Source organism: Enterobacter sp. ENT02, from assembly GCF_019219165.1.
Classification (GTDB): domain Bacteria; phylum Pseudomonadota; class Gammaproteobacteria; order Enterobacterales; family Enterobacteriaceae; genus Enterobacter; species Enterobacter mori.
On sequence record NZ_JAHUWD010000005.1, the window covers coordinates 1 to 57,671 of the forward strand.

Annotated in this window: 55 protein-coding genes (1 of these 55 running past the window's edge); 21 read left to right on the plus strand and 34 right to left on the minus strand. The window is 55.4% G+C overall.

From position 1 onward, the window contains the following. Positions 1 to 320: 320 nt before the first annotated feature. The 5 genes from amtB to KW829_RS15875 all read right to left on the minus strand — a co-directional run bounded on the left by amtB (position 321) and on the right by KW829_RS15875 (position 6,222). Positions 321 to 1,607, minus strand: a complete 1,287-nt coding sequence (amtB, locus tag KW829_RS15855; RefSeq protein WP_042714776.1) for an ammonium transporter AmtB — start codon at positions 1,605 to 1,607, stop codon at positions 321 to 323. 35 nt (positions 1,608 to 1,642) lie between these two features. Continuing rightward, positions 1,643 to 1,981 carry a P-II family nitrogen regulator gene (gene glnK / locus KW829_RS15860; RefSeq protein WP_008503304.1) on the minus strand — a complete coding sequence of 113 codons (339 nt, stop codon included), beginning with the start codon at positions 1,979 to 1,981 and terminating at the stop codon, positions 1,643 to 1,645. A gap of 223 nt (positions 1,982 to 2,204) precedes the next feature. Beyond that, the gene (locus KW829_RS15865) at positions 2,205 to 3,986 is read right to left on the minus strand and encodes a SmdB family multidrug efflux ABC transporter permease/ATP-binding protein (RefSeq protein WP_211446186.1); all 1,782 of its coding nucleotides are present in this window, start codon (positions 3,984 to 3,986) and stop codon (positions 2,205 to 2,207) included. Then, positions 3,979 to 5,733 (minus strand): SmdA family multidrug ABC transporter permease/ATP-binding protein, encoded by a 1,755-nt coding sequence (locus KW829_RS15870; RefSeq protein ID WP_100167112.1) that lies wholly within the window; start codon positions 5,731 to 5,733, stop codon positions 3,979 to 3,981. The genes KW829_RS15865 and KW829_RS15870 overlap by 8 nt, the downstream gene beginning before the upstream one ends. A 30-nt stretch (positions 5,734 to 5,763) precedes the next feature. Further along, positions 5,764 to 6,222, minus strand: a complete 459-nt coding sequence (locus tag KW829_RS15875; RefSeq protein WP_010428130.1) for an Lrp/AsnC family transcriptional regulator — start codon at positions 6,220 to 6,222, stop codon at positions 5,764 to 5,766. Positions 6,223 to 6,337: 115 nt separating this feature from the next. On the opposite strand from KW829_RS15875, the gene KW829_RS15880 reads away from it, so the two are divergent. Next, complete coding sequence (locus tag KW829_RS15880) at positions 6,338 to 7,384, plus strand: PLP-dependent cysteine synthase family protein (protein ID WP_218308589.1); 1,047 nt, start codon at positions 6,338 to 6,340, stop codon at positions 7,382 to 7,384. Between the two features lie 40 nt (positions 7,385 to 7,424). Here KW829_RS15880 and cof read toward each other — a convergent pair whose 3' ends face one another. After that, a complete protein-coding gene (cof, locus tag KW829_RS15885) occupies positions 7,425 to 8,243 on the minus strand; it encodes an HMP-PP phosphatase (protein WP_218308590.1) in 819 nt (272 codons plus the stop codon). A 102-nt stretch (positions 8,244 to 8,345) separates the two neighbouring features. On the opposite strand from cof, the gene KW829_RS15890 reads away from it, so the two are divergent. Further along, positions 8,346 to 10,046: an SgrR family transcriptional regulator gene (locus tag KW829_RS15890; protein ID WP_218308591.1), complete on the plus strand. Its 1,701-nt coding sequence runs from the start codon at positions 8,346 to 8,348 to the stop codon at positions 10,044 to 10,046. Between the two features lie 66 nt (positions 10,047 to 10,112). Beyond that, positions 10,113 to 10,808 carry a 7-cyano-7-deazaguanine synthase QueC gene (gene queC, locus KW829_RS15895; protein WP_214594464.1) on the plus strand — a complete coding sequence of 232 codons (696 nt, stop codon included), beginning with the start codon at positions 10,113 to 10,115 and terminating at the stop codon, positions 10,806 to 10,808. Between the two features lie 2 nt (positions 10,809 to 10,810). Here the strand turns inward: queC and KW829_RS15900 are convergent, their stop codons facing one another. The 11 genes from KW829_RS15900 to bolA form a co-directional block, all read right to left on the minus strand. Then, positions 10,811 to 11,140 carry an addiction module antidote protein gene (locus KW829_RS15900; RefSeq protein WP_063144765.1) on the minus strand — a complete coding sequence of 110 codons (330 nt, stop codon included), beginning with the start codon at positions 11,138 to 11,140 and terminating at the stop codon, positions 10,811 to 10,813. Then, positions 11,112 to 11,477 carry a type II toxin-antitoxin system RelE/ParE family toxin gene (locus tag KW829_RS15905; protein WP_218308592.1) on the minus strand — a complete coding sequence of 122 codons (366 nt, stop codon included), beginning with the start codon at positions 11,475 to 11,477 and terminating at the stop codon, positions 11,112 to 11,114. The genes KW829_RS15900 and KW829_RS15905 overlap by 29 nt, the downstream gene beginning before the upstream one ends. 48 nt (positions 11,478 to 11,525) lie before the next feature. Then, positions 11,526 to 11,924 carry a YbgC/FadM family acyl-CoA thioesterase gene (locus KW829_RS15910; protein WP_218308593.1) on the minus strand — a complete coding sequence of 133 codons (399 nt, stop codon included), beginning with the start codon at positions 11,922 to 11,924 and terminating at the stop codon, positions 11,526 to 11,528. 99 nt (positions 11,925 to 12,023) lie between these two features. Then, positions 12,024 to 12,404: a helix-hairpin-helix domain-containing protein gene (locus KW829_RS15915; RefSeq protein ID WP_089599336.1), complete on the minus strand. Its 381-nt coding sequence runs from the start codon at positions 12,402 to 12,404 to the stop codon at positions 12,024 to 12,026. 148 nt (positions 12,405 to 12,552) lie between these two features. Continuing rightward, positions 12,553 to 14,424, minus strand: coding sequence for a peptidylprolyl isomerase (gene ppiD, locus KW829_RS15920; protein ID WP_172701363.1), 1,872 nt, complete (start codon positions 14,422 to 14,424; stop codon positions 12,553 to 12,555). A gap of 212 nt (positions 14,425 to 14,636) precedes the next feature. Further along, a complete protein-coding gene (hupB, locus tag KW829_RS15925; protein ID WP_010428111.1) occupies positions 14,637 to 14,909 on the minus strand; it encodes a nucleoid-associated protein HU-beta in 273 nt (90 codons plus the stop codon). Between the two features lie 211 nt (positions 14,910 to 15,120). Further along, positions 15,121 to 17,475 (minus strand): endopeptidase La, encoded by a 2,355-nt coding sequence (gene lon / locus KW829_RS15930; RefSeq protein ID WP_089599338.1) that lies wholly within the window; start codon positions 17,473 to 17,475, stop codon positions 15,121 to 15,123. Between the two features lie 183 nt (positions 17,476 to 17,658). After that, positions 17,659 to 18,933: an ATP-dependent protease ATP-binding subunit ClpX gene (gene clpX / locus KW829_RS15935; protein WP_010428107.1), complete on the minus strand. Its 1,275-nt coding sequence runs from the start codon at positions 18,931 to 18,933 to the stop codon at positions 17,659 to 17,661. Positions 18,934 to 19,059: 126 nt separating this feature from the next. Next, positions 19,060 to 19,683, minus strand: a complete 624-nt coding sequence (gene clpP, locus KW829_RS15940) for an ATP-dependent Clp endopeptidase proteolytic subunit ClpP (protein ID WP_010428105.1) — start codon at positions 19,681 to 19,683, stop codon at positions 19,060 to 19,062. Between the two features lie 259 nt (positions 19,684 to 19,942). Then, positions 19,943 to 21,241 carry a trigger factor gene (tig, locus tag KW829_RS15945; RefSeq protein WP_089599339.1) on the minus strand — a complete coding sequence of 433 codons (1,299 nt, stop codon included), beginning with the start codon at positions 21,239 to 21,241 and terminating at the stop codon, positions 19,943 to 19,945. Between the two features lie 330 nt (positions 21,242 to 21,571). Next, positions 21,572 to 21,889, minus strand: coding sequence for a transcriptional regulator BolA (gene bolA / locus KW829_RS15950; protein WP_010428102.1), 318 nt, complete (start codon positions 21,887 to 21,889; stop codon positions 21,572 to 21,574). Between the two features lie 305 nt (positions 21,890 to 22,194). Here bolA and KW829_RS15955 point away from each other — a divergent pair, with 305 nt between their 5' ends. The 8 genes from KW829_RS15955 to KW829_RS15990 all read left to right on the plus strand — a co-directional run bounded on the left by KW829_RS15955 (position 22,195) and on the right by KW829_RS15990 (position 31,134). Beyond that, the gene (locus tag KW829_RS15955; protein WP_010428101.1) at positions 22,195 to 22,773 is read left to right on the plus strand and encodes a lipoprotein; all 579 of its coding nucleotides are present in this window, start codon (positions 22,195 to 22,197) and stop codon (positions 22,771 to 22,773) included. Positions 22,774 to 22,820: 47 nt separating this feature from the next. Further along, a complete protein-coding gene (gene ampG, locus KW829_RS15960; protein ID WP_218308594.1) occupies positions 22,821 to 24,296 on the plus strand; it encodes a muropeptide MFS transporter AmpG in 1,476 nt (491 codons plus the stop codon). A gap of 478 nt (positions 24,297 to 24,774) precedes the next feature. Then, positions 24,775 to 25,722, plus strand: coding sequence for a cytochrome o ubiquinol oxidase subunit II (gene cyoA, locus KW829_RS15965; RefSeq protein ID WP_089600911.1), 948 nt, complete (start codon positions 24,775 to 24,777; stop codon positions 25,720 to 25,722). Positions 25,723 to 25,738: 16 nt separating this feature from the next. Then, positions 25,739 to 27,730: a cytochrome o ubiquinol oxidase subunit I gene (cyoB, locus tag KW829_RS15970; protein WP_089600909.1), complete on the plus strand. Its 1,992-nt coding sequence runs from the start codon at positions 25,739 to 25,741 to the stop codon at positions 27,728 to 27,730. After that, positions 27,720 to 28,334, plus strand: a complete 615-nt coding sequence (locus KW829_RS15975) for a cytochrome o ubiquinol oxidase subunit III (RefSeq protein ID WP_006176900.1) — start codon at positions 27,720 to 27,722, stop codon at positions 28,332 to 28,334. Before cyoB ends, KW829_RS15975 begins: the two co-directional genes overlap by 11 nt. Continuing rightward, entirely contained in the window at positions 28,334 to 28,660 is a 327-nt protein-coding gene (locus KW829_RS15980) for a cytochrome o ubiquinol oxidase subunit IV (protein WP_006809888.1), read from the plus strand. The genes KW829_RS15975 and KW829_RS15980 overlap by 1 nt, the downstream gene beginning before the upstream one ends. An 11-nt stretch (positions 28,661 to 28,671) precedes the next feature. Beyond that, entirely contained in the window at positions 28,672 to 29,559 is an 888-nt protein-coding gene (gene cyoE, locus KW829_RS15985) for a heme o synthase (RefSeq protein ID WP_010428092.1), read from the plus strand. A gap of 213 nt (positions 29,560 to 29,772) precedes the next feature. Then, entirely contained in the window at positions 29,773 to 31,134 is a 1,362-nt protein-coding gene (locus tag KW829_RS15990; protein WP_215230696.1) for an MFS transporter, read from the plus strand. Between the two features lie 32 nt (positions 31,135 to 31,166). Here the strand turns inward: KW829_RS15990 and KW829_RS15995 are convergent, their stop codons facing one another. Next, positions 31,167 to 31,658 (minus strand): YajQ family cyclic di-GMP-binding protein, encoded by a 492-nt coding sequence (locus KW829_RS15995; protein WP_042320808.1) that lies wholly within the window; start codon positions 31,656 to 31,658, stop codon positions 31,167 to 31,169. Positions 31,659 to 31,783: 125 nt separating this feature from the next. Between KW829_RS15995 and panE the strand changes: the two genes are divergently transcribed. Next, complete coding sequence (panE, locus tag KW829_RS16000; protein ID WP_010428088.1) at positions 31,784 to 32,695, plus strand: 2-dehydropantoate 2-reductase; 912 nt, start codon at positions 31,784 to 31,786, stop codon at positions 32,693 to 32,695. Beyond that, a complete protein-coding gene (gene yajL / locus KW829_RS16005) occupies positions 32,658 to 33,248 on the plus strand; it encodes a protein deglycase YajL (RefSeq protein ID WP_218308595.1) in 591 nt (196 codons plus the stop codon). The genes panE and yajL overlap by 38 nt, the downstream gene beginning before the upstream one ends. Positions 33,249 to 33,365: 117 nt before the next feature. On the opposite strand, the gene thiI is transcribed toward yajL, so the two are convergent. Then, a complete protein-coding gene (thiI, locus tag KW829_RS16010) occupies positions 33,366 to 34,814 on the minus strand; it encodes a tRNA uracil 4-sulfurtransferase ThiI (RefSeq protein ID WP_010428085.1) in 1,449 nt (482 codons plus the stop codon). Between the two features lie 178 nt (positions 34,815 to 34,992). Here thiI and xseB point away from each other — a divergent pair, with 178 nt between their 5' ends. From xseB to KW829_RS16030, 4 genes are all read left to right on the plus strand, one after another. Further along, positions 34,993 to 35,235 carry an exodeoxyribonuclease VII small subunit gene (gene xseB / locus KW829_RS16015; RefSeq protein WP_003859094.1) on the plus strand — a complete coding sequence of 81 codons (243 nt, stop codon included), beginning with the start codon at positions 34,993 to 34,995 and terminating at the stop codon, positions 35,233 to 35,235. Further along, positions 35,236 to 36,135, plus strand: coding sequence for a (2E,6E)-farnesyl diphosphate synthase (gene ispA / locus KW829_RS16020; RefSeq protein ID WP_010428080.1), 900 nt, complete (start codon positions 35,236 to 35,238; stop codon positions 36,133 to 36,135). It abuts the gene before it with no gap. 24 nt (positions 36,136 to 36,159) lie between these two features. Further along, entirely contained in the window at positions 36,160 to 38,022 is a 1,863-nt protein-coding gene (gene dxs / locus KW829_RS16025) for a 1-deoxy-D-xylulose-5-phosphate synthase (protein ID WP_010428079.1), read from the plus strand. Positions 38,023 to 38,085: 63 nt separating this feature from the next. Next, positions 38,086 to 39,060 carry an aldo/keto reductase gene (locus KW829_RS16030; RefSeq protein ID WP_218308596.1) on the plus strand — a complete coding sequence of 325 codons (975 nt, stop codon included), beginning with the start codon at positions 38,086 to 38,088 and terminating at the stop codon, positions 39,058 to 39,060. Positions 39,061 to 39,161: 101 nt separating this feature from the next. On the opposite strand, the gene thiL is transcribed toward KW829_RS16030, so the two are convergent. The 5 genes from thiL to nrdR all read right to left on the minus strand — a co-directional run bounded on the left by thiL (position 39,162) and on the right by nrdR (position 42,767). After that, on the minus strand, positions 39,162 to 40,133 hold the full coding sequence (thiL, locus tag KW829_RS16035; protein ID WP_218308597.1) for a thiamine-phosphate kinase: 972 nt from the start codon (positions 40,131 to 40,133) through the stop codon (positions 39,162 to 39,164). Positions 40,134 to 40,210: 77 nt separating this feature from the next. Next, positions 40,211 to 40,630, minus strand: a complete 420-nt coding sequence (gene nusB / locus KW829_RS16040; protein ID WP_006809908.1) for a transcription antitermination factor NusB — start codon at positions 40,628 to 40,630, stop codon at positions 40,211 to 40,213. Between the two features lie 21 nt (positions 40,631 to 40,651). Then, entirely contained in the window at positions 40,652 to 41,122 is a 471-nt protein-coding gene (ribE, locus tag KW829_RS16045; RefSeq protein WP_006176874.1) for a 6,7-dimethyl-8-ribityllumazine synthase, read from the minus strand. Positions 41,123 to 41,209: 87 nt separating this feature from the next. Then, entirely contained in the window at positions 41,210 to 42,313 is a 1,104-nt protein-coding gene (gene ribD / locus KW829_RS16050) for a bifunctional diaminohydroxyphosphoribosylaminopyrimidine deaminase/5-amino-6-(5-phosphoribosylamino)uracil reductase RibD (protein WP_218308598.1), read from the minus strand. A gap of 4 nt (positions 42,314 to 42,317) precedes the next feature. After that, the gene (gene nrdR / locus KW829_RS16055; protein ID WP_006176872.1) at positions 42,318 to 42,767 is read right to left on the minus strand and encodes a transcriptional regulator NrdR; all 450 of its coding nucleotides are present in this window, start codon (positions 42,765 to 42,767) and stop codon (positions 42,318 to 42,320) included. 152 nt (positions 42,768 to 42,919) lie between these two features. Between nrdR and KW829_RS16060 the strand changes: the two genes are divergently transcribed. Continuing rightward, on the plus strand, positions 42,920 to 43,459 hold the full coding sequence (locus tag KW829_RS16060) for a DUF3251 domain-containing protein (RefSeq protein ID WP_010428067.1): 540 nt from the start codon (positions 42,920 to 42,922) through the stop codon (positions 43,457 to 43,459). Between the two features lie 268 nt (positions 43,460 to 43,727). Further along, on the plus strand, positions 43,728 to 44,612 hold the full coding sequence (locus KW829_RS16065) for a nucleoside-specific channel-forming protein Tsx (protein WP_010428066.1): 885 nt from the start codon (positions 43,728 to 43,730) through the stop codon (positions 44,610 to 44,612). A gap of 119 nt (positions 44,613 to 44,731) precedes the next feature. Here KW829_RS16065 and KW829_RS16070 read toward each other — a convergent pair whose 3' ends face one another. The 7 genes from KW829_RS16070 to queA form a co-directional block, all read right to left on the minus strand. After that, positions 44,732 to 45,412: a YafY family protein gene (locus KW829_RS16070; protein WP_218308599.1), complete on the minus strand. Its 681-nt coding sequence runs from the start codon at positions 45,410 to 45,412 to the stop codon at positions 44,732 to 44,734. Positions 45,413 to 45,426: 14 nt separating this feature from the next. After that, a complete protein-coding gene (locus tag KW829_RS16075) occupies positions 45,427 to 45,792 on the minus strand; it encodes a VOC family protein (RefSeq protein ID WP_010428062.1) in 366 nt (121 codons plus the stop codon). A 142-nt stretch (positions 45,793 to 45,934) separates the two neighbouring features. Further along, complete coding sequence (gene secF / locus KW829_RS16080; RefSeq protein WP_089599268.1) at positions 45,935 to 46,906, minus strand: protein translocase subunit SecF; 972 nt, start codon at positions 46,904 to 46,906, stop codon at positions 45,935 to 45,937. 10 nt (positions 46,907 to 46,916) lie between these two features. Beyond that, positions 46,917 to 48,764, minus strand: coding sequence for a protein translocase subunit SecD (gene secD, locus KW829_RS16085; protein WP_172701355.1), 1,848 nt, complete (start codon positions 48,762 to 48,764; stop codon positions 46,917 to 46,919). Between the two features lie 27 nt (positions 48,765 to 48,791). Further along, positions 48,792 to 49,124: a preprotein translocase subunit YajC gene (gene yajC / locus KW829_RS16090; RefSeq protein WP_003021544.1), complete on the minus strand. Its 333-nt coding sequence runs from the start codon at positions 49,122 to 49,124 to the stop codon at positions 48,792 to 48,794. Between the two features lie 22 nt (positions 49,125 to 49,146). Beyond that, a complete protein-coding gene (gene tgt, locus KW829_RS16095) occupies positions 49,147 to 50,274 on the minus strand; it encodes a tRNA guanosine(34) transglycosylase Tgt (protein WP_089599266.1) in 1,128 nt (375 codons plus the stop codon). Positions 50,275 to 50,329: 55 nt separating this feature from the next. Then, complete coding sequence (gene queA, locus KW829_RS16100; protein WP_182946387.1) at positions 50,330 to 51,400, minus strand: tRNA preQ1(34) S-adenosylmethionine ribosyltransferase-isomerase QueA; 1,071 nt, start codon at positions 51,398 to 51,400, stop codon at positions 50,330 to 50,332. A gap of 92 nt (positions 51,401 to 51,492) precedes the next feature. On the opposite strand from queA, the gene acpH reads away from it, so the two are divergent. Next, positions 51,493 to 52,074, plus strand: coding sequence for an ACP phosphodiesterase (gene acpH / locus KW829_RS16105; protein ID WP_218308600.1), 582 nt, complete (start codon positions 51,493 to 51,495; stop codon positions 52,072 to 52,074). 247 nt (positions 52,075 to 52,321) lie between these two features. After that, positions 52,322 to 52,924 carry a peroxiredoxin C gene (locus tag KW829_RS16110; protein WP_010428037.1) on the plus strand — a complete coding sequence of 201 codons (603 nt, stop codon included), beginning with the start codon at positions 52,322 to 52,324 and terminating at the stop codon, positions 52,922 to 52,924. Between the two features lie 43 nt (positions 52,925 to 52,967). Here KW829_RS16110 and KW829_RS16115 read toward each other — a convergent pair whose 3' ends face one another. From KW829_RS16115 to malZ, 3 genes are all read right to left on the minus strand, one after another. Continuing rightward, complete coding sequence (locus tag KW829_RS16115; protein ID WP_218308601.1) at positions 52,968 to 54,353, minus strand: DUF3999 domain-containing protein; 1,386 nt, start codon at positions 54,351 to 54,353, stop codon at positions 52,968 to 52,970. Next, positions 54,350 to 56,935: a DUF2339 domain-containing protein gene (locus KW829_RS16120; RefSeq protein WP_218308602.1), complete on the minus strand. Its 2,586-nt coding sequence runs from the start codon at positions 56,933 to 56,935 to the stop codon at positions 54,350 to 54,352. The genes KW829_RS16115 and KW829_RS16120 overlap by 4 nt, the downstream gene beginning before the upstream one ends. An 88-nt stretch (positions 56,936 to 57,023) precedes the next feature. Continuing rightward, positions 57,024 to 57,671: the 3' end of a maltodextrin glucosidase gene (gene malZ, locus KW829_RS16125; RefSeq protein WP_218308603.1), read on the minus strand. The gene runs 1,170 nt beyond the window's last position; 648 of the gene's 1,818 nt are visible here — the last part of the coding sequence; the start codon falls outside the window, past its right edge; its stop codon occupies positions 57,024 to 57,026.

The following is a 57,671-nucleotide window of genomic DNA, read 5'->3' on the forward strand; positions in this document are numbered from 1 at the left end:
ACTAAAAACGGCAACCGAAGTTGCCGTTTTGCTTTAACCTTATGCGGCCTGATGCCCTCACCCTGACCCTCTCCCACGGGGAGAGGGAATACATACTAAAAACGGCAACCGAAGTTGCCGTTTTGCTTTAACCTTATGCGGCCTGATGCCCTCACCCTGACCCTCTCCCACAGGGAGAGGGAATACACACTAAAAACGGCAACCGAAGTTGCCGTTTTGCTTTAACCTTATGCGGCCTGATGCCCTCACCCTGACCCTCTCCCACAGGGAGAGGGAATACACACTAAAAACGGCAACCGAAGTTGCCGTTTTGCTGTTTATTACGCGTTATACGCATTCTCGCCGTGGCTGTTGACATCCAGACCCTCGCGTTCCTGCTCTTCCGGTACGCGAAGGCCGACAGTCATGTCCGCCAGCTTATAGCCAATAAAGGCCACGACAGCAGACCACACAACGGTGATGGCAATACTTTCCAACTGCACCAGCACCTGGTGAACCATGGTGACGCCTTCCGCATAACCCACGCCGCCCAGTGATTTAGCTGCAAAGATCCCGGTCATGATACAGCCGACAATGCCGCAGACGCCGTGGACGCCAAATACATCGCAAGGGTCGTCAACGCGCAGAACACGTTTTAGAGCGGTAACGCCCCACAGACCCGCAAGTCCTGCAACCAACCCCACCAGCAGCGCACCACCTACACCCACGTAACCACAGGCTGGCGTGATACCGACCAGACCGGCAATAGCACCCGAACAGGCACCCAGCAGAGACGGTTTACCGCGAACGGCCCACTCGCCAAAGACCCAGGAGAGGATTGCACCCGCCGTTGCGACAACGGTGTTCACGAAGGCCAGCGCGGCGATTTCGTTAGCGGCACTTGCAGAGCCTGCGTTGAAGCCAAACCAGCCAAAGTAGAGAATCGCCGTACCGGTAAACACCATCGGCAGGTTGTGCGGCTTGAACGCTTCTTTCCCGAAGCCCACACGTTTGCCAATCAGGTAGGCACCCACCAGGCCCGCGACTGCGGCGTTGATGTGTACAACGGTGCCGCCCGCAAAGTCCAGCGCACCATGGCTCGCCAGCAGACCGCCGCCCCATACCATATGCGCGATAGGCACATAGGAGAGCGTCAGCCAGACCACTACGAAGATCAGGACGGCAGAGAAACGAATACGCTCAGCAAGCGCACCCACAATCAGCCCGACGGTGATGCAGGCAAACGATCCCTGGAAAGCAACGTGGATGTACTGATAGAAGCTGCCCATCAGCGCGGTCAGCTCGATATTTTTCAGCATCACCCAGTCGAAGTTACCAAAGAACGCATTGCCCGTGCCGAACGCCAGCGAGTATCCGTAAACGACCCACAGCACGCAGACCAGCGCGAACGTTACCGCAACTTGCGTCAGCATGGAGAGCACGTTCTTGCCGCGGATCAGGCCGCCGTAGAACAGCGCAATGCCCGGAATTGACATGAACAGCACCAGCGCGGTGCTAATCATCATAAAGGCGTTATCGGCTTTGTCTGCCACGGCAGGCGCAGCCAGAGCCAGGCCCGGCAGCAGTGCCAGCGACCCCAGAGCCGTTTTGAGTGTTGCTATCTTCATTTTCTCGATCCCTATCACTGTGTGCCAGGAGTTACTTACAGAGCCGCTTCGTCAGATTCGCCGGTACGAATGCGAATGACGCGCTGCAGTTCGGCAACGAAAATTTTGCCGTCGCCAATTTTGCCGGTGTAGGCCGCTTTGCTGATGACATCAATGACCTCATCAAGCTGGTCATCCGCAATCGCGACATCGATTTTTACTTTTGGCAGGAAATTCACGCTGTATTCCGCACCGCGATAAAGCTCGGCATGACCCTTCTGACGACCAAAGCCTTTCACTTCGGTGACAGTCAGTCCCTGAATACCCATTGAAGACAACGCTTCACGTACGTCTTCGAGTTTGAATGGTTTGATTACAACCGTAACCAGCTTCATAAATCCCCTCCAGTCAGAATTCGGTAATGGCCGCAGCTAACACGTAAGGGACATTGCAAGGGATGTGCCAGAATTGAAAACAGCGAGAAAACGGCGGGCGATGAGCCAGGAATGGGGTTCAATACCGAACGGGTGAAAAAAAAACGCACCATGGCAGTGCACAGTGCGTTTCAGTTTTGCACCAACAGGAATGACTGTTAGCAGCTTGCCTGTTTTTGGTGCATCAGGCGCTCAGCGACTCTTCTTCGCGCGCGCTGGCTGCCAGCTCTTCACCTGCCAGCTGCAGCTGGTACATCTGCCAGTAGCGTCCTTTCTCTTCCAGCAGTTGTCTGTGCGTACCTCGTTCAACGGCCTGTCCACGATGCAGCACCAGGATGGTATCGGCATCGACAATGGTTGAGAGGCGATGCGCGATGACCACCAGCGTGGTGTGATCCCGAACAGCGGCCAGCGCCTGCTGGATGGCCTGCTCGGTACCGGAGTCAATGCTGGCCGTCGCTTCATCGAGAATCAGCACCTGCGGCGTTTCAATCAGCACGCGCGCCAGGGCCAGCAGCTGTTTCTGCCCTACGGAGAGGTTATTCCCCTGCTCGCCTAGTTTCGTATTGATACCCTCACTGAACCCGCGCGCCAGATCGGCCAGCTGCACTTTCTCCAGCACCTCCCAGACCTGTTCCTGGGTAAAAGGCCGACCCAGCGTGACGTTAGCGTAGAAGGTATCGGCCAGTACGACCGGGTCCTGTTGCACCATGGCGACGCCCTTACGCAGCACATTGTGGCTGAGTGATGCAAGCGGGCGTCCATCGAGGCGGATCTCACCTTGCGTTAACGGATAGTAGCCCATTAACAGACTGGCGAGCGTACTCTTGCCGCTGCCGGTATGCCCCACCAGCGCCACGAAGCCGCGCGACGGTACCTCAAGATTAATGTCCTGTAAGACAAGCTGGTCATCTCGGTAAGCAAACGAGACCTTATCAAAGGCAATCGAACCGCTTTGCAGAGGACGTTCATCATCGCCATAGGTCTGACGTGGTCTGTCCATCAGTTCGAACACGCGTTCACCTGCGACCACCGCCTGTTGCAGCATCGATTGCTGGGTAGTGAGCTCAATCAGGGGTTCGTTAAGGCGCCCCAGATAGCTGATGAAGGCATATAGCACCCCAACCTCAATGGTTCCATGTGTTGTCAGCCCAAACAGCATCAGCAGGCCACAGAGGACCAGCGCCGAGAACAGGCTAAGCAATGGACGCAGCAGGAAGCCGTCCAGACGTAACGTCTGCATACGCGCCATATAGTGCGAACGGCTGGCTTCGCCCATGCGCTCGCCAAAGCGCGCCTGCTGGCGGAACTGCTGGATGACGCTCATGCCGTTGATCACTTCATTGAAGCCATCATTGATGTCGGCCAGGTAAGCGCGCACCCGGCGAACAATCGGCGTGCTGTAGCGCTGGTAGATCACCATCACGATCAGCACCGCCGGGAAGATAGTGATCGCCACCAGCGCCATACGCCAGTCGAGGCTGAACATGGCGACCAGCATCGCACCGATCAGCGCGGCGCTGCGCAACACGGTTGCCACTACGGTGACGTAGAGATCGCGGATCACTTCAGTATCGTTGGTCACGCGCGATATCACCTGCCCGACCGGCTGGGTGTCAAACTCGCTCAGCGGCTGGCGCAGCGCGGCATCCATGACATCCGTACGCAGCTGCTGTACCACGCCCACGGCTGCCCTGTTAAAGAGCAGCGACTGGGCATAGTGCAGCCCTGCCGCCGTTAACTGTAGCCCAACGTAGGCCACGCCTAAGCCTGCGACCAGCCCCCACGGCAGATAGCTTTTCGCCACCATATTGTCGATGAAATAGCTGATAAGCAGGGGGCCGCTGACTTCGGCAATCGCCGCAATCCACAGCAGAAGCACGGCAACCGAAAGCGGTTTACGCCATGGCGAACCGTAGGCCAGAAGGCGTTTGAGCGTCGGCCACATTGTTCCGAGCTTACGCATGGGTCGCCTCCTCATCCAGCGCCGCTTCCAGCTGCTGATAACGATACATGTCACGATACCAGCCCGGCTGTTCCGCCAGCTGCTCGTGCTGCCCGCGCTGAGCGATATGCCCGTGCTGCAACACCAGAATTTCACTGGCTTCCGTCAGCGCCGACAGGCGGTGGGCGCTGATGATCACCGTGCGTCCTTCTCCCCACTGACGAAGATTGTGCAGGATCTGATGCTCAGTACGGCCATCAACGGCGGAAAGCGCATCGTCCAGGATCAGGATTTCAGCATTCAGCAGCAGCGCACGCGCGATCGAAATTCGCTGCTTTTGTCCGCCGGAGAGCATCACCCCGCGCTCGCCGACTTCCGTTTCATAGCCCTGCGGCAGACGCAAAATATCGTCATGGACGCTGGCTAAGCGCGCCACATGTTCAATCTCGTCCTGTGTTGCCGAAGGATGACCGAGGGCGATATTGTTCGCGATGGTATCGGAGAATAAAAACGGCGTCTGGCTCACCACCGCCAGGCGGCTACGCCAGCCGTCCAGCAGCAGGTTCGACAAGGGAATGTCATGAAAACGAATATCGCCCTGCGTCACGTCGAAGTGGCGCTGCAGCAGAGAGAGAACGGTGCTTTTTCCGGCTCCCGTTGGGCCGCAAATTCCCAGCATCTGTCCGGGCTGCAGCGTGAAGTTCACGTTTTCGAGCACCGGATGCGTCGTCTGCGGATAGCTAAACGACTGAATATCGGCTTTCACGGTCCCGCGCCCATCGGGAACGGCTTCGCTGCCGTCCTTCACCACCGGCGCTTCCGCCAGCATCGCGCGAATACGGCTGTACGCGGCGCTACCGCGCTCAACGATGTTAAACATCCACGCCAGCGCCAGCATCGGCCAGATCATCAGCCCCAAATACATGGCAAAGCTGGTCAACTGACCGAGGGTCATGGAACCCTGCACCACCATCCAGCTCCCGCCGCCAATCGCCAGCATATTCGCCATGCCGATGGCGATATAGATCGTCGGGTCAAACCGGGCGTCAATACGCGCCACGCGCATGTTTTTCGCGCCGGTATCCGCCGCATCGGCGGCAAACAGTGCGGACTGCCTGTCTTCCAGGCCGAAGGCTTTGATCATGCGGATGCTGGTCATACTCTCCTGGGTGCGATCGTTGAGCGATGAAAACGCCGCCTGCGCCAGCTTGAAACGCTCGTGGAGCTTTTCACCGTAGCGGTTGATCGCCAGCGCCATCAGCGGCATTGGCAGCAGCGCCAGCAGGGTCAGTTGCCAGCTAATCTGGGTCGACATCACAATCAACACCGCGCAGCCCATGACCAGTGAATCCACCAGCGTCAGCACCCCTTCCCCGGCGGCAAAGACCACGCGGTCCACGTCGTTGGTGGCGCGGGCAATGAGGTCACCGGTCCGGTGGCGCAGATAAAATTCAGGATGCTGGCGGCTCAGCTGGCGGTAAAAATCTTCACGCAGCTCAACGGCCAGCTGATAGGACGCACCGAATAAGAGCACGCGCCAGACGTAGCGCAGCAGGTATACAATCACCGCGGTCAGCACCAGCGTGCCGACCCACATCAACACCCGTGCGGTGGTGTAATGCTGTTCGGTGACGCCATCCACGACGTACCCCACCACTTTCGGCGGGATCAGCTGCAGGATAGCAATGATAATAAGCAGGCATACCGCGCCGAGGTAGCGTTGCCACTCCCGACGAAAGTACCAGCTTAATTGGGCAAATAATCGCACGCGGTTTGTTCCTGAAGGTATTTTTCGAAGTTATTCAATGGGTAATGCTGTGGTGTATTTTATCTGTTCCATCGCGAAGCTTGAGGTGACATCCGACAAGCCCGGTACGCTGTTGACCAGCCGCTTGTAGAAATCATCATAGCGCTTCATGTCGGCCACCTGGACGCGCATCAGGTAATCGTATTCTCCCGCCATACGCCAGAAGCCGAGCACCTCGGGCATCTCAGAAACCTGAGTGACAAAGCGGCAATACCATTCGCTGCTGTGGTGCTGCGTTTTTATCAGGACAAAGGCCGTCAGTCCAAGCCCCAGTTTTTCGGGATCTAATAACGCCACTCGGCCCAGCAGCACGCCGTCATCTTCCAGCTTCTTGAGGCGTTTCCAGCACGGTGTGGTGGTCAGATTAACGGCATCTGCTAACGCCTGCAAAGAGAGGGTGCAGTCCGTTTGCAACAATGAAAGCAGCTTGCGGTCAATTTTATCTAGCATACCCACCTCGCAGAGAAAATTTTTCTCCCTACATTCTATTTTAAAGGCCAGATAGCAACAATTTTTTCTGTGCTTTTCGCTATGCTAGGCACAAAATGACAAACGGATAACTACGATGAATAGCACCTGGGTTAAACATGCGATCAGCGAAATCAATGCCGACTATCAGCGCTCGGCGGATACGCACCTGATTCGCCTTTCCCTGCCGGGATTTGACGGCATTCAGCTCTATCTGAAAGACGAAAGCACTCATCCTACCGGTAGCCTGAAGCATCGTCTGGCACGTTCCATGTTCTTATACGGTTTATGTAACGGCTGGATTAAAGAAGGCACCACTATCATTGAATCCTCATCCGGTTCAACGGCGGTGTCTGAAGCCTATTTTGCTCGCCTGCTGGGCCTGCCGTTTATCGCGGTGATGCCTTCCTGTACTGCCAGACGCAAAATCGAACAGATCGAATTTTATGGCGGACGCTGCCACTTTGTGGAAAGCGCCTGCGAAATCTACGCCGCCTCTGAAATGCTGGCGCGCGAGCTGAACGGCCACTATATGGACCAGTTCACCTTCGCCGAGCGAGCCACCGACTGGCGCGGCAATAACAACATTGCCGACAGTATTTTCCGCCAGATGACCCACGAGCCGCACCCGGTTCCGTCGTACATTGTAATGAGCGCCGGTACGGGCGGCACGTCTGCCACTATCGGCCGCTACATCCGCTGTCAGGGCTACGATACCCAGCTGATGGTGGTTGACCCCCAGAACTCCGTGTTCCTCGACTACTGGCAAAACCGTAACGCGGAACTGCGTAGCCCGGTAGGCAGTAAAATTGAAGGGATTGGTCGCCCGCGCGTGGAGCCCTCTTTCATTCCCGACGTCGTGGATGAGATGATGCGCGTGCCGGATGCCGCAAGCGTGGCAACGGCGCACTGGCTGGAGACGCAGCTTGGCCGCAAAGTGGGCGCCTCAACGGGCACTAACATGTGGGGCGCACTGCAGCTTGCCGCACGCATGCGCGAAGAGGGCCGCACCGGCTCCATCGTCACGCTGCTCTGCGACAGCGGCGAGCGTTATCTCGAGACCTACTACAACGCGGAGTGGGTGCAGGCCAACATCGGCCATATCGCCCCGTGGAAAGCGCAGATTGCAGAGCTGGTGAAATAAAAAAAGCCAGACCGAAGTCTGGCTTGCTGGAAGGGTCTCACTATTCGGGGGAATACGGGAGGTTGTTGTTGTCCAGCCAATGCGTCAAAAAATGGGACACCGCTTCATTGCCGCAGTGTCCGATAACCGGCAGATGGGGAAGTTCCGCTTTTAGCTGCGCCATCGCATTCCCCATAATCAGACCGCGACCGACGCTGCCCAGCATCTCGCGGTCGTTCATGGCGTCGCCAAACGCCATACAATCCTGCATCGTTAAGCCCAGGTGGTCGCTCAGAACCACAAGGGCTGAACCTTTGTTACAGCCCACCGGCAGCACTTCCAGACAATCCACCGCCGAGAAGGTCAGGTGTGCCCGGTCGCCCAGCGCCTCATTCAGCTGAATCCGTAAGCGACAGAGATCGTCATGATCGCCGCAAAAGCAGATCTTGGTGACCGCATGGGCGGGGATCCGTCGCAGATCGATCAGCTGATATTTAAAGCCGCTGTAAACATGCGCGTGCAATAATTCCGGGATTTCGCTGCCGGTAAACCAGCCCCCATCGTTAAAGACGTGGATGCTGGCCTGCGTATCCCAGGTGCTGTGCAGCACGATATCCGCCACTTCAGGGTTGAGATCCTGTCGGTGCAGCACATCGCCTTCCACAGAGTGAATTCGCGTCCCGTTGCCGGTGATCAGAAAGGCGTCGAGGGAAAACGCGCCCAGCAAATGGCGCATTTCCAGCACATGACGACCGGTGGCAAACGTCAGGGTGACATCACGCTCGCGCAGGCGCTTCAGGGTACTCAGGGTTTTCTCCCCCAGACGGTGATCCGGCATTAACAGCGTGCCGTCCATATCAAATGCAGCGAGCCGGGCCATGATTACTCCTGAAAATGTGATGCGATTAACTTGTGTATCAGTATCGTGTGAGATATACGGAAGTAATAGTGAATAGATGATAATTATTGTTCCGGGTTTCTTATGCGCCAGCTTAATCGTCTTAATCAGTATCAGCGGCTGTGGCAACCTTCCGAGGGTGCAATACAACAGGTCACTATCAGCGAGTTGGCCGCCCGCTGTTATTGTAGCGAGCGGCATGTCCGAACGCTGCTGCGTCAGGCTCAGGAGGCAGGGTGGCTCAGCTGGCGAGCGCAGTCTGGTCGCGGAAAGCGGGGTGAGCTGACGTTTCACGTCACCCCGGAATCGCTGCGCAATGTGATGATGGAAGAGGCGCTGAAAAGCGGGCAGCAACATAACGCCCTCGAACTGGCACAGCTTGCGCCTGAGGATTTACGTGCGCTGCTGCATCCATTTCTGGGCGGCCACTGGCAAAACGATACGCCGACGCTGCGTATCCCCTACTACCGCTCGCTGGATCCCCTTCATCCCGGATTTTTGCCCGGTCGGGCGGAGCAACATCTGGCCGGGCACGTTTTCTCCGGGCTGACGCGCTTTCACGGCAGCGGCAGCGAACCGACGGGGGATCTGGCGCACCACTGGGAGGTCTCGGCGGACGGCCTGCGGTGGCACTTTTACATCCGTTCCACCCTGCACTGGCATAACGGCGATAAAATCGAGACGGCGCAGCTTCAGCGAAGCCTGACGGCGCTGCTGGCGTTGCCAGCCCTGCGTAAGCTGTTTCAGAGCGTATTACGCATTGACGTCACCCACCCGCAGTGTCTGACATTTACCCTCCATCAGCCGGATCACTGGCTTGCGCACCGCCTGGCGACATACTGCAGTCGCCTCGCCCATCCCGACCAGCCCATGACGGGCAGCGGTCCTTTCAAACTGAGCGTGTTCGATCCTGAATTGGTTCGTCTGGAAAGCCACGAGCAGTACCATCTTAGCCACCCGCTGCTGAAAGCAATTGAATACTGGATCACGCCGACGCTGTTTGACTACGGGCTTGGCACCAGCTGTCGTCATCCGGTACAAATTGCCATTGGCGAGCTTGATGAACTGGAAAACCTACGGCTGGTGAGCAGCAGTACCAGCCTGGGGTTTTGTTATCTCACGCTGAAGCACAGCCCACGCCTGAACAAAATGCAGGCACAACGACTGATCAATATCATCCATCTCTCGACGCTGCTGCACACGCTGCCGTTGAATGAGGGTTTAATCACGCCAACGGAAGAACTCCTGCCCGGCTGGGATATACCGCAGTGGCCTGATTTAACGGATGTTCGTCTGCCTGAAACATTGACGCTGCTTTATCATCTGCCGGTTGAACTCCACACCATGGCAAACCAGCTGAAACAGTACCTTGACCAGCAAGGCTGTGAGCTTAGGGTCATTTTTCACGATGCCAAAACATGGGACGGATGCCAGCGACTGGCAGAGGCGGATATCATGATGGGTGACAGGCTGATTGGGGAAGCGCCAGAGTATACGCTTGAGCAGTGGCTACGCTGTGATGCGCTTTGGCCGCACCTGTTAAGCGCGCCACAGTTTGCTCATCTTCAAGCCACGCTGGATGCGGTTCAGACCCAGGCCGATGAACTGGCGCGGCATGCTGGACTGAAAGCCATTTTTAGCCAGCTTATGGAAAATGCCGTGATTACACCGCTATTTAACTACCAGTATCAAATCAGCGCCCCACCGGGCGTTAACGGTATCCGGCTTAATACCCGTGGCTGGTTTGATTTCACCGAAGCCTGGCTTCCTGCCCCCAAATCGTGAAGAAGCTGGTCGGCGCTGAAGTCAGGCGTTAACATACTGTTTTTACCGTAACTGTCGAGATGATTTATGAAACGTGCCGTCGTCGTGTTCAGCGGAGGACAAGATTCCACTACCTGCCTGGTTCAGGCTCTTCATCAGTACGATGAAGTTCACTGCGTGACGTTCGATTATGGTCAGCGCCACCGCGCTGAAATCGACGTGGCCCGTGAACTGGCTTTGAAACTGGGCGCACGCGCGCACAAGGTGCTGGACGTTACGCTGTTAAATGAACTGGCCGTCAGTAGCCTCACCCGGGACAGTATCCCGGTACCTGACTATGAACCCGATGCCAGCGGTATTCCGAATACCTTTGTGCCGGGCCGCAATATTCTGTTCCTGACGCTGACCGCAATCTACGCCTATCAGGTGCAAGCCGAAGCGGTGATCACGGGCGTGTGCGAGACCGACTTCTCCGGCTACCCGGACTGTCGTGATGAGTTCGTGAAAGCGCTCAACCACGCCGTCAATCTTGGCATGGCGAAAGAGACGCGCTTTGAAACTCCGCTGATGTGGCTGGATAAGGCCGAAACCTGGGCGCTGGCCGACTACTGGGGCAAGCTGGACCTGGTTCGCAGCGAGACGCTCACCTGCTATAACGGCATCAAAGGCGACGGTTGTGGCCAGTGCGCGGCCTGTAATCTGCGTGCGAATGGGCTGAACCATTATCTTGCCGATAAAGTCGGCGTGATGGCTGCGATGCAGAAAAAAACCGGGCTTAAATAGGCCTACTTGACCGTGCTGTCGAACAGTTTCACACCGGCAGCACGGGTGACCTTCATCAGCGTTGTCAGCGTTGGGTTGCCGTTGTCTGATAGGGTTCGGTATAGCTGCTGACGGGACAGACCTGCTTTGGCAGCGATTTCACCTATGCCGCCGCGGGATTCGATAACACGTCTTAACGCGATTAAGTATGCTGGGATCCCCTGGTCTTCATAAATCTCATCCAATGCAACCTGCAGATATAGCTGAGCGTAGGAAGGGTTTTCACGAAGCATTTTTACGACGGCTTCATCGTGACTGACGGAACTAGAAAATTTTCGTTGGCTCTTGCTCATCCGGTTTATCCTTTTGATGTTCTTTCCAGTAATCTATTGCTAGTTTCACATCAGTCTTTTGACTCTTTTTGTCACCGCCCATCAGCAACAACAGGATCTTCCGATGTTGTACCGCAAAATAGATTCGATAGCCGGGACCACAATCAATTTTCAGTTCCCAGATCCCCTCTCTGAGATATCGGTAATCGCCGAAATTCCCTTTCTCAGCACGGTCAATTCGCAGAAGGATCCGAAACGCTAACTCCGGATCCTTTCGCTTCATCTTCGCTACCCACACCTCAAACGGCACTTTTCCGTCACGGGTCCGGTAACGTTCAACAACGTAGTCCCTGTCCATTATTCTATCCCTGAAAATTCCTTTTGTCTTTTATAAAAGACAAACTTTCTACGCGATCATCAGTTCCAGCTTTTCTCGCAACTCCCCTTCCAGCGGCAGCGCTTTCTGCGTTTTCAGATCGATACAGACAAAGGTGATCAGCGCATCAGCCACTACCTGCCCTTCAGGATCCAGCGTCACCACCTGGCTCAACACCCCGCTTTTACCGTTTAGCTGCTGAACCTGACTGGTGACGGTCAGCACATCTCCCAGCACAGCCGGACGGCGGAAGTTGATGTTGATATTGACGACCACGAACGCGATGTTGTGCGCGGTCAGCCACTGAAAGCTTTCGCTGTTTTCCAAACCGTCCCAGCGCGCCTCTTCAAGAAACTCAAGATAGCGGGCGTTGTTCACGTGCTGGTAAACGTCGAGATGGAAACCGCGTACTTTGATTTTTGTCTGCATAGCGCAATAGCCTTTACTGTTATTGTAGGATGAGAGGTCATAACTGGTATGACCTCTTTATCCTGGCAAAATTTGGCCGCAGTGCAAGAAATTGCGTAATTACAACGTCAGGTGTGAGAGGTTGCGCTCAACCAGCGCGCTCCCCATTCCCGGTACCTGTTTGAGATCGTCGACCGTTTTGAAAGGACCATATTCTTCGCGGTAGCTGACGATAGCCTGCGCTTTTTTCAGGCCGACGCCATTCATGATGCGGGCGAGATCTTCCGCAGAGGCCGAATTGATGCTGACCCGCGTACCGTCATCATCGGTATTTTTACCGACGTCAGTCGCTTTGGTTTGCCCCTGCACCGGCGCTGCCGCGTCAGACTTGCTCTGCGTAGCCTGTGGTTTAGCGGCGGGCGTCACCGCCAGCGCACCCGCACTCATCCCGGTGGTGGCAATAGCCAGCGTAATTAACAGTGCTTTGATTCCACGTTTCATGCTGTTATCTCCTTGTTTGTTGACAGCCACGCCACGATAGCCGCCGGGTAAAACGGGCACAAACAGCAGATTGCAGAAATGGAAAAGGCCGCGAAAGCGGCCTTTAGTTTTTGCAGAGCGTTACGAAAATCTGCGAGCAGACTCGTAGTTACTGCTGCTGAGTCATCACATCACCCAGCTTGATTTTTGCTTCTTTACGCAGGTTGCTCATCATGGCTTCGAAGGCAATCTGGGCATTGTTCTGGGTAATCCCCTGAACCATCGCTTTTTTCTGTGCTTCTGGCAGCGTGCCCGCTTTCACTTCATCCAGCGCCAGCAGAACGACGTTACCCTGCATATCGGTTGTGGTGCCAAAGCTTGGTTTATCCTTCGCTGGCAGCGTCAGACCAAACGCGGCCTGGCTGATTGGGTCCTGACCGGTACGGCTCAGCGTTTTCGCCTCACCGAAGCTCAGGCCAGCGGCTTTCAGCGCGTCCTCTTTACCTGCTTTCAGGTCAACCAGGATCTTCTCAGCATCCAGTTTTGCCTGCTGCTCAGCTTTGTTGTGCTTAACCTGCGCAACAACCTGATCTTTCACTTCCGCCAGCGGCTTAACGGCTTCCGCTTTGTGCTCACTGACACGCAGAACGAATGCACGGTCACCGTCAACGGTAATGATGTCAGAGTTGCTGCCCGGCGTGCCGTTCTCGCCCACCAGACCACCGTTGAAGATGGCGTCAGAAACCGGCTTGAAGTTCAGCTCTTCCGGCAGGTTGTCGCGTCCAAACCAGCCTGTTTCAACCGCTTTGACACCCGCCGCCTGCTCTGCACCCGCCAGAGATTCATTGTCGTTGCTCGCCGCATCGCTCACTTTCTGCTGCAGTGCGTAATAAGCATCCAGCGCTTTTTCCTGTTTCACTTTCGCCGCGATATCATCGCGAACGTCAGCCAGCGGCTTGGTTTTTGCAGCGGTGATGTCGTCCAGACGCACGACCAGGAAACCAACGGAAGACTTAACGACGCCTGACAGCTGGCCTTTCTCTTTCAGACCGGCATTTTTCAGCTCGTCCGGCGTGGTCGCATCTTCCAGCCAGCCCATATCACCGCCGTTTTTCGCAGAGATAATGTCGGTGGATTTTGCTTTCGCGACGGTCGCGAAATCAGCGCCTTTGTTCAGCTCGTCCAGCACGGCTTTGGCATCTGCCTCGGTCTTAGTCTGAATCACGCTGTAGCGATTACGCTGCGGCTGAGTGAACTGATCCTGATGCTGGTCGTAGTAAGACTGGATTTCCGCGTCAGACGCGGTTTCCTGCAGCGCAGCCGCATCCAGTTTGATGTAGCTCACGCGGAACTGCTCAGGCGCAACGAAAGTGTTCTTGTTCTGCTCGTAGTAAGCGTTAACTTCTGCGTCGCTCACCTGCTGCTTTGCCGCCAGCGCATTCACATCGATTGTCGCTTCACGCACAACACGCTGCTGAGCCACCAGCGCAGCCAGTTCGTCGGTTTCACCTTTGAGCATGAAATCGGTGCCTACAACGGCATTGATGAGCTGCTGAGTGGTCAGCTGGTTACGCAGCGCCTGCGCGTACTGATCGGCAGTCATGCCCATCTGGTTTACGATGCTGTTGTAACGGGCGTTGTCGAATTTGCCGTTAGACTGGAATGCCGGGGTTGAGAAGATGGCTTTTTTGACCTGCTCATCGCTAATGCCCAGACCCAGTCCCTTCGCATACTGGTCCAGCAACGCTTCATCGATAAGGCGATTAAGTGTCTGCTGACGCAAGGTTTTCATATAGCCTTCGTTCGCTGCCAGTTCAGAGAATTGATCGCCCAGCTGTTGCTGCATACGGTTACGTTCACCGGCGAAAGCGTTCTCGAACTGCCCACGGCTGATCTCCTGGCCGTTCACTTTTGCGGCATAGTTCGCGCCACCGCCGATAAGGTAACTGCTCACGCCGGTCAAAATGAACGACACGATAATGATACCGAAAATAATCTTGAGCACGAGACTGTTAGCAGCCGTGCGTAAGCTGTCCATCATGGTGTAACAACACTCCGCTGTAGGTGACTGGTTACCTGACGCTGACGGAAAATCCTTACCGTCGCGCGTAAAGGCGTATTGTGACAAGAAAACGGGGCGATTGTCAGCCCACAACTCGCATAAACTCGCACAAATCAGGTCTGGACAAACAAAAAAGGCACATCAAATGATGCGCCCTTGTACTTTTCGGCTTCCCTGAAGCGGGAAAGCAATCAGTTTACTGCGTCTTTCAGCGCTTTACCTGCACGGAAACCCGGCACTTTAGCGGCAGCAATGGTGATCTCTTTACCGGTTTGAGGGTTGCGGCCAGTACGGGCAGCACGCTCTTTAACAGCAAAAGTACCGAAGCCTACCAGCGCAACGTCGTCCCCAGACTGCAGAGATTCAGTAACAGAAGCAATTAATGCATCTAACGCACGTCCAGCTGCAGCTTTAGAAATATCAGCACCAGCAGCAATTTTGTCAATCAGTTGAGATTTATTCACTGTTCTCTTCCTCTCTTTTATAATTTATATCGCACCTGAATCCTTCACAGCGCGACCGCGCAGCAGTTATATCAGGCCTGCCATGACCTTACAACACCCGTTGTTGATGGCTAACCCAATCAGTAATCTAAATTAGCTATACAAAAAAAGGCTGGCAAGTGCGAAATGACTTACCAGCCTTGTTTTTATTGACGCTCTTTGCGCGAGGTCACTATTTTGCGGTTACAACCTGCATTCCGGAGGGTTCATTCTGCAGTGCGAGACTAAGAACTTCCTCAATGCGTTTCACCGGATGGATCTGCAGATCGGCAATCACGTTGTCCGGAATCTCTTCCAGATCGCGTTTATTTTCGTAAGGAATCAATACGGTTTTGATTCCACCACGATGTGCCGCCAGCAGTTTTTCTTTCAATCCACCGATTGGCAGTACCTGACCACGCAGGGTAATTTCACCGGTCATCGCCACGTCGGCACGCACCGGGTTGCCTGTCAGACAGGAAACCAGTGCGGTACACATAGCAATACCCGCACTTGGGCCATCTTTCGGCGTCGCCCCTTCCGGAACGTGAACGTGAATGTCGCGTTTTTCGTAGAAATCCGCGTTAATGCCCAGTTTTTCCGCGCGCGCGCGCACCACGGTCAATGCCGCCTGAATAGACTCCTGCATCACTTCACCCAGCGAGCCGGTGTAGGTCAGCTTGCCTTTGCCCGGCACGCAGGCGGTTTCGATGGTCAGCAGATCGCCACCCACTTCCGTCCATGCCAGACCGGTCACCTGACCAACGCGGTTTTCATTGTCTGCGCGACCGTAATCAAAGCGCTGTACGCCCAGGTAGGCGTGCAGATTGTCGCCGTTAATCACGATGTGTTTCAGGCTCTTGTCCAGCAGCAGCTGTTTCACCGCCTTACGGCACAGTTTAGAAATTTCACGCTCAAGGCTACGCACGCCCGCTTCACGGGTGTAGTAGCGGATGATGCCAACAATCGCGCTGTCCTCAACGGTCAGCTCGTTCGCTTTCAGCGCGTTACGCTCAATCTGCTTCGGCAACAGGTGCTGTTTCGCAATGTTCAGCTTTTCGTCTTCGGTATAGCCGGAGAGACGGATCACTTCCATACGGTCCAGCAGCGGGGCCGGAATGTTCATGGAGTTGGACGTCGCCACAAACATCACATCGCTCAGATCGTAGTCCACTTCCAGGTAGTGATCGCTGAACGCCACGTTCTGTTCTGGATCAAGCACTTCCAGCAGCGCAGACGCCGGATCGCCACGCATGTCTGACGACATTTTGTCGATCTCATCGAGCAGGAACAGCGGGTTTTTAACGCCCACTTTCGCCATCTTCTGGATCAGTTTCCCCGGCATTGAACCGATGTAGGTACGGCGGTGACCGCGGATTTCCGCTTCATCGCGTACGCCACCCAGCGCCATGCGGATATACTTACGTCCGGTCGCTTTGGCGATGGACTGACCCAGAGAGGTTTTACCTACCCCTGGCGGCCCTACCAGACACAGGATTGGGCCTTTGATTTTGTTCACACGGCTTTGTACCGCGAGGTACTCAAGAATGCGGTCTTTCACGCGCTCCAGGCCGTAGTGGTCGGTATCCAGGATCTCCTGCGCCTGACGCAGATCTTTTTTGACCTTGCTGCGGGCGTTCCACGGAACCTGCACCATCCACTCAATGTAGCCGCGCACGACGGTCGCTTCAGCCGACATTGGAGACATCATTTTCAGCTTCTGCAGCTCGGCTTCCGCTTTCTCTTTCGCCTCTTTCGGCATCTTCGCCGCGTCGATCTTACGCTTCAGCGCTTCGTTTTCGTCCGGCGCGTCGTCCATCTCGCCCAGCTCTTTCTGAATGGCCTTCATTTGCTCATTCAGATAGTACTCACGCTGAGATTTTTCCATCTGCTTTTTCACGCGGTTGCGAATACGCTTCTCAACCTGCAACAGATCGATTTCAGATTCCATCATCGCCATCAGGTATTCCAGACGTTCATTAACGTCGGACATTTCCAGCACGGACTGTTTGTCAGCCAGCTTCAGCGGCATGTGTGCAGCGATGGTATCCGCCAGACGCGCAGGATCGTCGATGCTGTTCAGCGACGTTAGCACTTCTGGTGGGATTTTCTTGTTCAGCTTGATATAGCCTTCAAACTGGCTAATCGCGGTGCGCACCAGCACTTCCTGCTCGCGCTCATCAAGCTCAGGCGAATCAAGGTACTCTGCCTTGGCAGAGAAGTGTTCGCCATCGTCTGACAAAGTGGTAATACGCGCACGCTGCAGGCCTTCTACCAGCACCTTCACGGTGCCGTCAGGCAGCTTCAGCATCTGCAAAATAGAGGCCACGGTCCCGACGGTGAAAAGATCGTTTACACCCGGCTCATCCGTTGATGCTTCTTTCTGCGCCACCAGCATGATTTTTTTATCATGATCCATGGCGGCTTCAAGGCAACGGATAGATTTTTCCCGCCCTACAAATAAGGGTATGACCATGTGCGGATAAACCACCACATCGCGCAACGGCAATACGGGGATTTCAATGCGTTCAGAACGCTCAGGATTCATAGAGCTCTCTCTTAGTTTAGTGTCCGCCAGGTAAACTGGTTATGTCACTGTGCTTCACACAACCATTAACATGTAACCAGTATATGGGGATGTTTCCCACACATTCAACGCCATGAATACGGAAAAAGTAAAGGGGAGATAAAATCCCCCCTTTTTGAATAACTGCTTGTATGATTTGGTGAATTATTCGCCAGATGCCTGCTGAGCTTCCGGTTTGCCGTAAATCAGCAGCGGCTTGGTCTGCCCGCCGATAACGGACTCGTCGATAACCACTTTTTCGACATCTTCCATGGACGGCAGATCGTACATGGTGTCGAGCAGTGCTGCTTCAACGATAGAACGCAGGCCACGCGCGCCGGTTTTACGGACCATTGCTTTCTTGGCGATCGCGTCCAACGCTTCGTCACGGAATTCCAGCTCGACGCCTTCCAGATTGAACAGCGCCTGATACTGCTTGGTCAGCGCGTTTTTCGGCTCTTTCAGGATCTGGATCAGCGCGTCTTCGCTCAGTTCATTCAGCGTTGCCACAACCGGCAGACGACCAATAAACTCAGGGATCAGACCAAATTTGATCAGGTCTTCCGGCTCAACCTGTGACAGCAGCTCACCTTCGTTTGGTTTTTCGGAGGTGGATTTCACCGTCGCGCCAAAACCAATGCCGGAGCCGGTTTCAACACGGTGAGAGATCACTTTATCAAGGCCTGCAAACGCACCGCCGCAGATAAACAGGATTTTGGAGGTATCAACCTGCAGGAACTCCTGCTGCGGATGTTTACGACCGCCCTGCGGTGGAACGGCGGCAACCGTACCTTCGATCAATTTCAACAGCGCCTGCTGCACGCCTTCGCCCGATACGTCACGGGTGATGGACGGGTTGTCAGACTTACGGGAGATCTTGTCAATCTCATCGATGTAGACAATCCCGCGCTGCGCTTTCTGTACGTCGTAGTCGCACTTCTGCAGCAGTTTCTGGATGATATTTTCAACGTCTTCACCCACATAACCGGCTTCGGTCAGGGTGGTAGCATCAGCCATGGTAAACGGAACATCCAGCAGACGCGCCAGCGTTTCGGCCAGCAACGTTTTACCGGAGCCGGTTGGGCCAATCAGCAGAATGTTACTTTTGCCCAGTTCCACACCGTTACTGGTATCGCCGTTACGCAGACGTTTGTAGTGGTTGTATACCGCCACTGCCAGCACTTTCTTGGCCTGCTCCTGGCCGATGACGTAGTCGTCAAGGTGATGACGAATTTCATGCGGCGTTGGCAACGCGCTACGCTCACGGTGTGGCGCAACTTCTTTAATCTCTTCGCGAATGATGTCGTTACATAAATCGACACATTCATCGCAGATATACACGGACGGCCCGGCAATCAGTTTACGCACTTCATGCTGGCTTTTGCCGCAAAAAGAGCAGTACAGCAGTTTGCCCGAACCATCTTTGCGTTTATCTGTCATGAGTCCAAACCTCTTTTTAAGTTCTTTGTGCCGCACATGACGACGCAAATGCCAATCTCAGACGCAAGCTGCTTAAAGCAGCGTGCCGCCCTACTTTAGTATAGCGGCACACTCGCGTCGCGGGCATCAATTACGATGGGTTAACACGGAGTCGACTAAGCCGTACTCAACTGCCTCTGGAGCAGAGAGGAAGCGATCGCGCTCGGTATCGCGCTCGATCTGCTCGAGGGGTTGACCCGTATGCTGCGCCATAAGTTCATTCATGCGCGCTTTAACTTTCAGAATTTCTCGGGCGTGGATTTCGATATCCGTCGCCTGGCCCTGGTAACCACCCAGCGGCTGGTGAATCATCACGCGGGAATTAGGCAGGCAGAAACGCTTACCCTTCGCCCCTGCAGTTAACAGGAACGCGCCCATAGATGCAGCCTGACCCATACAGATAGTGCTTACATCAGGCTTGATGAATTGCATGGTGTCATAAATGGACATACCTGCGGTAATCACGCCACCAGGGGAGTTAATGTACAGGTAAATGTCTTTTTCCGGGTTTTCCGCTTCCAGAAACAGCATCTGCGCCACGATCAGGTTAGCCATGTGGTCTTCCACCTGGCCGGTCAGAAAGATAACGCGTTCCTTGAGCAGACGGGAATAGATATCAAAAGAACGCTCACCACGTGAGGTCTGTTCAATAACCATTGGCACCAGAGCCATATGGGGTGCAAAGTTATCTCGTTCGCCACTGTATGACATTTCCGTCTCCTGGATCTAAATTGAAAACACCTGCTGTACTGATTGTAACCTTATGGACGGATTATCAGCCAGTCTCATTCATCGTGATTCCATACTTATGGGGTTCACATTGCCCTATTTCAAGCATAACAACCTTTTGTTGTTACGCTAACACTGAAAGGGCGTTTTAGCACTCTTCCTGGGCTATTGGTGTGATAAAAAAAACCCGTCGCCAAAAGGCAACGGGTTTTTGTTCAAACTTTAAACCGTTGGGGCGAAATTACGCCTGCTGGTTCATCAGTTCGTTGAAAGAGGTCGCTTTTTCGGACACTTTAGCTTTCGCCAGTACCGCTTCAACAGCCTGCTCTTCCAGTGCGACGTTGCGCATGTTGTCCATCAGCTCTTTGTTCTTACCGTAGAACTCGATCACTTCTGATGGATCTTCGTATGCAGAAGCCATCTCTTCGATCAGGCCTTTCACACGCTCTTCGTCAGCTTTCAGCTCGTGGGTACGAATCACTTCGCCCAGCAGCAGGCCAACAACAACGCGGCGTTTCGCTTGCTCTTCGAACAGCTCGCGTGGCAGTTCCATCGCTTGCTGCTGGTTGCCACCGAAACGCTGTGCAGCCTGACGGCGCAGTACGTCGATTTCGCTGTCGATCAGGGCAGCAGGAACGTCGATGTCGTTCGCTTTCACCAGACCGTCAATCGCCTGAGATTTCACACGGTTACGCACAGCGCCGTTCAGCTCGCGCTCCATGTTCTTACGCACTTCGGTACGCAGGCCAGCAACAGAACCATCTTCCACGCCGAAACGCTTGATGAATTCTTCCGTCAGTTCTGGCAGTTCGCGCTCTTCCACTTTCTTCAGGTTGATGACGAACTTCGCTGCTTTACCTTTCAGGTTTTCAGCGTGGTATTCTTCCGGGAAGGTCACGTCGATAGTGAACTCTTCGCCAGCCTTGTGGCCTTTGATACCGTCTTCGAAGCCTGGGATCATACGACCCTGGCCCATTGCCAGTACGAAGTCAGACGCTTTACCGCCTTCGAACTCTTCGCCGTCTACAGAACCGGTGAAGTCGATGGTAACGCGGTCTTCAGCGTCAACAGCGCCTTCTTTCTCTTTCCAGTTCGCCTGCTGCTTGCGCAGGGTGTCCAGCATGCCGTCAACGTCTTCGTCAGTCACGGAAACAACAGGTTTCTCAACTTCGATAGACTCCAGACCTTTCAGCTCAACTTCTGGGTACACTTCGAACTCTACGGAGTAGGTGAAGTCTTCGCCCAGTTTGTATTCGCCTGGAACGTAGTTTGGCGCGCCGGCCGGATTGATTTTTTCTTTGATGATCGCATCAATAAAGTTGCGGCTCATCAGTTCACCCAGCACATCCTGACGCACGGAAGCGCCATAACGCTGAGCAACAACATTCATTGGTACTTTGCCCTTGCGGAAGCCGTCAATACGTACTTTTTTTGCTACGTTGACCAGCTCGCTTTTCACAGCAGTTTCGATGCTGTCAGCAGCGATAGTAATCGTTACACGGCGGCCAAGGCCTTGAGTGGTTTCAACTGAAACTTGCATCTTGTTACCTCAAAAAAATCACAGTGCTCGGTCAACTCTGAATCTGTCTGTTTTACCGGGATGCTCTCTTAGTGCAGATTCACATTCCCTGTCGCCAGAATCATCCCGAAGACATTCAATAAGACGCGGCATTATAGCGGCATCACTTAGGTGAGTCGAGAACGGTTGGGGCATGTTGCTGCGGCTTTTTTCACACTTTAAGGCTATTTTTAGCCTTAAAATCGCACCATCCGCTCAAAACTCAGACAAAACAAAACGGCCCGGAGGCCGTTTTGAGGAAATCTGCAAGCAACATACTGGAAAAGCTCCAACCGTTGCAAATCCGATTTATCAGGCTATGGTGCCTGCGCCGCGACAAGGCGGTGATGCGAATACCGTATCCTGCAAGCCTTCCCATTCCTTAATGGTGTAGGTATGCAGCGCCAGCGCATGTACGGTTGTGGAGAGTTCTTCCGTCAGGGTACTGTAGATCAAGCGATGTCGGTTCAGGAAACGCTCTCCCAGGAAACGATCGCTGACCAGAACCACTTTAAAGTGGCTTTCAGAACCCGCCGGTACGTTATGACGATAGCTTTCGTCGACAACTTCGAGAAACACAGGGTTAAAAGCTGCCCTTAATTTATCTTCTATCTGCTCACGTATCATCATGAAATTACTCCTCCGACAACGCCAGGATGTCACCCATCCCTTTAAATGTTAGCCGCTTTTACCGTTTCCATTACACCTTGACAACAAATATTTAGCTTTCGTCTGATTTTCTCATTCAAACGAATGAAGTTCACTGTGAGGCTCATACGTTTTGTCATACACGGATTGAGAAAAACGGTGAACTGGTCAGTTTTCGGACAAGGCGATGAATTTACATGCGTTGACCACTTCCCCTCGCCGTTAGCGATGTTATGATGACGACAATTTTTCTCTTTATATGCTTACGATTCGTTGAGAACCTGAAAATGTTAAAAAAACTCTTCTTTCCGTTGGTAGCACTTTTTATGCTGGCAGGCTGCGCAACCCCGCCAACGACTATTGATGTGTCACCAAAAATTACCCTGCCTCAGCAGGATCCAAGCCTGATGGGTGTGACCGTGAGCATTAACGGTGCCGATCAGCGTCAGGACCAGGCGCTGGCAAAAGTGACCCGCGATAACCAGCAGGTTACGCTGACCGCCTCCCGCGACCTGCGCTTCCTGCTGCAGGAAGTGCTCGAGAAGCAGATGACCTCTCGCGGTTATATGATTGGGCCAAGCGGCGCGGTTGATCTGCAGATCATCGTGAACAACCTGTACGCTGACGTCTCCCAGGGTAACGTGCGCTACAACATCGCGACCAAAGCGGATATCGCCATCATTGCTACCGCGAAAAACGGCAACAAGATGACCAAAAATTACCGCGCCAGCTACTCTGTTGAAGGTGCGTTCCAGGCATCCAACCAGAACATTGCTAACGCGGTAAACAGCGTGCTGACTGACACCATCGCCGATATGGCGCAGGACACCAGCATTCATGACTTCATCAAGCAGAACGCTCGTTAATTCTGCGCACTGACCCGGTGCTTCGCCGGGTCAGTTTCAATAAAAACATGTCCAGTCACTACTTACGCATTTTCCAGCAACCGAAATCAGCCATTCTGCTGATCCTCGGTTTCGCCTCCGGTTTACCCCTCGCGCTCACCTCCGGCACCTTACAGGCGTGGATGACCGTCGAGAATATCGATCTCAAAACCATCGGCTTCTTCTCGCTTGTCGGCCAGGCTTACGTCTTTAAGTTCCTCTGGTCTCCGGTGATGGACCGTTATACGCCGCCGTTCCTCGGGCGGCGTCGCGGTTGGCTGGTCATGACGCAGGTGCTGTTACTGCTGGCCATTGCCGCCATGGGCTTCCTCGAACCTTCCACGCAATTGCGCTGGATGGCGGCGCTTGCGGTGGTGATTGCCTTCTGTTCCGCGTCGCAGGATATCGTGTTCGATGCCTGGAAAACGGACGTGTTGCCAGCGGAAGAGCGTGGTGCGGGTGCCGCCATCAGCGTGCTGGGCTATCGACTGGGCATGCTGGTTTCCGGTGGACTCGCACTGTGGCTTGCTGACCGCTATCTCGGCTGGCAGGGCATGTACTGGCTGATGGCCGCACTGCTGATCCCCTGCATTATTGCCACCCTGTTCGCGCCTGAACCGAGCGATGTGATCCCGGTTCCACGCTCGCTGGAGCAGGCCGTCGCTGAACCATTGCGTGATTTTTTTGGCCGCAACAATGCCTGGCTGATTTTGCTGCTGATTGTCCTGTATAAGCTCGGCGATGCCTTTGCCATGAGTCTGACCACCACCTTCCTCATACGCGGCGTCGGTTTTGATGCCGGGGAAGTTGGCGTGGTGAATAAAACGCTGGGACTGTTTGCAACTATCGTCGGCGCCTTGTACGGCGGCGTGTTGATGCAGCGGCTGACGCTGTTCCGCGCCCTGCTGATCTTCGGCATCCTGCAAGGGGCGTCGAACGCGGGCTACTGGCTGCTGTCGATTTCCGATAAGCATATGATCAGCATGGCGGCAGCCGTGTTCTTTGAAAACCTCTGCGGCGGAATGGGAACGGCAGCCTTTGTCGCCCTGCTGATGACCCTGTGCAACAAATCATTTTCGGCCACGCAGTTTGCCCTGCTTTCAGCACTTTCCGCCGTGGGCCGCGTTTACGTCGGCCCCATTGCAGGCTGGTTCGTTGAAGCCCACGGCTGGCCGACATTTTATCTCTTCTCGGTGGTTGCCGCCGTGCCGGGGATTTTATTGCTGCTGGTGTGTCGTCAAACGCTGGAATATACCCAGCGTACTGAACACTTTATGCCGCGTACCGAGTATCACCGCGCCTACCGTTTTGCCTTATGGTTGTTAACGGTGGGGTGCCTTGCGCTGGGATTGTGGCTTGTCGTACTCATCATTAATGCAACCACCTCTCTGACGCTCCCGCTCGAAACGCTCCTGCTGGACGTGGGTGCCCTGCTCGCCATCGCCGGGATCCTGATCGGGGGACTTCTCGATTTTCTGGCATTGCGCAAAACGCAGATGAGCTGAAGAAAAAAACGAAAGGTTATTTCCCGTTGTAATCACGAAGTGAAATTATAACGGCGAAATAACCGACGATCGCGAAAAAAAATATTTGTTGTTTTGTGCGGGATAGCTTCTGGAAATTATTGGAGTCAATTCCAAACTCTATTTTCTCATTAAACGATTCAGCATTTGAAACATTGAATTTTCGTTTTTTAGTTGTCTTTTTATTGATAATTAATTGTTAATTTTTTGTATATTTTTAACAATGGTTATACCAATTGCCCCTTTTAGGGTATGCTTGGGGGTCCTTTCGTTATAAAGCCCGCGCCATGCGGCTTATGTCTTAAAAAGCGACATAATTTGCAACACTTGTGACATGTGCGGCAGAACCCAGTAACACCTTCCTGACACAGGCCTAATGATGTTTACAGTAATGTAACCTTCCCGTAAAATGCCCCCACACTTTAAACGCCACCAGACTCCGTGGAATTGAGGTCGTTAAATGAGACTCGGGAAATACAATAAAAGTTTGGGATGGTTGTCATTATTCGCGGGCACTGTATTACTCAGTGGCTGCGATTCTGCACTACTAGACCCCAAAGGACAGATTGGACTGGAACAACGTTCACTGATTCTGACGGCATTTGGCCTGATGATGATTGTGGTTATTCCAGCCATTTTGATGGCAGTTGGTTTCGCCTGGAAGTATCGTGCGAGCAATAAAGATGCGAAGTATAGCCCTAACTGGTCACACTCCAATAAAGTGGAAGCTGTGGTCTGGACGGTACCTATTCTGATCATCCTGTTCCTTGCCGTTCTGACCTGGAAAACCACTCACGCACTTGAGCCAAGCAAACCGCTGGTTCACGATGAGAAACCTATTACCATTGAAGTGGTCTCCATGGACTGGAAATGGTTCTTCATCTATCCAGAGCAGGGCATTGCTACCGTGAATGAAATCGCCTTCCCGGCGAACACTCCGGTTCAGTTCAAAGTGACCTCCAACTCCGTAATGAACTCCTTCTTCATCCCGCGTCTGGGTAGCCAGATTTACGCGATGGCCGGTATGCAGACTAACCTGCACCTGATCGCGAATGAAGCAGGCACCTATGATGGTATCTCCGCCAGCTATAGCGGCCCGGGCTTCTCAGGTATGAAGTTCAAAGCTATCGCAACGCCAGACCGTGCCGCTTTCGACCAGTGGGTTGAAAAAGCGAAGCAGTCTACTAACACCATGTCTGACATGGCGGCGTTCGAAAAAGTGGCTACGCCTAGCGAATACAACAAGGTGGAGTACTTCTCTAACGTGAAACCAGATTTGTTTAAAGACGTCATTGGCAAATTTATGGATCACGGCAAGAGCATGGACATGACCCAACCTGAAGGCGAGCACAGCGCGCACGAAGGTATGGAAGGCATGGACATGAGCCACGCGGAAACCGCTCACTAAGGGGCCGAGGAAGAAAATGTTCGGAAAATTGACACTGGATGCAGTGCCCTACCACGAACCCATTATCGTGGTTACGGTGGCTGCAATTATCATCGGTGGCGCAGCCTTACTGGGCTTGATCACTTACTTCGGTAAGTGGAGCTACCTGTGGAATGAGTGGCTGACTTCGGTTGACCACAAAAAACTCGGCATCATGTACTGCATCGTCGGTATCGTCATGTTAATTCGTGGCTTTGCGGATGCGATCATGATGCGTAGCCAGCAGGCACTCGCCTCGGCGGGTGAAGCCGGCTTCCTGCCGCCGCACCACTACGATCAGATCTTTACCGCCCACGGCGTTATCATGATCTTCTTCGTGGCGATGCCGCTGGTTATCGGTCTGATGAACGTTGTCGTTCCGCTGCAAATCGGCGCGCGCGACGTGGCGTTCCCATTCCTGAACAACCTGAGCTTCTGGTTCACGGTTGTCGGCGTTATCCTGGTTAACCTGTCACTGGGTGTGGGCGAATTTGCTCAGACCGGCTGGCTGGCGTACCCGCCGCTGTCGGGAATTGAGTACAGTCCGGGCGTTGGCGTCGACTACTGGATTTGGGCGCTTCAGCTCTCCGGTGTCGGTACGACCCTGACCGGTATCAACTTCTTCGTGACCATTATCAAGATGCGTGCCCCTGGCATGACCATGTTCAAGATGCCGGTATTTACCTGGGCATCTCTGTGCGCCAACATCCTGATCATTGCGTCCTTCCCAATCCTGACTGTCACCATCGCGCTGCTGACCCTGGACCGCTACCTGGGCACCCATTTCTTCACGAATGATATGGGTGGCAACATGATGATGTACATCAACCTGATTTGGGCCTGGGGTCACCCGGAAGTGTACATCCTGGTTCTGCCGGTCTTCGGTGTGTTCTCCGAAATCGCTGCAACCTTCTCGCGTAAACGTCTGTTTGGTTACACCTCTCTGGTGTGGGCAACCGTCTGTATTACCGTTCTGTCGTTCATCGTTTGGCTGCACCACTTCTTCACCATGGGTGCGGGCGCGAACGTAAACGCCTTCTTCGGTATTACGACCATGATTATCGCCATCCCTACCGGGGTGAAGATCTTCAACTGGCTGTTCACCATGTACCAGGGCCGTATCGTGTTCCACTCAGCAATGCTGTGGACCATCGGCTTCATCGTGACCTTCTCCGTAGGTGGGATGACCGGCGTACTGCTGGCGGTACCGGGTGCTGACTTCGTGCTGCACAACAGTCTGTTCCTGATTGCGCACTTCCATAACGTTATCATCGGTGGCGTGGTCTTCGGCTGCTTCGCTGGCGTAACCTACTGGTGGCCAAAAGCGTTCGGCTTCACGCTGAACGAAAAATGGGGTAAACGCGCGTTCTGGTTCTGGATCATCGGCTTCTTCGTAGCATTTATGCCGCTGTACGTGCTGGGCTTCATGGGTATGACCCGTCGTCTGAGCCAGCAGATCGATCCGCAGTTCCACCCAATGCTGATGGTTGCAGCAGGCGGCGCAGTGCTGATTGCCTGTGGTATCGCGTCTCAGCTGATTCAGTTCTACGTGTCTATTCGCGACCGCGACCAGAACCGTGACCTGACCGGTGACCCATGGGGTGGCCGTACGCTGGAGTGGGCGACCTCTTCTCCACCGCCGTTCTATAACTTTGCCGTTGTGCCGCAGATCCATGAACGCGACGCATTCTGGGAAATGAAAGAAAAAGGTGAAGCGTACAAGCAACCTGCTCATTACGAAGAGATCCACATGCCGAAAAACAGCGGCGCGGGCATCGTGATTGCCGCATTCGCAACGGTATTTGGTTTCGCAATGATCTGGCACATCTGGTGGATGGCGATTGTTGGCTTCGCCGGCATCGTAATCAGCTGGATTGTGAAGAGCTTTGACGAGGACGTGGACTACTACGTACCAGTCCGTGAAGTTGAAAAGCTGGAAAATCAGCATTTCGACGAGATTTCTAAAGCGGGGCTGAAAAATGGCAACTGATACTCTGGCGCACTCAACTGCCCACGCGCATGAACATGCGCACCACGATACAGGACCGATGAAAGTCTTCGGTTTCTGGATCTACCTGATGAGCGACTGCATTCTGTTCTGCTGTCTGTTCGCAACCTATGCCGTTCTGGTGAACGGCACAGCGGGCGGCCCGACCGGTAAGGACATCTTTGAACTGCCGTTCGTTCTGGTTGAAACCGCACTGCTGTTATTCAGCTCCATCACCTACGGCATGGCGGCTATCGCCATGTACAAAAACAACAAGAGCCAGGTTGTCTCCTGGCTGGCGTTGACCTGGTTGTTTGGTGCTGGATTTATCGGGATGGAAATCTATGAATTCCATCACCTGATCATGGAAGGTTTCGGTCCGGATCGCAGTGGCTTCCTGTCCGCGTTCTTCGCGCTGGTCGGTACTCACGGTCTGCACGTAACCTCTGGTCTGATCTGGATGGCGGTACTGATGTTCCAGGTATCCCGTCGCGGCCTGACCAGCACTAACCGTACCCGTATCATGTGCCTGAGCCTGTTCTGGCACTTCCTGGACGTGGTATGGATCTGTGTGTTCTCTGTTGTCTATCTGATGGGGGCGATGTAATGAGTCATTCAAACGATCATGGCGCTTCCCACGGCAGCGTAAAAACCTACATGACAGGTTTCATCCTGTCGATCATCCTGACGGTGATCCCGTTCTGGATGGTGATGAACGGTTCTGCGTCTAAGCCGGTTATCCTGGGCGCAATCCTGGTAACCGCTGTGATTCAGATTCTGGTGCATCTGGTTTGCTTCCTGCACATGAACACCAAGTCCGATGAAGGCTGGAATATGACGGCCTTTATCTTTACCGTGATTATCATCGCTATCCTGGTAGTCGGTTCCATCTGGATTATGTGGAACCTTAACTACAACATGATGGTTCACTAAGAGCGGCGAGTATGTTTAAGCAATACCTGCAAGTAACGAAACCAGGCATCATCTTTGGCAACCTGATCTCCGTGATCGGAGGGTTCCTGTTGGCCTCTAAGGGCAGCATTGATTACACCCTCTTTATCTACACGCTGGTCGGTGTGTCACTGGTTGTTGCGTCCGGTTGTGTATTTAACAACTACATCGACATGGATATCGACAAGAAGATGGAAAGGACCAAAAATCGGGTGCTGGTGAAAGGCCTGATCGCCCCTTCCGTCTCGCTGGTGTACGCCACCTTGCTGGGTATTGCTGGCTTTATGCTGCTGTGGTTTGGTGCTAACCCGCTGGCCTGCTGGCTGGGGGTGATGGGGTTCGTGGTGTATGTGGGCGTCTACAGCCTGTATATGAAGCGTCACTCCGTCTACGGCACGCTGATTGGTTCTCTCTCCGGCGCTGCGCCGCCGGTGATTGGCTACTGCGCAGTCACGAACGAGTTCGACAGCGGTGCGCTGATCCTGCTGGCTATCTTTAGCCTGTGGCAGATGCCGCACTCCTATGCCATCGCGATTTTCCGCTTTAAGGATTATCAGGCAGCGAACATTCCGGTTCTGCCGGTCGTGAAGGGCATTTCCGTTGCCAAGAACCACATCACGCTCTACATCATCGCCTTTGCTGTGGCAACGCTGATGCTCTCTCTGGGCGGCTACGCCGGGTATAAATATCTGGTGGTGGCGGCTGCAGTGAGCGTCTGGTGGCTCGGCATGGCGCTGCGCGGTTACAAAGTGGAAGATGACAAAGTCTGGGCGCGCAAGCTGTTTGTGTTCTCGATTGTCGCCATCACCTCGCTGTCCGTGATGATGTCCGTAGACTTTATGGTGCCGGATTCACACAACCTGCTCACTTACGTCTGGTAAGTGTGCTGAATTGAAAAAGCCAGGTTAATCACCTGGCTTTTTTTTTGCCCGGCGGCGCTACGCTTGCACGGGCCTACGGGATCGGTAGGTCGGGTAAGGCATCGCCGCCACCTGACGCGGTTTTGCACGATGGTAATATCTCTTAAACAAACACCTATTTACCGCAATTAACACCCCGCCTAAACTAGTGCCTGCTTTTGAATTGAGGTGGCAATGAACGATTATAAAATGACGCCGGGCGAGCTACGCGCGACCTGGGGTTTAGGGACTGTTTTCTCGCTACGGATGCTTGGCATGTTTATGGTCCTGCCTGTTCTGACCACGTACGGCATGGCGCTACAGGGAGCCAGCGAAGCGCTGATTGGTTTGGCCATTGGTATCTACGGACTGGCGCAGGCGGTATTTCAGATCCCCTTTGGTCTGCTCTCAGACCGCGTTGGTCGTAAACCACTGATTGTCGGCGGTCTGCTAGTCTTTGTACTCGGTAGCGTAATTGCCGCCCTCTCCCACTCTATCTGGGGAATTATTCTTGGCCGCGCCCTGCAGGGCTCCGGCGCGATTGCCGCCGCCGTGATGGCGCTGCTTTCAGATCTCACCCGCGAGCAGAACCGCACCAAGGCAATGGCCTTTATCGGCGTCAGCTTTGGCGTGACGTTTGCGATTGCGATGGTGCTCGGCCCTGTCATCACCCACAAACTGGGGCTGCACGCCCTGTTCTGGATGATTGCCGTGCTGGCGACCATCGGGATCGCGCTTACGCTGTGGGTGGTGCCGGACAGCAAAAACCACGTTCTGAACCGTGAATCCGGAATGGTGAAAGGCTGCTTTAGTAAGGTGATTGTCGAGCCGCGCCTGCTCAAGCTGAACTTCGGTATTATGTGCCTGCACATTCTGCTGATGTCCACCTTCGTCGCCCTGCCCGGCCAGCTTGCCGCTGCGGGCTTCCCTGCCGCCGAGCACTGGAAAATCTATCTGGTGACGATGCTGATCTCATTTGTCTCCGTGGTGCCGTTTATCATCTACGCCGAAGTGAAGCGCAAGATGAAGCGCGTTTTCGTGGGCTGCGTGGCGTTGCTGCTGGTTGCCGAGATCGTGCTCTGGGGCTCCGGCCCGCACTTCTGGGAACTGGTTGCTGGCGTACAGCTGTTCTTCCTGGCGTTTAACCTGATGGAAGCGCTGCTGCCGTCGCTTATCAGTAAAGAATCTCCGGCGGGCTATAAGGGTACGGCAATGGGCATTTACTCCACCAGCCAGTTCCTCGGGGTGGCCATTGGCGGCTCGCTCGGCGGCTGGGTGGACGGCCTGTTTGATTCGCAAACCGTGTTTCTCGCCGGTGCGCTGCTGGCGATGGTCTGGCTGCTGGTTGCCAGCACCATGAAAGAGCCACGCTACGTGAGCAGCCTGCGCGTGGAAATTCCGGAAGAGGTCGACGTCAGTGATGCGCTCAAACAGCGTCTGGAAGCAAAAGAAGGCGTGACTGAAGTGCTGATCGTTCCGGAGGAACGTAGCGCTTACGTTAAAATAGACAGCAAGGTGACCAACCGCTTCGAGGTGGAGCAGGCCCTGAAAGCTTAAAAAAATGCCCGGTTAAACCGGGCATTTTTGTCTTAATCGCGGAAATTTTTGAACTGGAACGGCTGTCCCAGATCGCCGCCGCGGATCAGCGCCATCACGCCCTGCAGGTCGTCGCGAGATTTCCCGGTCACACGAATCTCTTCGCCCTGGATTTGCGCCTGCACCTTCAGCTTGCTGTCTTTGATGAGCTTCACGATCTTCTTCTGCACCGCGCTCTCAATGCCCTGCTTCAGCTTCGCTTCCACGAACCAGGTTTTGCCGCTGTGGACAAACTCTTCCGGCACGTCCAGCGAGGTACCTTCAATGCCGCGCTTTAACAGCTTGGCGCGCAAAATGTCGAGCAGCTGATTGACCTGGAAATCAGACTCGCTCAGCACCTTAATGGTCTTATTTGCGTCGTTCAGTTCAAACGTCGCCTCAACGCCACGGAAATCGAAACGTGACTCAACTTCACGGCTGGCGTTATCCACGCCGTTACGCACTTCCTGGATATCAACTTCGGAAACAATATCGAAAGATGGCATCTTTTCTTCTCCCTTCATTTTTGTTGCGTTGCATAATACCCGCAACAAGGCATAACTCAAAAGCATAGTCGACGGCGCTATAATTAGGCCGTAACACCTGGCGCAGTTGCAGGTGAGGAGGAACAATGAAAATTACAGTGCTCGGTTGCGGAGCCCTGGGTCAGCTATGGCTGACCGCGCTATGTAAGCACGGACATGAGGTGCAGGGCTGGCTGCGCGTGCCTCAGCCCTATTGCAGTGTAAATCTGATTGATGAAGACGGAAGTATCTTTAACGAATCCCTTACCGCCAATGATCCTGATTTCCTTGCGCAAAGCGACCTGCTGCTGGTGACGCTCAAGGCGTGGCAGGTTTCCGATGCGGTAAAAGCGCTGGCCGCGCAGCTCCCCCCCACAGCCCCCATTTTGCTGCTGCATAATGGCATGGGAACCATTGATGAACTCAAGAGCATCTCGCAGCCGCTGCTAATGGCCACCACGACTCAGGCGGCGCGGCGCGATGGCAATATCATCGTGCATGTTGCGAGCGGCGTGACCCATATCGGTCCGGCCCGCGAGCAGGACGGCGACTACAGTTATCTGGCGGACGTGTTACAGAAAGTGCTACCAGACGTCGCCTGGCACAACAACATCCGCCCTCAGCTGTGGCGCAAGCTGGCGGTGAACTGCGTGATCAACCCGCTGACGGCGCTGTGGGACTGTCCGAACGGTGAGCTGAAAAACCATCCTCAGGAGATTGCCGCGCTGTGTGAAGAAGTCGCCTCGGTGATTGAACGTGAAGGCCTGCATACCTCGGCGGATGATTTACGTTATTATGTCGAGCAGGTTATTGATAGTACGGCAGAAAATATCTCCTCGATGCTGCAGGACGTTCGGGCTTTACGCCACACGGAAATCGACTACATCACTGGCTATCTGTTAAAACGCGCCCGCGCGCACGGCATCGCGGTGCCGGAAAACGCCCGACTGTATGACCTTGTTAAACGTAAGGAGAGTGAATATGAGCGCGTCGGCACTGATTTGCCTCGCCCCTGGTAGCGAAGAGATGGAAGCCGTCACCACTATCGATTTGATGGTGCGTGGCGGCATTAAGGTCACCACCGCCAGCGTCGCCAGCGACGGTAATCTGGCAATCACCTGTTCACGCGGGGTGAAAATCCTGGCGGATGCACCGCTGGTACAGGTGGCTGACGGAGAGTACGACATCATCGTCCTGCCCGGCGGCCTGAAAGGCGCGGAATGTTTTCGCGACAGCCCGCTGCTGGTTGAAACCGTGCGTCAGTTTCATTTATCCGGCCGCATCGTCGCGGCTATCTGTGCCGCAGCAGGAACGGTTCTGGTGCCGCACGATATCTTTCCCATCGGCAACATGACCGGCTTCCCGGGGCTTAAGGATACGATCCCGGAAGAGCATTGGGTGGATAAACGCGTGGTCTGGGATCCGCGCGTCAACCTGCTCACCAGCCAGGGGCCAGGCACCGCGATTGATTTTGCGCTGAAGATTATTGACCTGCTTGTCGGACGCGAGAAAGCGCACGAAGTGGCATCGTCGCTGGTGATGCCAGCGGGGATTTATAATTATTACGAATAAAAAAGCCGGGTGGCGGCTACGCCTTACCCGGCCTACACGTGCTCATCTATCTTTTCTCCCTCTCCCTGTGGGAGAGGGTCGGGGTGAGGGCATCAGGCCGCACTCCCCGGCGAGAATCTACGGGCGATACACCTTCACATTGGCAAAGCCCTGCTCGCGCAGATACAGCGCCTGCAGGCGGCTCATCACCCCGCGCTCACACCACAGCAGATACGTTTTGCTCTGGTCAAGATCGCCAAACTTGGTGCTCAGCTTGTAGAACGGCAGAGAAACCACGTCCACGCCTTCAACTTTCAGCGGCTTGTCATCCTGCTCGTCGATAGAGCGGATATCCAGAATCGCATCGTTAGCACCGAAACCGCTCACGGTTTCAACTTCAACCACGTCCTGCTCGGTCTGCTGGGCAATCTCGCGGATATCAATGTTGGACGCTTCCGCCACCACTTTTTCCAGAATGCCAAAATCGAAGTGCTCTTCTTCCGCTTCGATCTTCGCCTTCACCGCTTTCACGGTTGGGCTTTTTGAGATCACGCCGCAGTATTCCGGCATAGTGCGGGCAAAATCTTCGGTGCCGATTTCGCGCGCCAGATCGATGATGTGCTCTTTGTCGTGGGAGATCAGCGGACGCAGGATTAGCGTATCAGACACGTTGTCGATCAGACGCAGGTTGGTCAGCGTCTGGCTGGAAACCTGGCCCAGCGCTTCACCGGTCACCAGCGCCTGCACGCCGTAGCGTTCAGCCACTTTAGACGCCGCACGTACCATCATGCGCTTCAGCACCACGCCCATCTGGCCGTCGTCCACTTTTTCGAGGATTTCGCCGACCACGGGTTCGAAGTTGATCGCCACAAAACGCACGCGGTGGGAGCTGCCGAAGCGGTTCCACAAGTAATGCGCCACCTGACGAACGCCGATTTCATGCGCCGCGCCGCCCAGGTTGAAGAAACAATAGTGTACGCGACAGCCGCGACGCATCAGCATATAGCTGGAGACGCCGGAGTCGAAGCCGCCGGAGATCAGCGACAATACGTCTTCCTGAGTGCCGATTGGGAAGCCACCGATGCCTTCATAGCGCCCTTTTACCAGCAGCAGGCGATCGTTTTCGATCTCCAGGTTCACGGTCACGTCCGGGTTGGTCAGACGCACGCGCGCCGTTTCGACGTGCTGGTTCAGACCGCCGCCCACGTAGCGCTCAACTTCAATAGAGCTAAACTCGTGCTTGCCGCGACGCTTCACGCGCACGCAGAAGGTTTTGCCTTCGATCTGATCGCGATACTGAACCAGCGCTTTTTCGAAGATGTCGTGCATAGAGGTGAAAGGGACGTCTTCCACTTCCAGAATATGGTGAATACCCGGAATACGGGTCAGCGCGTCGCGGATATCAAGACGTTTGTTTTCGTCTTTGGCGCGCACTTCCACGTGGTCCCAGTGACGCACCACGGCGAGCGTTTCGTCGTAGTGCTTTAATACGTTACGAATGTTCCCGGTGAGAATTTTAATAAAGCGCAAACGCACAGATTGGCTTTTGATGGTGATTTCAGGGAACAATTTAATGATAAACTTCATGGCGGCAATGTTTCTTAGGCAAGCGTATTAAGGCTTGTAATGGAAAATGATACAGCAGCCCACACCCGTGGCTGCATCCAGGCGCGCAAGTATACCACCATCGCGCCGCTCGCGTTATTTGATAATTGCCCCGAGTCCGTTACCATGATGGGGCGAAGAATATAAGAGTCAATTCACTATGCCGAAGAAGAACGACGCACCGGCCAGTTTTGAAACTGCGCTGAGTGAGCTGGAGCAGATAGTTACCCGTCTTGAGAGCGGCGATCTCCCGCTGGAAGACGCGCTCAACGAATTCGAACGTGGCGTGCAGCTTGCGCGCCAGGGGCAGGTTAAACTGCAGCAGGCCGAGCAGCGCGTGCAGATCCTGCTTTCCGACAGCGAAGACGCGAAAACCACGCCTTTCACACCGGACGCCGAGTAAATGGATTTTGCTAACGCGCTTCAGGCGCGCGTTGTTCGCGCCAATGATGCCCTGCGCCGTTTCATTGAACCGCAGCCTTTTCAGAACACTCCACTGGTTGAAGCCATGCACTATGGCGCACTCTTGGGTGGAAAGCGCCTGCGCCCGTTCCTGGTGTACGCCACGGGGAATATGTTCGGTATCAGCGATAACACGCTGGACGCCCCGGCAGCCGCCGTGGAGTGCATCCACGCCTATTCGCTGATCCACGACGATCTCCCGGCCATGGACGACGACGATCTGCGTCGCGGTCAGCCAACCTGCCACATTAAGTTTGGCGAGGCGAATGCCATTCTGGCGGGGGATGCTCTTCAAACGCTGGCATTCTCGATTTTAAGCGATGCACCGATGGCGGAAGTGGCCGATCGTGACCGTCTGGCGATGGTCTCCGAACTGGCAATGGCCAGCGGCGTCGCCGGGATGTGCGGCGGTCAGGCACTGGATTTAGAGGCGGAAGGTCGTCAGGTTAATCTGGAACAGCTGGAGCGCATTCATCGCCATAAGACGGGTGCGCTCATTCGTGCAGCCGTTCGCCTGGGCGCGCTGAGCGCGGGTGAACACGGGCGCAAAGCCCTGCCGATTCTGGACAGATACGCAGAAAGTATCGGTCTGGCATTCCAGGTTCAGGATGACATTCTGGATGTGGTGGGCGATACTGCAACATTGGGTAAACGTCAGGGTGCGGACCAGCAGCTTGGCAAAAGTACCTACCCCGCCCTGCTGGGTCTTGAGCAAGCCCAACGTAAAGCCCGGGACCTGATAGAGGATGCCCGCCAGTCGCTGAATCAGCTGGCCGCGCAATCGCTGGATACCTCGGCACTGGAAGCGCTAGCGGACTACATAATCCAGCGTGATAAATAAACAACCTATCTCGATGAGCCTTTGATGAGTTTTGATATTGCCAAATACCCGACACTGGCGTTAGTTGACTCCACCCAGGAGTTACGCCTGTTGCCGAAAGAGAGCCTGCCGAAGCTGTGCGACGAACTGCGTCGCTACCTGCTCGACAGCGTTAGCCGCTCCAGCGGCCATTTCGCCTCCGGGCTTGGCACGGTTGAGCTGACCGTGGCGCTGCATTACGTCTATAACACGCCGTTCGACCAGCTCATCTGGGATGTAGGCCATCAGGCCTATCCGCACAAAATTCTGACCGGTCGTCGTGATAAAATTGGCACTATTCGCCAGAAAGGCGGCCTGCACCCGTTCCCGTGGCGCGGCGAGAGCGAGTATGACGTACTGAGCGTCGGTCACTCCTCCACCTCCATTTCAGCGGGTATCGGTATTGCCGTTGCCGCAGAAAAAGAGAATAAACAGCGCCGTACCGTCTGCGTGATTGGCGACGGGGCGATCACTGCGGGTATGGCCTTCGAGGCAATGAACCACGCGGGTGATATCAAGCCGGACATGCTGGTTATCCTGAACGATAACGAAATGTCGATCTCCGAGAACGTGGGTGCGCTGAATAACCATCTGGCACAGCTGCTTTCCGGCAAGCTTTACTCCTCGCTGCGCGAAGGCGGCAAAAAAGTCTTTTCCGGCGTACCGCCGATTAAAGAGCTGCTCAAGCGTACCGAAGAACACATCAAAGGCATGGTGGTGCCGGGCACGCTGTTTGAGGAGTTGGGCTTTAACTACATCGGCCCGGTTGACGGCCACGACGTACTGGGGCTGGTGACCACGCTCAAGAACATGCGCGACCTGAAAGGCCCGCAGTTCCTGCACATCATGACCAAAAAAGGGCGTGGCTACGAACCGGCGGAAAAAGATCCGATCACCTTCCACGCGGTGCCGAAGTTTGACCATACCAGCGGCTGTCTGCCAAAAAGCAGCGGCGGTATGCCGAGCTATTCGAAAATCTTCGGCGACTGGCTGTGTGAAACCGCGGCCAAAGACAACAAGCTGATGGCTGTGACGCCCGCCATGCGTGAAGGCTCCGGCATGGTCGAGTTTTCCAAAAAATACCCTGACCAGTATTTTGACGTCGCCATCGCCGAGCAACATGCGGTGACGTTTGCGGCGGGTCTGGCGATCGGTGGCTACAAGCCGGTGGTGGCAATTTACTCCACCTTCCTGCAACGCGCCTACGATCAGGTTATTCACGATGTTGCCATCCAGAAGCTGCCGGTGCTGTTTGCTATCGACCGCGCGGGCATCGTGGGTGCCGACGGTCAGACGCACCAGGGCGCATTTGATCTCTCTTTCCTGCGTTGCATCCCGGACATGGTGATCATGACGCCGAGCGACGAGAACGAATGTCGCCAGATGCTGTTTACCGGTTACCACTATCAGGACGGTCCGAGCGCGGTTCGCTACCCGCGCGGCAATGCCCTGGGCGTTGAACTTCAGCCGCTGGAAAAACTGGCGATCGGTAAAGGCCTGGTGAAGCGTCGCGGTGAGAAAGTGGCGATCCTGAACTTCGGCACGCTGATGCCGGAAGCGGCAAAAGTGGCCGAAACGCTGAATGCCACGCTGGTGGATATGCGCTTCGTTAAGCCGCTCGATGAGTCCCTGATCCTGAGCATGGCGGAAAGCCACGACGTGCTGGTGACGCTGGAAGAAAACGCCATCATGGGCGGCGCGGGCAGCGGCGTAAACGAGGTGCTGATGGCAAACCGTAAAGCCGTTCCGGTGCTGAACCTCGGCCTGCCGGATCATTTCATTCCGCAAGGTACCCAGGACGAAGCCCGCGCGGCGATTGGTCTGGATGCCGCAGGTATCGAAGCCAAAATCCGCAGCTGGCTGGCATAACCCCTCCCCTTTACCGCTCCTGCTATGCTTAAACCTCATGTTTAAAATAGCAGGAGCGGAACCGTGCAATACACTACGTTAGGAAAAACGGACCTGAAGGTTTCCCGACTTTGCCTGGGCTGCATGACCTTTGGCGAGCCGGATCGGGGAAACCACGCCTGGACGCTGCCGGAAGAGAGCAGTCGTCCGATTATCAAACGCGCCATTGAAGGCGGCATTAACTTCTTTGACACCGCCAACAGCTACTCCGACGGCAGCAGCGAGGAGATCGTTGGCCGCGCTCTGCGCGACTTTTCCCGGCGGGATGAGATCGTCGTCGCTACCAAGGTTTATCACCAGACGGGCGATCTACCCGAAGGCCTTTCTCGCGCGCAAATCCTGCGTTCCATTGATGACAGCCTTCGCCGCCTGAACATGGATTACGTCGACCTGCTGCAGATCCACCGCTGGGATTACAACACCCCCATTGAAGAGACCCTTGAAGCGCTGAACGACGTGGTGAAAGCCGGTAAAGCGCGCTACATCGGCGCGTCGTCTATGCACGCGTCGCAGTTTGCCCAGGCGCTGGATCTCCAGGCACAGCACGGCTGGGCACGCTTTGTCACCATGCAGGATCACTACAACCTGATCTATCGTGAAGAAGAGCGTGAGATGCTGCCGCTGTGCCATCAGGAAGGTGTGGCGGTGATCCCGTGGAGCCCGCTGGCGCGCGGTCGACTGACCCGTCCATGGGGCGAAACCACGGCTCGCCTGGTATCGGATGAAGTGGGGAAAAATCTCTATGACGGTACAGAAGCCAGCGATGCGCTGATTGCCGAACGTCTGGCAGGCATTGCCGACGATACCGGTGCAACCCGCGCCCAAGTGGCGCTGGCATGGCTGCTCAGTAAACGCGGGGTTGCCGCACCGATTATCGGCACGTCGCGGGAAGAACAACTGGATGAGCTGCTGAATGCGGTGGACATCACGCTGACGCCGGAGCAGATTGCCGAGCTGGAGACGCCGTATCAGCAGCATCCGGTGGTGGGGTTTAAGTAAACACTTGCCGGGTGGCGGCTTCGCCTTACCCGGCCTACGATCGCACCCTATTTGTAGGCCGGGTAAGCGCAGCGCCACCCGGTAATACAGAGCGCACAAACTTACGCGAAGTGATCGTACCCTTTCCAGTCGAGCGTCACCGGCGCACCTTCACGGACAAACTTCAGCCCTTCGCTCTCCGGCATAATCTGCCCGATGCAGGTAAATTTCGCGCCGAGATGCGCTAACGCCACGTCCAGCGTTCCGCGGTTCAGCTCCGGTACGGTGAAGCACAGTTCGTAGTCTTCACCCCCGGACAGCGCCCAGCGCAGCGCCTGCTCAGGTTCGACATGGCGAAGCAGTTGCTCCGACAGCGGGAACAGGTCCAGGTCAACGCGTGCGCCCACGCCGCTGGCCTTCAGGATATGCCCGAGATCGGAGATCAGCCCGTCAGAGAGATCGATAGCCGAGCTTGCCCGCTCGCGCAGCGCCTGGCCGTGCAGAATACGCGGCGTTGGCCGCAGATGGCGCTTCACCAGATGCGCCGCATCGTCAGCATCTCCAACCGTTAAACGGCTCTGAAGGACCGCCAGCCCTGCCGCGCTGTCACCCGGCGTACCGGTCACGTAGATCCAGTCGCCTGGTTTTGCGCCCGAGCGCTTCAGCGCGCGGCCGAGCGGCACATAGCCGTGGATCGCCAGCGTCATCGACAGCGGCCCGGCAGTGGTATCACCGCCAATCAACTGCATATCGTAATAATTCAGCTGTTCAAACAGCGTGTCGCTAAACGCTTCCAGCCAGGCTTCATCGACCTCTGGCAACGTCAGAGCCAGCGTCAGCCAGGCAGGATCGGCACCCATCGCCGCCAGATCGCTAACGTTCACCGCCAGCGCTTTATACGCCAGATCGGCAGGATCGATATCGGGCAGGAAATGACGCCCGCACACCAGGGTGTCGGTGCTGATTGCCAGCGTCTGTTTTTCGGGGATATTGAGAAGTGCACAGTCATCGCCAATGCCGGTTTCAACATCAAGACGAGAGGTTCTGACACGGTCGAAATAACGGGCAATCAGGGAGAATTCGCCGCATGCCATACGTTATGCCTCAGCAAATAAAAGAAAAAACCGGAGCCGCACTGCCCGTCAGGCAATGCAGAACTCCGGTTTGCGGATCACTTTTTGTGGGGACGGATCGCAGGTGCTGCTTTATCAAGTACGCCGTTTACAAACTTGTGGCTGTCTTCAGCGCCGAAGGTTTTCGCCAGTTCGATCGCTTCGTTGATGGCCACTTTGTACGGCACATCATCACGTTTAGACAGCTCAAACAGCGCGATACGCAACACTGCTTTTTCCACCTGGCCCAGCTCTTCGAGCAGGCGAGACAGGTATGGCTTCATCAGGCCATCGAGATACGCGCTATTAGTCGCCACTCCCGACAGCAGTTCACGGAAGTACAGAACGTCAACATCTTTCACGTCCTGTTCTGACAGGAACTGGTATTCAACATCAGCGATGTCGTTCTGGGACAACTGCCAGGAGTAAAGCGCCTGAACGGCACATTCACGGGCGCGGCGACGAGCAGCAGGTTTCACGGAATTCCCCTTACAAAAAAATCAGGCCTTGATGGCTTTCAATACATTGATCATTTCAAGCGCGGTCAGTGCAGCTTCTGCACCTTTGTTACCGGCTTTGGTGCCAGCACGTTCGATGGCTTGTTCAATACTTTCGGTAGTCAGCACGCCGAATGCGACAGGAATTTCAGCATCCTGTGCAACGTGAGCCAGACCATTGCTTGCACCGCCCGCAACGTATTCGAAGTGCGCAGTGCCGCCACGAATAACAGTACCCAGCGCAATCACCGCGTCGTATTTACCGGTTTTCGCCAGCGCGCCCGCCGCCAGTGGCAGTTCGTAAGCGCCTGGAACCCAAACAACGGTAATGTTGTCATCTTTAACCTGGCCGATACGTTTCAGGGCGTCAATCGCACCTTCCAGCAGGCTGTCGTTGATGAAGTTGTTGAAACGCGCAATGGTGATGGCGACGCGAGCGTCCGGGGTAGCTACAGCAGCTTCAATAATGTTCATACTCTTCCTTTACGGGTTCATTTGGCCCCGCAGGGGGGCGGATTTTATCATAATACTTTGCGCACTGCTTCCCTATTTCGGGAGCAATTACGCTGTCGTTAAATGGAGGCAGACATCCGGACCCACCGGACGAATCTCGCTGAATCTGAGTTGTGGTGCGTCGGCCAGTTTTTCAAGGCCAGGCAGCACAAACAGGCCGCGCGCGTCGTGCCCTAACAGTTTAGGCGCAACGTAGACAATCAATTCATCCACCAGCCCAGCCTGTAAGAGCGCACCGGCGAGCGTAGGCCCGGCTTCGACCCAGATGCTGTTGACCTGCTGCTTACCGAGCAACATCATCAGCACGACTAAATCCAGATGCCCGTTATGCTCCGGCACCATGATGCTGCGCACGCCTTCCGCCCATTCACGCGTATCTTCCTTCGTGCGGGCAATCCAGATTTCACCCGGCTGCTGCACGATGCGGTGATCCGGCGTCACGCGGTTCTGGCTATCAATAATAATGCGCAGCGGCTGACGCAGGTTCTCCTGCGGGTAAAGCGCCTGGGTATCGGCACTCAGTTCGTCCCAGCGCACGGTCATGGCCGGATCGTCAGCCAAAACGGTTTCACTGCTGGTGAGGATAGCATGGCTTTGCGCACGCAGACGTTGCACATCGCGCCTTGCCTGCGGCGAGGTGATCCACTGGCTCTCGCCGTTTGCCATCGCCGTACGACCGTCCAGCGAGGCGCCCAGCTTGAGCTGAATGTACGGGAACCCGGTACGCATACGCTTCAGGAAGCCTTTGTTAATCGCTTCCGCGTCCTGCATCATCAGCCCATGGCTGACGTCAATGCCTTCCTGCTGAAGTCGATACAGACCGCGTCCAGCCACCTGCGGATTCGGATCCTGCATTGATGCAACAACGCGCGACACACCCGCTGCAATCAGCGCCTCACAGCACGGCGGCGTACGCCCGTGATGGCTGCAGGGCTCCAGCGTAACGTAGGCCGTGGCACCGCGCGCCTTCTCGCCCGCCATGCGCAAGGCATGCACCTCGGCGTGGGGCTCGCCCGCACGAAGGTGATAGCCTTCGCCCACGATCTCGCCCTCTTTGACAATAACGCACCCCACGTTCGGGTTCGGATGGGTAGTAAAACGACCACGCTGCGCCAGCTTCATGGCTCGTGCCATGTACATCTCGTCCTGCATGGGCTTAATCCTGTAGGCGGGCGATCTCTTCGCCGAACTCTTTGATATCTTCGAAACTGCGGTAGACAGAGGCGAAGCGGATATAAGCGACTTTATCGAGCTTTTTCAGCTGTTCCATCACCAGGTTACCGATCATTTTGCTCGGCACCTCGCGCTCACCTAAGCCACGAAGATGAGACTTGATGTGGTTTAACGCCATTTCGACATCGTCTGCGCTGACGGGCCGTTTTTCGAGGGCTTTCAGCATTCCGCTGCGCAGCTTTTCTTCATTGAACGGCTCGCGCACGTCGTTACTTTTCACCACGCGCGGCATTACCAGCTCTGCAACTTCAAAGGTCGTGAAACGCTCGTTGCACACCAGACACTGTCGGCGACGGCGTACGGAAGACCCTTCGCCCACCAGGCGAGAGTCGATGACTTTGGTATCCACAGCGGAGCAGAATGGGCAATGCATACGGTATCCCTGTAATCCGATTAACTGATTTTCATTTTACCCTGATCTGGCCTGACAACAAAGGAAGAGCTTTTTGAGACAAAGGATCTATGTCAGACACAATGAAGCTGGCTACCATAAAGGCGATCCGTTATTTCAAGGAAATAAACGCAATGACAAGACGTTACCTGAGAATTCTGCTGGTGGGGAGCCTCTTTACCCTTAGCGCCTGTGCACAGCAAACTGAAGTCCGCGAAATGAAACAAAGCGTGAACACGCTCAATGCGGCCATGGACAAGCTGAACAAAGAGACCGTGAAAATCACCCAGCAAAATGCGCTGAATGCGAAGTCCAGCAGCGGCGTTTATCTGCTGCCGGGTGCCAACACGCCTGCCCGCCTGAACAGCCAGATTGGCACGTTAAAGATGTCTCTGGTGAATGTTGCAGCGAATGCCGATGGTACTCGCGCAACATTACGCATTCAGGGTGAATCCAACGATCCGCTTCCCGCGTTCAGCGGCACCGTAGAGTGGGGCCAGATTCAGGGCACCACGGAAAGCTACCAGGAAGTGAACGTGAAGAACCAGCTCTTCACCGCCCCCGCCAGCACGCTGGCCCCGAGCGATGTTGATATCCCGCTACAGCTGAGTGGGCTCACCCCAGAACAGCTGGGCTTTATCCGCATTCACGACATTCAACCCGCCGCGCAATAACCTCCTCTTTTAGCGGAGTGAAATGTCACTCCGCTAACATTTACATTTCGTATGGATTGGCAACATAAATGTTTGCCGTTACAATCCCGGCCGTTTAAAGTACGCAAACGTGAACGCAATCGATTACGCATGTGAGAGATATGTGAAACAACACATATTTTTGTGAGCAAGGATTCCTATAATAGGCTCCGCAGAAACACGAAATATTTTGATACGCAAATCGCGCATTTTTCACTCCCGGAAGGGAATTTCAATCAGTGGCATGATTATGAAAAAAACATTACTCGCAGCCGGTGCTGTACTGGCACTCTCCTCCTCTTTCACTGTTAACGCAGCGGAAAACGATAAACCACAATACCTCTCCGACTGGTGGCACCAGAGCGTTAACGTGGTTGGCAGCTACCACACCCGTTTCGGACCTCAGATCCGTAACGATACCTACCTGGAATACGAAGCGTTCGCCAAGAAAGACTGGTTTGATTTCTATGGTTATATGGATGCACCGGTCTTCTTCGGTGGTAACACCGACGCGAAAGGTATCTGGAACCACGGTTCCCCGCTGTTCATGGAGATCGAACCACGCTTCTCTATTGATAAGCTGACTGGCACCAGCCTGGCGTTTGGTCCGTTCAAAGAGTGGTACTTCGCAAACAACTATATCTACGACATGGGCCGTAACAAGTCCGGTCGTCAGAGCACCTGGTACATGGGTCTGGGTACGGACATCGATACCGGTCTGCCAATGAGCCTGTCCATGAACGTGTACGCGAAGTACCAGTGGCAGAACTACGGCGCCGCGAACGAAAACGAGTGGGACGGCTACCGTTTCAAAGTGAAATACTTTGTGCCAATCACCCAGCTGTGGGGCGGCAACCTGAGCTACATCGGCTTCACCAACTTTGACTGGGGCTCAGACCTGGGCGACAACGACTTCCGCGATCTGAACGGTAAGAAAGCGCGCACCAACGACTCCATCGCTTCCAGCCACATCCTGGCGCTGAACTACGATCACTGGCACTACTCTGTTGTTGCGCGTTACTGGCATAACGGTGGTCAGTGGAACGACGACGCGAGCCTGAACTTCGGTAACGGCGATTTCAGCGTCCGTTCTACCGGTTGGGGTGGTTACCTGGTTGTAGGTTATAACTTCTAACCTGTGCGAGATTGTGCGGGCTGGTGCCCTCACCCCTTCCCTCTCCCACGGGAGAGGGCGCAAACACAAAAAAACGGCAACATCGTTGCCGTTTTGCTTTTACCTCGCCACCTGGCTTTTTACTGCTTCACCTTCCGCAAAAAATCCGCCAATGACCTGTCAGCACTCTCGCTAAACCGCCTCTCCGTCTGCACAATATTGAGGCATCGGTCGAGCCGGAAACAGCGGTAGTCATCGCGCCGCTCGCACCACGCAGCCAACAGCCAGTGCTCCCCCCAGAAGAACAGCCCAAGCGGCTGCACCTCACGCCAGGTTAACTGCCCTGCCTCATCACGGTAATGCAGCGCCAGCACGCGCTGCGCAGATATCGCCTGATGAATCACATCAAATCCGCTGCGGGAATGGGGCTGAAGCGCAATATCCGGCGCATATATACGCGTATGCTCCGCCTTGCGTCGGCTCTCCTCGGGCAGGATCGCCAGCACCTTCTCCTGAGCCGACTCCAGCTCGCGAGACAACGACTCTCCACCCCAGGTTTTCAGCAGACGGATTGCCACCATCAGCGCCTCGGACTCTTTATTGGTCAGCATCAGCGGCGGCAGGTCAAAGCCCGACAGAAGCCGGTATCCGCTTCCCGCCTCGCCCTCTACCGGCACACCAGAGAGAGACAGGTCGCGGATATCGCGATAAACAGTGCGCTCGGAGACGCCGAGTCTCTCCGCCAGATGCGCTGCCGTTGTCAGACGCCTGCCCCGCAGGATCTGCACAATCTGAAACAAACGGTCAGCGCGTCGGGTCATCGTCTCTTTTGCTCTCAGGCCGGTTGATGAAGGCCGACGCGATTACCTTCGCTGTCGGTGAACAAGGCAATGGTGCCAATGCCTCGCGGCAATTCCAGCGGACCAAAGACGCACGCACCGCCCGCAGAGGCAATGCGATCGAGCGTGGCCGCCAGATTGTCAGTATGCAGATAAATAATAGCGCCCTGCTGCGACGGCGTAATGCCGTCAAATTTCGCCAGCGCCCCACCGGTTGCCGGGTCTTCATGCGGGAAAATCGCCAGCTCTGCCACGTCCATTTTCTCGCGCTTCAGCGTAACCTGCATTACCGGTTCATAAAATTTGATGGCGCGATCCATATCGGCGACCGGAATTTCAAACCAGTTAATCACACTTTTCATACTTCCTCCTGCCTGTTGTTTGGGTTCAGAAGGAGTCTACGACAGGGCTCCTGACAGCATACTGTCAGGAGTGTTTGTCAGGAGCAGATAAAAAAAATCCCGGCCAACAGACCGGGATTTCGATAACACCTAAGACACTGTCTTACGGCAGAATTGACGGCTGATCCGCCCCTTCTTTTTCGACTTTCTGCTGGAGCAGGTGCTCGCGCTTCATGCCGAGTTTCAGTGCCAGTGCGGACGCGACGTAGATAGACGACGCCGTACCGATAGACACACCGATCAGCATGGTCAGCGAGAAGCCTTCCAGCACCGGACCACCGAAGAGATACAGCATCAGGATAACCATTAAGGTCGTTCCGGATGTGATCAAGGTACGGTGCAGCGTCTGGGTCAACGACACGTTGAAGATTTCGTACGGCGTACCGCGACGGATCTTACGGAAGTTTTCACGAATACGGTCAGATACCACGATACTGTCGTTCAGTGAGTAACCGATAACGGACATCAGGGATGCCACAATCGTCAGGTCAATCTCAATGTGGAACAGAGACAGCACGCCCATAGTGATGACCACGTCGTGCGCCAGCGCGATAACCACACCTGCCGCCAGTCGCCACTCGAAGCGGAAGCCAACGTAGATCAGGATGGAAATCAGCGCCACCATCAGCGCCATCGCGCCGGTTTGCGCCAGGTCCGCACCCACGCTCGGGCCAACGAACTCAATACGCTTCACCGCCGCATTCTGGCTGGTCGATTCGTTGATAACCTTCAGAACCTTGCTACCCAGCTCCTGGCTGCCGTTGGCGTCGTGTACCGGAGGCATACGCACCATGATGTCGCGGCTGCTGCCGAAGTTCTGCAGCAGCGGCTCTTCAAAGCCCGCTTTCTGCAGCGATTCGCGCATCTGGTCCATATCGACCGGTTTTTCCAGGGAGATCTCGATGACCGTACCACCGGTAAAGTCGAGACCCCAGTTAAAGCCTTTCACGCCCATAATGACGATGGACAGAATCAGCAGAAAACCTGAAATGCCGAAGGCCCAGTAGTCCCAGCGCATAAAGTCCCAGACTTTACGGCCGTGGTTCAATTGTTCAACAGTATATTCCTGTGCCACAACGCACTCCTCAGATAGACAGCTTTTTGACGCGCTTGCCGCCGTACAGCAGGTTCACGATGGCACGGGTGCCGACAATAGCGGTAAACATCGACGTTGCAACACCGATACCGGTTGTAATTGCAAAGCCTTTGATCGCGCCAGTACCCACTGCATACAGGATAAGAACCTTAATCAGTGTTGTTACGTTCGCATCGAAGATGGAGCTGAACGCCCCTTTATAGCCTTCTTCAATCGCCTGTTGCACAGAGCGACCGTTACTCAGCTCTTCTTTAATACGCTCGTTTATCAGTACGTTGGCGTCGACCGCCACCGCAAGGGTAAGAACGATACCCGCAATACCCGGCATGGTCAGCGTTGCCCCTGGGAGCAGAGACATAATACCGATAATCAGCACCAGGTTCGCCAGCAGCGCGCTTGTCGCAATCAGACCAAACTTCTTGTAGAAGAAGATCATGAAGATGATGGAAACCACCAGACCGGCCAGACATGCTTCCAGACCCTGCTTGATGTTCTGCATACCCAGGGTTGGACCAATGGTACGTTCTTCAACAATCTGAATTGGCGCAATCAGCGCACCGGCACGCAGCAGCAGTGACAGTTGGCGAGCTTCGTTCGGGTTGTTGATACCGGTGATACGGAAGCTGTTACCCAGGCGAGACTGGATGTTGGCGATGTTAATCACCTCTTCCTCTTTCACCAGCACGGCACGACCGTTGGCGTCTTTCTTACCGCTGTCTTTGTACTCCACGAACAGGGTCGCCATCGGTTTACCGATGTTGTCCTTGGTGAAGTTAGACATGATGTTACCACCCGCGCTATCCAGCGAGATGTTAACCTGCGGCTGGTTGTATTCATCCTGGCTGGAAGTGGAGTCGGTGATGTGGTCACCGGTCAGGATCACGCGTTTGTACAGCACAACCGGCTGACCTTCGCGGGTCTGTTTCACTTCGGAGTCGCCTGGGATACGGCCAGAGGCAGCGGCGGACTGATCGACGTTGGAGTTAACCAGGCGGAATTCCAGGGTTGCAGTTGCACCCAGAATCTCTTTCGCACGCGCGGTATCCTGGATACCCGGCAGTTCCACCACGATACGGTCAGCACCCTGACGCTGTACCAGCGGCTCGGCCACGCCCAGTTGGTTTACACGGTTACGCAGAATGTTGATGTTCTGCTGAACGGCATATTCACGCGCTTCGCTCAGACGTGCATCCGTCATCACCGCGCGCAGCTGGTTGCTGCCCTGAGAGGTGATGACCAGATCGCGGTGACGTTGAGACAGGTAAGTTACAGCCTGGTCGCGTGCCGCGCTGTCGCGGAACGTGATGCTCATGCCGTAGTTATCTTCTTTACGCACGGTAGTGTACGCAATGCCTTTCTCACGCAGATCGCTGCGCAGGCTGTCGATGTTCTGTTCCTGCAGCTTGCCAAGCGCGGTATCCATATCCACTTCCATCAGGAAGTGAACGCCGCCACGCAGGTCAAGACCGAGTTTCATTGGCTCTGCGTTCAGCGCAGCCAGCCAACGTGGGGTTGCAGGAGCAAGGTTAAGCGCCACGACATACTTATCACCCAGCACGCCCATCAGCGCTTCACGGGCGCGGAGCTGCGTGTCGGTGGTGTCGAAGCGAGCAAGAATTGCGCCCTCTTCCAGTGCCACAGACTTAGCGGTAATTTTTTCTTCTTGTAACGTTTTCTGGACCTGGATCAGCGTTTGCTCACTGGCGGCGACACCGCGCGCGCCAGTGATTTGAACGGCCGGATCCTCACCATACAGGTTGGGAAGCGCGTACAGCAGGCCGACGATAATCACGACGACCAGCATGATGTACTTCCACAAAGGATAACGGTTTAACACGGCAGTTCCCTTTGGGAAAAGTTGGGATTACAGCGCCTTCATGGTGCCTTTCGGCAGAACGGCAGCTACGAAGTCACGTTTGATAACCACTTCAGTGGTGTCGTTCAGCGCGATTGCAATGTAGCCGCTTTCCGCTACTTTGGTCACGCGACCGACCAGGCCACCGTTGGTCAGTACTTCATCGCCTTTCGCAATGGAGTTCATCAGGTTTTTGTGCTCTTTGGTGCGCTTCTGCTGTGGACGCAGGATCATGAAGTAGAAGATCAGACCAAACACAACCAGCATCAGAATCAGAGACATCGGGCTGCCCTGCGCTGGAGCACCTGTTGCTGCTACCGCATCAGAAATAAAAAAGCTCATTCAAATTCCCTCATTATTAAAATTAATCAACGTTCAAAGGTGGGACATCCCGGCCCTGACGTTGGTAGAAATCGGTCACGAAGCTCTCTAATTTACCCTCTTCGATAGCCTTACGTAAACCAGCCATTAAGCGCTGATAATAACGAAGATTATGAATGGTATTGAGACGCGCGCCCAAAATCTCGTTACAACGATCGAGATGATGCAGATACGCGCGAGAATAATTGCGACAGGTATAGCAATCGCACTCGGAATCGAGCGGGCTGGTGTCACTCTTATGCTTCGCGTTACGGATTTTCACCACGCCATCGGTTACGAACAGATGACCGTTACGCGCGTTGCGGGTTGGCATGACGCAGTCGAACATATCAATGCCGCGACGAACGCCTTCAACCAGGTCTTCTGGTTTACCCACCCCCATCAGGTATCGTGGTTTATCCGCCGGGATTTGCGGGCAGACATGTTCCAGAATGCGGTGCATGTCTTCCTTCGGCTCACCCACAGCCAAACCGCCGACAGCGTAGCCATCAAAACCTATCTCTACCAGACCTTTAACGGAGATATCGCGTAAATCTTCGTAAACGCTGCCCTGGATGATGCCGAACAGCGCATTTTTGTTCTGTAAGGAGTCAAAACGGTCGCGGCTGCGCTGCGCCCAGCGCAGGGACATTTCCATGGAGCGCTTGGCGTAGTCCCAGTCCGCCGGGTACGGCGTACATTCGTCAAAGATCATTACGATGTCGGAGCCGAGATCGTACTGAATCTCCATCGATTTTTCGGGATCGAGGAAAATCGGATCGCCGTTGATTGGGTTTCGGAAGTGAACGCCCTTTTCGGTGATCTTGCGGATATCGCCCAGGCTGAATACCTGGAAGCCGCCGGAGTCGGTCAGGATGGGACCTTTCCACTGCATGAAGTCATGCAGGTCGCCGTGGAGCTTCATGATCTCCTGACCCGGACGCAGCCACAGGTGGAAGGTGTTACCGAGGATAATCTGTGCGCCAGTGGCTTCAACTTCTTCTGGCGTCATCCCTTTTACGGTGCCGTACGTGCCCACAGGCATAAACGCGGGGGTTTCCACCACGCCGCGATCAAACACCAGGCGACCGCGACGCGCGCGGCCATCGGTGGTATCGAGTTCAAATTTCATTTTTATTCCTCTGTGCCAGAAAAACAGTCCAACACATTATTCTGGTGCCGCGGACTTATTCCCCGACACGCTCATTCAAAGCCAGCGGATTGTACGTGATAAACATCGCGTCCCCGTAGCTAAAAAAGCGATATTTTTGTTCTACCGCAGACTTGTAGGCGTTCATCGTATGCTGATAACCAGCAAACGCGGAAACCAGCATAATCAGCGTCGATTCAGGCAGATGGAAGTTGGTCACCAGTGCATCAATGACTTTGTACTGATAGCCCGGGTAGATAAAGATCTGCGTATCGCCAAAGAACGGCTCGATAAGATCGCTTTTGGCGGCCTGCGCGGCGCTCTCAAGCGAACGCACGGAAGTTGTGCCCACAGCAATCACGCGGCTACCGCGGCCTTTCGCCGCCAGCACCGCATCCACAACCTCTTGCGGTACTTCGGCGTATTCAGAGTGCATGATGTGGTCTTCAATGCTGTCCACGCGCACCGGCTGGAAGGTGCCTGCACCAACGTGCAGTGTCACGAACGCCATCTCTACGCCCTTCGCGCGCAGTTTCTCCAGCAGCGGCTCATCAAAGTGCAGGCCCGCGGTTGGTGCGGCTACGGCACCCGGCTTCTGGCTGTAGACGGTCTGATACAGCTCGCGGTCGGCCTCTTCGTCCGGACGCTCAATGTACGGCGGCAGCGGCATATGGCCGATGGCGTTCAGGATATCAAGCACCGTGCGCTCGTCGTCAAACGCCACCTCAAACAGCGCGTCGTGACGCGTGGTCATGGTCGCTTTGATGCTCTCGTCATCGCCCAGCAGCAGTTCAGCGCCCGGCTTCGGCGCTTTGGAGGCGCGAATATGTGCCAGAATACGTTTATCATCGAGCATACGTTCGACCAGCACTTCAATCTTGCCGCCGCTGGCTTTACGGCCAAACAGGCGCGCCGGGATCACGCGGGTGTTGTTAAAGACCAGCAGATCGCCAGGGTTGAGCTTGTCGAGCAAATCGGTGAAAGTACCGTGCGTCAGCTCGCCCGTTGGCCCATCCAGTGACAGTAAGCGACAACTGCTTCGCTCAGGCATGGGATAGTGAGCAATCAGGGATTCAGGTAGTTCAAAGGAGAAATCGGCGACGCGCATGACGTATACTCGTGACTTAAAAACAGGCGGCATAGTCTAGTGCTCACACTCTTTTGCTGCAACAACTAGCCGCCCCCGGACAAATAAAACGCATGAATTTTCTCGCTCACCTGCATCTCGCACACCTCGCTGACAGCTCCCTTTCCGGCAATTTGCTGGCCGATTTTGTACGCGGCAACCCCGCAGAAGCGTATTCCCCTGAGGTTGTCGACGGAATTTTTATGCACCGCCGCATCGACGTGCTGACCGATAACCTGCCGGAAGTGACGGAAGCCAAAGCGTGGTTTCGCCCTGAGACGCGCCGCGTTGCGCCGATCACGCTTGATGTGATGTGGGATCACTTCCTGTCGCGCCACTGGGAACAGCTGTCGCCGGAGATGCCGCTGCCCGAATTTGTGCGCTATGCCCATCAGCAGGTGTCGATTATTTTGCCCGACTCACCGCCGCGATTTGTAAACCTGAATAACTATCTGTGGTCGGAACGCTGGCTTGAGCGCTACGGCGAGATGGATTTCATCCAGAACGTGCTGAACGGGATGGCGAGCCGCCGCCCGCGTCTGGATGCGCTGCGCGACTCCTGGTATGACCTGGATGAACATTACGATGCGCTGGAAACGCGTTTCTGGCAGTTTTACCCGCGCATGATGGCGCAGGCGAAAAACAAACAGCTCTAAACTTCATCCTTCAAGCTGCCTCTGCGTTGGCTACGTCTGCTCACCCCAGTCACTTACTTCAGTAAGCTCCCGGGGATTCCCAGACTTGCCGCCTTGATGCAACTTGAATGATTTTGTGTATAAAAATGACATTGATAGGTAAAAGCTGGCGGAACGATTGTCACCACCTCTTTGTCTTATTCCCGAACACTCTCTATACTGGCCCGCGTTGCGTTCCAAATAACCTTAGTATCTACAGGAGAATCATATGGTTCTGGTAACTCGTCCGGCTCCGGATTTTACAGCTGCAGCAGTTCTGGGCAACGGTGAAATCGTTGAAAACTTCAACTTCAAACAGCACACCAACGGTAAAGCGACCGTTCTGTTCTTCTGGCCAATGGACTTCACTTTCGTTTGCCCGTCTGAGCTGATCGCGTTCGACAAACGTTATGAAGAATTCCAGAAGCGTGGCGTGGAAGTGGTTGGCGTCTCCTTCGACTCTGAATTTGTACACAACGCATGGCGTAACACCCCTGTCGAAAATGGCGGCATCGGTGCGGTGAAATACGCAATGGTTGCGGACATCAAACGCGAAATCCAGCAGGCTTACGGTATCGAACATCCGGACGCTGGCGTTGCCCTGCGTGGTTCTTTCCTGATCGACGCAAACGGCATCGTTCGTCACCAGGTTGTGAACGATCTGCCGCTGGGTCGTAACATCGACGAAATGCTGCGCATGGTTGACGCGCTGCAGTTCCACGAAGAGCACGGTGAAGTGTGCCCGGCTCAGTGGGAAAAAGGAAAAGAAGGTATGAACGCGTCTCCAGACGGCGTGGCTAAATACCTGTCCGAGAACGTATCCAGCCTGTAATCGGCACGGTTTACGACGAAGGCCCGCTTATGCGGGCCTTTTTTTATGCCTTACGCTGCGTCTCTCGCCAGATGCGCCAGGCCATGCCCGCCAGCAGAATCACCCCTGCAATCAGCACGCCCCATACCAGCAGCGTGTTCATCCTGCTCTCCCGCTCGGCCGCAGAGGTAGCGGTCAGACGCCCCTCGCCGCCTAACGCGACATCATCACGAATGTCGGCCTGCGGCAGGTTCGCCATATCATAGGTCTTGCGCAGGTCGGCCGGGATCAGCATGCCGGGCTCCACGCTGGCAGGTTTTGCGGCTCCGTTGCCCCAGGCGAGCACGTACGGCGCTTTCCCCTGCGCGTTGAACACCAGATCGTAGCGGTCGCGATGTCCCGTCACGCTCGGCAGGTATTCTGGCAGACGCGCGTTCAGCGTTGTGATTTTCACTGCCTGCACAAGCCCCCCGTGAAGCGAAACCGGTGGCGACGTTTTCCCCTCCAGACGGTACAGGACCTCTTTCTTCAGGGGGTGCCACGCGTCTTTTTCCGAACTCCGCCACGCGATTTCCACGGGAAGGACGCCATCGCCATTCAGTGAGATGCTGACAGCACTCAGCGGCTGCGGGCGCACCCAGCGCCACTGCGCTTCACTTGTCGATAGCATCTTCCCTTCCCCCTCAAGATTGACCGCTTCCGGGACCGCCTGAGCAGGTGCGCTAATTGCGTTTACGCCGGTCAGGGTTACCCCCTGGCTCTGCGCGTTCAGCACCACCATGAGATAGCGATTCGCATCGGGAGATAAAACCGTATCGGTATCGATCCGATCGAGCTTAAGACGATCCTGGCCGCTGACGACGTCCAGCAAGGGCATATCCTCGCGCAGGGTATACCAGCGCTTAAGATCCTCGCTGTAATAGACCGACGCCGTTCCCTGCCACGGCGTCTGAGGGGAATTCCAGAGCAGCTGCAGCTGGGATAGAGCCATCTCCCCCGTCGCCTGCTCCGGCAGGGTCATCAGATAATGTTGCCCGGCTGCGGCGGCTTTTTGCCCCTCCAGCACAATCTCAACGCCGTTTCCGGAACGAAGCAGGATCTTATCGCTATCACCACCGTCTCGCGCAGGCGCAAGCGGCGAGGCGTCCAGGGGAAAGAGGCGCAGCGCCGTAGATTGCACAGGCGCCTGTGGACGCGTCGCGGTGACCAGGCTAAAGGGAACCGGCTCGCCCGACTGATTAAAGACGCGGACATCGTGCAGATCCGGCGACGTGCTTTGCTCATAGACGGCCAGCGGCAGCATCACCCGATACCACCGGGAAGGAACAGATGTATCGAGTGAAAGACCAAAGGCATAGTCCCGGGGCGCTTCCGTTTGTCCCTCGTCGCAGAACGCCGGGCCGGAAAGCGCCAGCAGCGCGGTACAGGCTACCGCTTTCATCCATTTCATTTTTCATCTCCTGTTTTGGGCGGTAGCGGTGAGAAATACCCCACGATCAGAACCAGTATCGCCACGCCGATAAACGCCACCGCGCGCGACAAACCGCCTCCGCCCGCGCTGTCTACCAGCATCAGTTTAACCATTACCACACCCAGCAGCGCGGCACCGCTAAGCCACTCCTGCCGGGAAGCCCGACGGGTGGCATGGATCATGACCACCAGCGCGCTCAGCATCCAGAACAGAGCAAAACTGGTCTGGATAAGCCGCGAATCCCACAGCGATGCCATATTCCAGGCCACATCACCGTACCAGGCCAGCGCGCGCATCAGCGCACCGTTCAGCCACCAGAAGCCAAACGCCATCATCGCGACGGCAGGCCACGGGCGGGCCTGCGAGAGCCACGCCGGGTAGTAGCGATCCACAGCCCGATAAAAGACCACCAGCCCCAGCAACGCGAACGCCGCGCCTTCCTCAAGTGGGTTTATCAGCGGCAGCCAGGTCTGACGATAGACCACACCGTCCTGGAAATTGGTCACCACCAGCAATACCAGCAGCGCCACGACCACGGGGATCGGTGCAAGGCAGGCATAGAGTGCAGGCCACTCCCGTAACGGCCACCCGCGACGCCTTACGGCTGCAGAGAGCCCCATAATCACCCCGCCGCCTGCAGCCATCGCTAATCCGCTGCCCCAGGCCGCCATGCCCCACGGCAACGACTGGGCAAACCAGAAAAGCTCAGCGGCCAGCGCCAGCAAAATCATCCAGAACAGCGACAAATGCAGCCCCATCGCGATGCGCGGCAGGAGCCTTTTACCGTCACGTCGCAACAGCATCAGCGCGGCAGGAAGCGCAACGCACCAGGCGAGATTCGACCAGCCGGCGGCAACGATCTGCTGATGCCAGAGTTGATACCCCACCATCAGCAGCATAACCGGCCACAGCAGCCATTTGCTGGCATCCAGCTCCCGCCACGCTAAACGCGCAGCCACCTGCCGCCAGCCCCAGACCGACGCCGCCGTCAGCGCCAGCACGCCCGCCAGAATCGGTAATTCCTGCGTCATCACCAGCCCCGATGCGCCCAATAGCGCCACGAGCCAGAACAGCAGCCCACCGGCAAGCAGCGCCCAACTGACCGGCATAAAGAGAGTCCGCCACAGCCAGGCCGCAGCCAGCCAGCAAAGGCTGAGGATGATGAAGATCAGCAGCAGGCTCAGCGACGAAACGCCGTTCGTTTGCGCCCACAGCGCCAGCACCAGCAGCGCCGTCCCGCTATAGCTCATGCGACGCTGATGCTGCTGCACGCCCAGCCAGAGGATACCCAGCCCTTCCAGCGCCCAGGCCATCGCCGTCCAGCGCGCCGACAGCGCCAGCGGAATCGCGAGCGTCGCGAACCCGCCGCCGATGGCCAGCGCAGCCATGACCAGCGGTCGTCCGATAGAGGGATAGCGCCGCAGCGCAAGGAACGCGAGGGTAAGATAAAATGCGCCGTATCCCAGCGCGCTCAGGGCCGGGCCATATTCCCAGTGCCGGGTCATGCCGTACTGCATTCCGAAACCGATCAGCGGCGGGGCAAACAGCAGCACGCCGTCAATAATTTGCTTCCCTTTCTCCTGCGCCCGCAGCGACAGCGCCACGCTCAGGACGCCGAATATCAGCGTATTGGCAATCAGGAACAGCTGGCAGACCCAGTAGTTTTCAGGCTGGTAGTCATTCAGCCCCCACAGGCCGCCCACGCCGAACGTAAACAGCAGCCCGAGCAGATTCAGCTCGCGCCAGTGCTGCCAGATGCTGATAACGAGAATCCCGATAGAAAGCAGAAGATAGAAAGAGAACAGCGCGACAAAGCTGCCGCCCCCGGTGGACAACAGCAGCGGCGCAAGATACCCGCCAAGGCTCGCCAGCATGGCGAGACTCAGCGCCTTCTGCAGCACCGCCAGCCCGACGCTCGCCGCGCATATCACCACCAGAAGCGCAAAGGCCAGCGTCATCGGCAGCATTTGCCAGAGCCGGAATGCGCCAAACACCGTCAGGTAGAGCACGCCGGTCGCCCCGCCCTGGAGGATCAGCGCATAGACACGCTGCTTGTGACGCAGCCGCCACCCAACCGCCAGCAGAACGATGGCAAACAGCGCCGTTGCCACGAGGCGCAGCTCAAGCGGGAACAGGGAATGTTCAACGGTATAGCGCAGCAGGAATGAAAGACCGAGGAAGAGCAGCAGGATCCCAAGCTTCGCCAGCGGATTACCCTGCATGAACCAGCGCACCAGCGACGTCAGTATGCCGCCAAAGGCAGAAGGCTGTTTTGCCGCAGGCGCCGGGGCCGGAGCGGGTTTTGCCACGGCAGCGGGAGTATCGGGGCGCCAGGGGTCGACAGGCGCGGGAGCGGTCACAGCCACCGGTGCGGTGGCTTGCACCGGCTCCGGCGCGCTTTCAGGCACGCCGCGCTGCTCTAGCGCCTCAATGCGCTGGCGTAGCCGGGCGATCTCCTGGCGCGCCGCCGTGCTGCGATTAAAGCCTATAACCGCCAGCACGGGTGCCACCACCAGTGCAAAAACCAGGAACAAACAGCCAAGGATGTAAAGCTCGTCCATGTTTCCACCTTCACCGTAAACGATCCGTTAAGATTGACACAAATAGTTGCATTTGCGCCATCTTAAAAGGTGGAAACAATAACAGGTCTTAGCTGCCGAACCAGATCGTCGCGGATACCGCAGGCAGCGCCAGCACGCCGTCCTGTATCGTCGCCTTGCCCTCTTTAATTTTCCACGTCGCCACCTTCAGCAGCGGTGAATCATCCAGCACCACTTCGCAGGCCTCTCCCCGGTTGATGGCGATCAGCACGCGTTGCTGGTTATAGACGCGGGCAAACACCACCACGTTATCGTGCGCATAAACCACCTGACAGCCACCGGAGCGCAGAGCCTGATTCTGTTTACGCAGCTTCGCCAGCCGCTGATACAGGCTGAACAGCACCTTGTCCTGTTTCGCCGGCTCCCACGGGAAGGTTTTGCGGCAGAACGGATCGTTGTTGCCGTCCAGCCCCACTTCGTCGCCGTAATAAATACAGGGTACACCCGGCCAGGTAAAGAGCCAGGTCACCGCTAGCGGCAGACGCGCCACATCCTTGCCGAGCAGGGATTTAAAGCGCGCGGTGTCGTGGCTATCGAGCTGGTTAAACATCCGCAGCTGCTGCTGATGAGACAGACCGGCGCGATAGTTCTCCATCCACGCCATGCAGGTTTCAGCATCGATATGGTTCGGATCGTAGGAGATATCGGTGTTAGCGAGAAATCCCCACAGCGGGAAGGTAAAGCCGCGATAGTTCAT

Bases quoted from the DNA above. Each gene is read 5' to 3' on its own strand.
- amtB (WP_042714776.1), bottom strand. From the start codon at position 1,607: ATGAAGATAGCAACACTCAAAACGGCTCTGGGGTCGCTGGCACTGCTG.
- glnK (WP_008503304.1), bottom strand. From the start codon at position 1,981: ATGAAGCTGGTTACGGTTGTAATCAAACCATTCAAACTCGAAGACGTA.
- KW829_RS15865 (WP_211446186.1), bottom strand. From the start codon at position 3,986: ATGCGTAAGCTCGGAACAATGTGGCCGACGCTCAAACGCCTTCTGGCC.
- KW829_RS15875 (WP_010428130.1), bottom strand. From the start codon at position 6,222: ATGCTAGATAAAATTGACCGCAAGCTGCTTTCATTGTTGCAAACGGAC.
- KW829_RS15880 (WP_218308589.1), top strand. From the start codon at position 6,338: ATGAATAGCACCTGGGTTAAACATGCGATCAGCGAAATCAATGCCGAC.
- cof (WP_218308590.1), bottom strand. From the start codon at position 8,243: ATGGCCCGGCTCGCTGCATTTGATATGGACGGCACGCTGTTAATGCCG.
- KW829_RS15890 (WP_218308591.1), top strand. From the start codon at position 8,346: ATGCGCCAGCTTAATCGTCTTAATCAGTATCAGCGGCTGTGGCAACCT.
- queC (WP_214594464.1), top strand. From the start codon at position 10,113: ATGAAACGTGCCGTCGTCGTGTTCAGCGGAGGACAAGATTCCACTACC.
- KW829_RS15900 (WP_063144765.1), bottom strand. From the start codon at position 11,140: ATGAGCAAGAGCCAACGAAAATTTTCTAGTTCCGTCAGTCACGATGAA.
- KW829_RS15905 (WP_218308592.1), bottom strand. From the start codon at position 11,477: ATGGACAGGGACTACGTTGTTGAACGTTACCGGACCCGTGACGGAAAA.
- KW829_RS15910 (WP_218308593.1), bottom strand. From the start codon at position 11,924: ATGCAGACAAAAATCAAAGTACGCGGTTTCCATCTCGACGTTTACCAG.
- KW829_RS15915 (WP_089599336.1), bottom strand. From the start codon at position 12,404: ATGAAACGTGGAATCAAAGCACTGTTAATTACGCTGGCTATTGCCACC.
- ppiD (WP_172701363.1), bottom strand. From the start codon at position 14,424: ATGATGGACAGCTTACGCACGGCTGCTAACAGTCTCGTGCTCAAGATT.
- lon (WP_089599338.1), bottom strand. From the start codon at position 17,475: ATGAATCCTGAGCGTTCTGAACGCATTGAAATCCCCGTATTGCCGTTG.
- clpX (WP_010428107.1), bottom strand. From the start codon at position 18,933: ATGACAGATAAACGCAAAGATGGTTCGGGCAAACTGCTGTACTGCTCT.
- clpP (WP_010428105.1), bottom strand. From the start codon at position 19,683: ATGTCATACAGTGGCGAACGAGATAACTTTGCACCCCATATGGCTCTG.
- tig (WP_089599339.1), bottom strand. From the start codon at position 21,241: ATGCAAGTTTCAGTTGAAACCACTCAAGGCCTTGGCCGCCGTGTAACG.
- bolA (WP_010428102.1), bottom strand. From the start codon at position 21,889: ATGATGATACGTGAGCAGATAGAAGATAAATTAAGGGCAGCTTTTAAC.
- KW829_RS15955 (WP_010428101.1), top strand. From the start codon at position 22,195: ATGTTAAAAAAACTCTTCTTTCCGTTGGTAGCACTTTTTATGCTGGCA.
- ampG (WP_218308594.1), top strand. From the start codon at position 22,821: ATGTCCAGTCACTACTTACGCATTTTCCAGCAACCGAAATCAGCCATT.
- cyoA (WP_089600911.1), top strand. From the start codon at position 24,775: ATGAGACTCGGGAAATACAATAAAAGTTTGGGATGGTTGTCATTATTC.
- cyoB (WP_089600909.1), top strand. From the start codon at position 25,739: ATGTTCGGAAAATTGACACTGGATGCAGTGCCCTACCACGAACCCATT.
- KW829_RS15975 (WP_006176900.1), top strand. From the start codon at position 27,720: ATGGCAACTGATACTCTGGCGCACTCAACTGCCCACGCGCATGAACAT.
- KW829_RS15980 (WP_006809888.1), top strand. From the start codon at position 28,334: ATGAGTCATTCAAACGATCATGGCGCTTCCCACGGCAGCGTAAAAACC.
- cyoE (WP_010428092.1), top strand. From the start codon at position 28,672: ATGTTTAAGCAATACCTGCAAGTAACGAAACCAGGCATCATCTTTGGC.
- KW829_RS15990 (WP_215230696.1), top strand. From the start codon at position 29,773: ATGAACGATTATAAAATGACGCCGGGCGAGCTACGCGCGACCTGGGGT.
- KW829_RS15995 (WP_042320808.1), bottom strand. From the start codon at position 31,658: ATGCCATCTTTCGATATTGTTTCCGAAGTTGATATCCAGGAAGTGCGT.
- panE (WP_010428088.1), top strand. From the start codon at position 31,784: ATGAAAATTACAGTGCTCGGTTGCGGAGCCCTGGGTCAGCTATGGCTG.
- yajL (WP_218308595.1), top strand. From the start codon at position 32,658: ATGAGCGCGTCGGCACTGATTTGCCTCGCCCCTGGTAGCGAAGAGATG.
- thiI (WP_010428085.1), bottom strand. From the start codon at position 34,814: ATGAAGTTTATCATTAAATTGTTCCCTGAAATCACCATCAAAAGCCAA.
- xseB (WP_003859094.1), top strand. From the start codon at position 34,993: ATGCCGAAGAAGAACGACGCACCGGCCAGTTTTGAAACTGCGCTGAGT.
- ispA (WP_010428080.1), top strand. From the start codon at position 35,236: ATGGATTTTGCTAACGCGCTTCAGGCGCGCGTTGTTCGCGCCAATGAT.
- dxs (WP_010428079.1), top strand. From the start codon at position 36,160: ATGAGTTTTGATATTGCCAAATACCCGACACTGGCGTTAGTTGACTCC.
- thiL (WP_218308597.1), bottom strand. From the start codon at position 40,133: ATGGCATGCGGCGAATTCTCCCTGATTGCCCGTTATTTCGACCGTGTC.
- ribE (WP_006176874.1), bottom strand. From the start codon at position 41,122: ATGAACATTATTGAAGCTGCTGTAGCTACCCCGGACGCTCGCGTCGCC.
- ribD (WP_218308598.1), bottom strand. From the start codon at position 42,313: ATGCAGGACGAGATGTACATGGCACGAGCCATGAAGCTGGCGCAGCGT.
- nrdR (WP_006176872.1), bottom strand. From the start codon at position 42,767: ATGCATTGCCCATTCTGCTCCGCTGTGGATACCAAAGTCATCGACTCT.
- KW829_RS16060 (WP_010428067.1), top strand. From the start codon at position 42,920: ATGACAAGACGTTACCTGAGAATTCTGCTGGTGGGGAGCCTCTTTACC.
- KW829_RS16065 (WP_010428066.1), top strand. From the start codon at position 43,728: ATGAAAAAAACATTACTCGCAGCCGGTGCTGTACTGGCACTCTCCTCC.
- KW829_RS16070 (WP_218308599.1), bottom strand. From the start codon at position 45,412: ATGACCCGACGCGCTGACCGTTTGTTTCAGATTGTGCAGATCCTGCGG.
- KW829_RS16075 (WP_010428062.1), bottom strand. From the start codon at position 45,792: ATGAAAAGTGTGATTAACTGGTTTGAAATTCCGGTCGCCGATATGGAT.
- yajC (WP_003021544.1), bottom strand. From the start codon at position 49,124: ATGAGCTTTTTTATTTCTGATGCGGTAGCAGCAACAGGTGCTCCAGCG.
- tgt (WP_089599266.1), bottom strand. From the start codon at position 50,274: ATGAAATTTGAACTCGATACCACCGATGGCCGCGCGCGTCGCGGTCGC.
- queA (WP_182946387.1), bottom strand. From the start codon at position 51,400: ATGCGCGTCGCCGATTTCTCCTTTGAACTACCTGAATCCCTGATTGCT.
- acpH (WP_218308600.1), top strand. From the start codon at position 51,493: ATGAATTTTCTCGCTCACCTGCATCTCGCACACCTCGCTGACAGCTCC.
- KW829_RS16110 (WP_010428037.1), top strand. From the start codon at position 52,322: ATGGTTCTGGTAACTCGTCCGGCTCCGGATTTTACAGCTGCAGCAGTT.
- KW829_RS16115 (WP_218308601.1), bottom strand. From the start codon at position 54,353: ATGAAATGGATGAAAGCGGTAGCCTGTACCGCGCTGCTGGCGCTTTCC.
- KW829_RS16120 (WP_218308602.1), bottom strand. From the start codon at position 56,935: ATGGACGAGCTTTACATCCTTGGCTGTTTGTTCCTGGTTTTTGCACTG.